Origin of the sequence: Actinomadura nitritigenes (genome assembly GCF_017573545.1) — a bacterium.
Classification (GTDB): Bacteria; Actinomycetota; Actinomycetes; order Streptosporangiales; family Streptosporangiaceae; genus Spirillospora; species Spirillospora nitritigenes.
In genome coordinates, this window is sequence record NZ_JAGEOK010000048.1 from 1 (window position 1) to 56,081 (window position 56,081).

54 protein-coding genes (1 of these 54 running past the window's edge) are annotated in these 56,081 nt (G+C 72.8%); 28 read left to right on the top strand and 26 right to left on the bottom strand.

Annotated features, from left to right (window positions below):
• Nucleotides 1–477 precede the first annotated feature (477 nt).
• From J4557_RS44155 to J4557_RS44165, 3 genes are all read right to left on the bottom strand, one after another.
• The gene (locus J4557_RS44155; RefSeq protein ID WP_208273048.1) at nucleotides 478–2,046 is read right to left on the bottom strand and encodes a multicopper oxidase family protein; all 1,569 of its coding nucleotides are present in this window, start codon (nucleotides 2,044–2,046) and stop codon (nucleotides 478–480) included.
• Nucleotides 2,047–2,178: 132 nt separating this feature from the next.
• Nucleotides 2,179–2,679, bottom strand: a complete 501-nt coding sequence (locus tag J4557_RS44160; RefSeq protein ID WP_208273050.1) for a hypothetical protein — start codon at nucleotides 2,677–2,679, stop codon at nucleotides 2,179–2,181.
• Nucleotides 2,680–2,985: 306 nt separating this feature from the next.
• Entirely contained in the window at nucleotides 2,986–4,185 is a 1,200-nt protein-coding gene (locus J4557_RS44165; RefSeq protein ID WP_208273052.1) for an NAD(P)/FAD-dependent oxidoreductase, read from the bottom strand.
• Nucleotides 4,186–4,372: 187 nt separating this feature from the next.
• Here J4557_RS44165 and J4557_RS44170 point away from each other — a divergent pair, with 187 nt between their 5' ends.
• Complete coding sequence (locus J4557_RS44170; protein ID WP_208273054.1) at nucleotides 4,373–4,939, top strand: Chromate resistance protein ChrB; 567 nt, start codon at nucleotides 4,373–4,375, stop codon at nucleotides 4,937–4,939.
• Between the two features lie 47 nt (nucleotides 4,940–4,986).
• Nucleotides 4,987–6,123, top strand: a complete 1,137-nt coding sequence (locus J4557_RS44175) for an MFS transporter (RefSeq protein ID WP_208273056.1) — start codon at nucleotides 4,987–4,989, stop codon at nucleotides 6,121–6,123.
• Nucleotides 6,124–6,474: 351 nt separating this feature from the next.
• Here J4557_RS44175 and J4557_RS44180 read toward each other — a convergent pair whose 3' ends face one another.
• Together J4557_RS44180 and J4557_RS44185 are read right to left on the bottom strand one after the other, a co-directional pair.
• Nucleotides 6,475–7,359 carry a M56 family metallopeptidase gene (locus tag J4557_RS44180; RefSeq protein WP_208273058.1) on the bottom strand — a complete coding sequence of 295 codons (885 nt, stop codon included), beginning with the start codon at nucleotides 7,357–7,359 and terminating at the stop codon, nucleotides 6,475–6,477.
• Entirely contained in the window at nucleotides 7,356–7,724 is a 369-nt protein-coding gene (locus J4557_RS44185; RefSeq protein WP_279576416.1) for a BlaI/MecI/CopY family transcriptional regulator, read from the bottom strand. The genes J4557_RS44180 and J4557_RS44185 overlap by 4 nt, the downstream gene beginning before the upstream one ends.
• 284 nt (nucleotides 7,725–8,008) lie before the next feature.
• Here J4557_RS44185 and J4557_RS44190 point away from each other — a divergent pair, with 284 nt between their 5' ends.
• On the top strand, nucleotides 8,009–8,977 hold the full coding sequence (locus J4557_RS44190) for a CapA family protein (RefSeq protein WP_208273062.1): 969 nt from the start codon (nucleotides 8,009–8,011) through the stop codon (nucleotides 8,975–8,977).
• Here the strand turns inward: J4557_RS44190 and J4557_RS44195 are convergent.
• From J4557_RS44195 to J4557_RS44225, 7 genes are all read right to left on the bottom strand, one after another.
• The gene (locus J4557_RS44195) at nucleotides 8,974–9,879 is read right to left on the bottom strand and encodes an SDR family oxidoreductase (RefSeq protein ID WP_208273064.1); all 906 of its coding nucleotides are present in this window, start codon (nucleotides 9,877–9,879) and stop codon (nucleotides 8,974–8,976) included. The two genes, J4557_RS44190 and J4557_RS44195, sit on opposite strands and share 4 nt — an antisense overlap.
• Before the next feature lie 10 nt (nucleotides 9,880–9,889).
• Nucleotides 9,890–10,507 (bottom strand): TetR/AcrR family transcriptional regulator, encoded by a 618-nt coding sequence (locus J4557_RS44200; protein WP_208273065.1) that lies wholly within the window; start codon nucleotides 10,505–10,507, stop codon nucleotides 9,890–9,892.
• Between the two features lie 1,290 nt (nucleotides 10,508–11,797).
• On the bottom strand, nucleotides 11,798–13,072 hold the full coding sequence (locus J4557_RS44205; protein WP_208273067.1) for an HNH endonuclease signature motif containing protein: 1,275 nt from the start codon (nucleotides 13,070–13,072) through the stop codon (nucleotides 11,798–11,800).
• A 1,019-nt stretch (nucleotides 13,073–14,091) separates the two neighbouring features.
• Nucleotides 14,092–15,240, bottom strand: coding sequence for an NAD(P)H-dependent flavin oxidoreductase (locus tag J4557_RS44210; protein ID WP_208273069.1), 1,149 nt, complete (start codon nucleotides 15,238–15,240; stop codon nucleotides 14,092–14,094).
• Between the two features lie 48 nt (nucleotides 15,241–15,288).
• On the bottom strand, nucleotides 15,289–15,690 hold the full coding sequence (locus J4557_RS44215; RefSeq protein ID WP_208273078.1) for a Zn-ribbon domain-containing OB-fold protein: 402 nt from the start codon (nucleotides 15,688–15,690) through the stop codon (nucleotides 15,289–15,291).
• Between the two features lie 3 nt (nucleotides 15,691–15,693).
• Complete coding sequence (locus tag J4557_RS44220) at nucleotides 15,694–16,854, bottom strand: thiolase family protein (protein ID WP_208273080.1); 1,161 nt, start codon at nucleotides 16,852–16,854, stop codon at nucleotides 15,694–15,696.
• 82 nt (nucleotides 16,855–16,936) lie between these two features.
• Complete coding sequence (locus J4557_RS44225) at nucleotides 16,937–17,914, bottom strand: GlxA family transcriptional regulator (protein ID WP_208273082.1); 978 nt, start codon at nucleotides 17,912–17,914, stop codon at nucleotides 16,937–16,939.
• Nucleotides 17,915–18,016: 102 nt separating this feature from the next.
• Here J4557_RS44225 and J4557_RS44230 point away from each other — a divergent pair, with 102 nt between their 5' ends.
• Together J4557_RS44230 and J4557_RS44235 are read left to right on the top strand one after the other, a co-directional pair.
• Nucleotides 18,017–18,670: an HD domain-containing protein gene (locus J4557_RS44230; RefSeq protein WP_208273084.1), complete on the top strand. Its 654-nt coding sequence runs from the start codon at nucleotides 18,017–18,019 to the stop codon at nucleotides 18,668–18,670.
• Nucleotides 18,671–18,784: 114 nt separating this feature from the next.
• Nucleotides 18,785–19,429 (top strand): TetR/AcrR family transcriptional regulator, encoded by a 645-nt coding sequence (locus J4557_RS44235; protein ID WP_208273087.1) that lies wholly within the window; start codon nucleotides 18,785–18,787, stop codon nucleotides 19,427–19,429.
• Between the two features lie 148 nt (nucleotides 19,430–19,577).
• Here the strand turns inward: J4557_RS44235 and ehuA are convergent, their stop codons facing one another.
• The 9 genes from ehuA to pip form a co-directional block, all read right to left on the bottom strand.
• On the bottom strand, nucleotides 19,578–20,474 hold the full coding sequence (ehuA, locus tag J4557_RS44240; protein ID WP_208273089.1) for an ectoine/hydroxyectoine ABC transporter ATP-binding protein EhuA: 897 nt from the start codon (nucleotides 20,472–20,474) through the stop codon (nucleotides 19,578–19,580).
• On the bottom strand, nucleotides 20,461–21,114 hold the full coding sequence (gene ehuD, locus J4557_RS44245; protein WP_208273091.1) for an ectoine/hydroxyectoine ABC transporter permease subunit EhuD: 654 nt from the start codon (nucleotides 21,112–21,114) through the stop codon (nucleotides 20,461–20,463). Before ehuD ends, ehuA begins: the two co-directional genes overlap by 14 nt.
• Complete coding sequence (gene ehuC / locus J4557_RS44250; protein ID WP_208273093.1) at nucleotides 21,114–21,830, bottom strand: ectoine/hydroxyectoine ABC transporter permease subunit EhuC; 717 nt, start codon at nucleotides 21,828–21,830, stop codon at nucleotides 21,114–21,116. Before ehuC ends, ehuD begins: the two co-directional genes overlap by 1 nt.
• A 3-nt stretch (nucleotides 21,831–21,833) precedes the next feature.
• Nucleotides 21,834–22,727: an ectoine/hydroxyectoine ABC transporter substrate-binding protein EhuB gene (gene ehuB, locus J4557_RS44255; RefSeq protein ID WP_208273095.1), complete on the bottom strand. Its 894-nt coding sequence runs from the start codon at nucleotides 22,725–22,727 to the stop codon at nucleotides 21,834–21,836.
• Between the two features lie 119 nt (nucleotides 22,728–22,846).
• On the bottom strand, nucleotides 22,847–23,755 hold the full coding sequence (gene thpD, locus J4557_RS44260; RefSeq protein ID WP_208273097.1) for an ectoine hydroxylase: 909 nt from the start codon (nucleotides 23,753–23,755) through the stop codon (nucleotides 22,847–22,849).
• On the bottom strand, nucleotides 23,752–24,147 hold the full coding sequence (locus J4557_RS44265) for an ectoine synthase (RefSeq protein WP_208273099.1): 396 nt from the start codon (nucleotides 24,145–24,147) through the stop codon (nucleotides 23,752–23,754). Before J4557_RS44265 ends, thpD begins: the two co-directional genes overlap by 4 nt.
• A 53-nt stretch (nucleotides 24,148–24,200) precedes the next feature.
• The gene (gene ectB / locus J4557_RS44270; protein ID WP_208273101.1) at nucleotides 24,201–25,463 is read right to left on the bottom strand and encodes a diaminobutyrate--2-oxoglutarate transaminase; all 1,263 of its coding nucleotides are present in this window, start codon (nucleotides 25,461–25,463) and stop codon (nucleotides 24,201–24,203) included.
• Nucleotides 25,464–25,593: 130 nt separating this feature from the next.
• The gene (ectA, locus tag J4557_RS44275; protein WP_208273103.1) at nucleotides 25,594–26,142 is read right to left on the bottom strand and encodes a diaminobutyrate acetyltransferase; all 549 of its coding nucleotides are present in this window, start codon (nucleotides 26,140–26,142) and stop codon (nucleotides 25,594–25,596) included.
• Nucleotides 26,143–26,724: 582 nt separating this feature from the next.
• Complete coding sequence (gene pip, locus J4557_RS44280; RefSeq protein WP_208273104.1) at nucleotides 26,725–27,693, bottom strand: prolyl aminopeptidase; 969 nt, start codon at nucleotides 27,691–27,693, stop codon at nucleotides 26,725–26,727.
• 499 nt (nucleotides 27,694–28,192) lie between these two features.
• Here pip and J4557_RS44285 point away from each other — a divergent pair, with 499 nt between their 5' ends.
• From J4557_RS44285 to J4557_RS44355, 15 genes are all read left to right on the top strand, one after another.
• Nucleotides 28,193–29,836: a hypothetical protein gene (locus tag J4557_RS44285; protein WP_208273105.1), complete on the top strand. Its 1,644-nt coding sequence runs from the start codon at nucleotides 28,193–28,195 to the stop codon at nucleotides 29,834–29,836.
• A 180-nt stretch (nucleotides 29,837–30,016) separates the two neighbouring features.
• Nucleotides 30,017–31,690, top strand: coding sequence for a CTP synthase (gene pyrG / locus J4557_RS44290; RefSeq protein ID WP_208273106.1), 1,674 nt, complete (start codon nucleotides 30,017–30,019; stop codon nucleotides 31,688–31,690).
• Between the two features lie 5 nt (nucleotides 31,691–31,695).
• Entirely contained in the window at nucleotides 31,696–32,364 is a 669-nt protein-coding gene (locus tag J4557_RS44295; RefSeq protein WP_372442591.1) for an NUDIX domain-containing protein, read from the top strand.
• Between the two features lie 326 nt (nucleotides 32,365–32,690).
• Nucleotides 32,691–33,605 (top strand): site-specific tyrosine recombinase XerD, encoded by a 915-nt coding sequence (gene xerD / locus J4557_RS44300; RefSeq protein ID WP_307800558.1) that lies wholly within the window; start codon nucleotides 32,691–32,693, stop codon nucleotides 33,603–33,605.
• A gap of 188 nt (nucleotides 33,606–33,793) precedes the next feature.
• Nucleotides 33,794–34,660, top strand: coding sequence for a ParA family protein (locus J4557_RS44305; RefSeq protein ID WP_307800564.1), 867 nt, complete (start codon nucleotides 33,794–33,796; stop codon nucleotides 34,658–34,660).
• Nucleotides 34,642–35,115, top strand: a complete 474-nt coding sequence (locus tag J4557_RS44310; protein WP_208273108.1) for a hypothetical protein — start codon at nucleotides 34,642–34,644, stop codon at nucleotides 35,113–35,115. Before J4557_RS44305 ends, J4557_RS44310 begins: the two co-directional genes overlap by 19 nt.
• Before the next feature lie 28 nt (nucleotides 35,116–35,143).
• Nucleotides 35,144–35,944, top strand: coding sequence for a SecDF P1 head subdomain-containing protein (locus J4557_RS44315; RefSeq protein ID WP_208273109.1), 801 nt, complete (start codon nucleotides 35,144–35,146; stop codon nucleotides 35,942–35,944).
• A 71-nt stretch (nucleotides 35,945–36,015) separates the two neighbouring features.
• Nucleotides 36,016–36,951, top strand: coding sequence for a segregation and condensation protein A (locus J4557_RS44320; RefSeq protein ID WP_208273171.1), 936 nt, complete (start codon nucleotides 36,016–36,018; stop codon nucleotides 36,949–36,951).
• Complete coding sequence (scpB, locus tag J4557_RS44325) at nucleotides 36,944–37,624, top strand: SMC-Scp complex subunit ScpB (RefSeq protein ID WP_208273116.1); 681 nt, start codon at nucleotides 36,944–36,946, stop codon at nucleotides 37,622–37,624. The genes J4557_RS44320 and scpB overlap by 8 nt, the downstream gene beginning before the upstream one ends.
• Nucleotides 37,621–38,352, top strand: a complete 732-nt coding sequence (locus J4557_RS44330; RefSeq protein ID WP_208273118.1) for a pseudouridine synthase — start codon at nucleotides 37,621–37,623, stop codon at nucleotides 38,350–38,352. Before scpB ends, J4557_RS44330 begins: the two co-directional genes overlap by 4 nt.
• A gap of 36 nt (nucleotides 38,353–38,388) precedes the next feature.
• The gene (gene aroH, locus J4557_RS44335; RefSeq protein ID WP_151597548.1) at nucleotides 38,389–38,751 is read left to right on the top strand and encodes a chorismate mutase; all 363 of its coding nucleotides are present in this window, start codon (nucleotides 38,389–38,391) and stop codon (nucleotides 38,749–38,751) included.
• 62 nt (nucleotides 38,752–38,813) lie between these two features.
• Nucleotides 38,814–39,929: a prephenate dehydrogenase gene (locus tag J4557_RS44340; RefSeq protein ID WP_208273130.1), complete on the top strand. Its 1,116-nt coding sequence runs from the start codon at nucleotides 38,814–38,816 to the stop codon at nucleotides 39,927–39,929.
• Between the two features lie 229 nt (nucleotides 39,930–40,158).
• Nucleotides 40,159–40,821 (top strand): (d)CMP kinase, encoded by a 663-nt coding sequence (gene cmk / locus J4557_RS44345; protein ID WP_307800561.1) that lies wholly within the window; start codon nucleotides 40,159–40,161, stop codon nucleotides 40,819–40,821.
• Nucleotides 40,822–40,858: 37 nt separating this feature from the next.
• Nucleotides 40,859–42,244, top strand: coding sequence for a ribosome biogenesis GTPase Der (gene der, locus J4557_RS44350; RefSeq protein WP_190867857.1), 1,386 nt, complete (start codon nucleotides 40,859–40,861; stop codon nucleotides 42,242–42,244).
• Nucleotides 42,245–42,421: 177 nt separating this feature from the next.
• Entirely contained in the window at nucleotides 42,422–42,625 is a 204-nt protein-coding gene (locus tag J4557_RS44355; RefSeq protein WP_151546846.1) for a hypothetical protein, read from the top strand.
• Nucleotides 42,626–42,822: 197 nt separating this feature from the next.
• Here J4557_RS44355 and J4557_RS44360 read toward each other — a convergent pair whose 3' ends face one another.
• From J4557_RS44360 to J4557_RS44370, 3 genes are all read right to left on the bottom strand, one after another.
• Nucleotides 42,823–43,458: a hypothetical protein gene (locus tag J4557_RS44360; protein ID WP_208273134.1), complete on the bottom strand. Its 636-nt coding sequence runs from the start codon at nucleotides 43,456–43,458 to the stop codon at nucleotides 42,823–42,825.
• Nucleotides 43,459–43,535: 77 nt separating this feature from the next.
• Nucleotides 43,536–43,961, bottom strand: a complete 426-nt coding sequence (locus J4557_RS44365) for a PPOX class F420-dependent oxidoreductase (RefSeq protein WP_208273136.1) — start codon at nucleotides 43,959–43,961, stop codon at nucleotides 43,536–43,538.
• Between the two features lie 62 nt (nucleotides 43,962–44,023).
• Nucleotides 44,024–45,049: an alpha/beta hydrolase gene (locus J4557_RS44370; RefSeq protein WP_307800562.1), complete on the bottom strand. Its 1,026-nt coding sequence runs from the start codon at nucleotides 45,047–45,049 to the stop codon at nucleotides 44,024–44,026.
• Between the two features lie 180 nt (nucleotides 45,050–45,229).
• Here J4557_RS44370 and J4557_RS44375 point away from each other — a divergent pair, with 180 nt between their 5' ends.
• The 7 genes from J4557_RS44375 (at nucleotide 45,230) to soxR (ending at nucleotide 51,636) form a co-directional block, all read left to right on the top strand.
• Nucleotides 45,230–45,637 (top strand): TOBE domain-containing protein, encoded by a 408-nt coding sequence (locus J4557_RS44375; RefSeq protein ID WP_208273140.1) that lies wholly within the window; start codon nucleotides 45,230–45,232, stop codon nucleotides 45,635–45,637.
• Between the two features lie 17 nt (nucleotides 45,638–45,654).
• The gene (gene modA, locus J4557_RS44380; protein ID WP_208273142.1) at nucleotides 45,655–46,431 is read left to right on the top strand and encodes a molybdate ABC transporter substrate-binding protein; all 777 of its coding nucleotides are present in this window, start codon (nucleotides 45,655–45,657) and stop codon (nucleotides 46,429–46,431) included.
• The gene (gene modB / locus J4557_RS44385) at nucleotides 46,428–47,213 is read left to right on the top strand and encodes a molybdate ABC transporter permease subunit (RefSeq protein ID WP_208273143.1); all 786 of its coding nucleotides are present in this window, start codon (nucleotides 46,428–46,430) and stop codon (nucleotides 47,211–47,213) included. Before modA ends, modB begins: the two co-directional genes overlap by 4 nt.
• An 8-nt stretch (nucleotides 47,214–47,221) precedes the next feature.
• Nucleotides 47,222–48,301: an ABC transporter ATP-binding protein gene (locus J4557_RS44390; RefSeq protein ID WP_208273174.1), complete on the top strand. Its 1,080-nt coding sequence runs from the start codon at nucleotides 47,222–47,224 to the stop codon at nucleotides 48,299–48,301.
• Between the two features lie 177 nt (nucleotides 48,302–48,478).
• On the top strand, nucleotides 48,479–50,296 hold the full coding sequence (locus J4557_RS44395) for a phosphoenolpyruvate carboxykinase (GTP) (protein WP_307800563.1): 1,818 nt from the start codon (nucleotides 48,479–48,481) through the stop codon (nucleotides 50,294–50,296).
• A gap of 115 nt (nucleotides 50,297–50,411) precedes the next feature.
• Nucleotides 50,412–50,981, top strand: coding sequence for a DUF421 domain-containing protein (locus tag J4557_RS44400; RefSeq protein WP_208273146.1), 570 nt, complete (start codon nucleotides 50,412–50,414; stop codon nucleotides 50,979–50,981).
• Nucleotides 50,982–51,066: 85 nt separating this feature from the next.
• Nucleotides 51,067–51,636 carry a redox-sensitive transcriptional activator SoxR gene (gene soxR, locus J4557_RS44405; RefSeq protein ID WP_243777335.1) on the top strand — a complete coding sequence of 190 codons (570 nt, stop codon included), beginning with the start codon at nucleotides 51,067–51,069 and terminating at the stop codon, nucleotides 51,634–51,636.
• A gap of 67 nt (nucleotides 51,637–51,703) precedes the next feature.
• Here the strand turns inward: soxR and J4557_RS44410 are convergent, their stop codons facing one another.
• Together J4557_RS44410 and J4557_RS44415 are read right to left on the bottom strand one after the other, a co-directional pair.
• On the bottom strand, nucleotides 51,704–54,109 hold the full coding sequence (locus J4557_RS44410; protein WP_208273149.1) for a glycoside hydrolase family 65 protein: 2,406 nt from the start codon (nucleotides 54,107–54,109) through the stop codon (nucleotides 51,704–51,706).
• Entirely contained in the window at nucleotides 54,106–54,855 is a 750-nt protein-coding gene (locus tag J4557_RS44415) for an HAD family hydrolase (RefSeq protein ID WP_208273176.1), read from the bottom strand. The genes J4557_RS44410 and J4557_RS44415 overlap by 4 nt, the downstream gene beginning before the upstream one ends.
• A gap of 151 nt (nucleotides 54,856–55,006) precedes the next feature.
• Between J4557_RS44415 and gnd the strand changes: the two genes are divergently transcribed.
• On the top strand, nucleotides 55,007–56,081 hold the 5' portion of the coding sequence (gene gnd, locus J4557_RS44420) for an NADP-dependent phosphogluconate dehydrogenase (RefSeq protein WP_208273151.1). It continues 350 nt past the right edge of the window; only the first 1,075 of its 1,425 coding nucleotides appear in the window; the start codon lies at nucleotides 55,007–55,009; its stop codon lies off the right edge, out of view.

The window sequence follows — 56,081 nt, forward strand, 5'->3', positions numbered from 1 at the left end:
TGATGCTCGATGTGCTCACCGATGCCCCGGACCATGGGGCGATCCTGGCGAGGTTCGCCGAGAGCGTCCCGCCCGAGGACGCCCGGCACCTGCTGGACGTCCTGCGCCGGCGGGCCTCCGGCGACAACGCCTGACCGCATGCCCTTGCCGGCCGATCCGGGGCGAGAAGACGGCGGACCCGCGGCACTTCGATGCGGGCGGCGCGGGAACGGCGGACCGCCCGGGAACGTGCGCGCCACCGACTGACCGCGAGCCGCGGTCAGTCGGTGTCTTGCGGTTGCACGACCTTGAGCGCCGTCTGAAGGGCCTTCTTCTCCTCCGGCGACGGATCGGAGAGGAAGTGCACGAGGGCGGCGGCCTGGTTATCGCCGGTCGCCGGTCGCCGGTCGCCTCGCGCATCAGCTCGGCCGTGTATCCCTCGCGAGACGCGACGGTCTCGTACTCGTACGCGCGGCCGACCCGCCGGGAGGATCTCCGTCAGACCTGGTAGCCCAGCAGCGCCATCATTCCCGACTCACCGTGGTAGACGTTGTGGCAGTGGACCATCCACCGCCCTGGGTTGTCGGCGTCGAAGTCCACGTACAAGGACGTGTTCGGCGGGACGATCGCGGTGTCCTTGCGCACCCCGGTCGGTGCCATGGCGAAGGTGTGGCCGTGCAGGTGCATGGGGTGCCACATCGCCGTCCGGTTCACGAACGCCAGCCGGACCCGCTCGCCTCGCCGCACCGGATACGGCTTCTCCGGGTCGTACGCGCGACCGTTGATGGCCCAGTCGTACTTCATCATCCCGCCGGTCAGTTCGAGTCGGAGCGTCCGGTCGGTGCGCCGCTGCTCGAGCCGCGCGGAGTCGGACGGGCGCAGTTCGCCGTACCCGACGATCTTTCCGTTCAGTTCCCGGGGACGGACGTCCGGCGCCGGGCCGCCCGCGGAGGCGTCCGTCCGGAGCACGGCCCGGGCGGCGGCGTTCTTGCCCTCTGCCAGGGCTGCCAGCGGGAACGCTCCCGACGTGACCGTCACGAGGACGTCGTAGCGTTCGCCCATCCCGATGAGGAGCGCGTCCGTCTCGACAGGCTGGACGGGGAATCCGTCGGTGTGGGTCACGGTCATGCGGTGTCCGCCGAGCGCCACGCGGAACGCGGTGTCGCCTCCGGCGTTGACGAACCTGATGCGCACGCGGTCGCCCGGCCTGGCGCGGAACGTCTCCGGGTCTCCGGGCAGCCGACCGTTGACCAGGAAGTACGGGTAGCGGACGTCGCCGGCGTCGCCGCCGAGAAGCGTGCTCTGGGCGCCCATCAGCATGTGGCCGCCCGTGCCGGACGAGCCGGGGGACGGGCTCGCGCTCCCCATGTCCATGCCCGGCATGTCCATGCCCGGCATGGACGAGTGGTCTCCGCCGCCCCCCGACCCCATGCCGCCCATGCCCTTGCTCAGCTCGGCGAGGACCTGGTCGGGGGTTCCGGTCACGCCGTCCAGCCAGTCGTCCAGCACGACCACCCATTCGGCGTCGTAGGAGAGCGGCTCCTTGGGATCCTCGACGATCAGCGGCGCGTACAGCCCGCGGTCGAGCTGGGTGCCCACGTGCGGGTGGAGCCAGTAGGTGCCCGGGTCAGGCGCCGCGAACTCGTAGACGTACTCGGCCCCGGGCTTGATCTGGGACTGGGTCACGCCCGGGACGCCGTCGGCGCCGTTGTGCAGGGCGACCCCGTGCCAGTGCACGGTCGTACCGGTCGGCAGCGCGTTCGCCACCCGGGCGCGGACGACCTCGCCCGCCTTCACGCGGATCTCGGCTCCGGGCAGCCGCTGTCCGTACGTCCAGGTGCGGACGGTGCGCCCGCCGAGGTCGATCGTCCCTTCGGCGGGGGTCAGCTGGAAGTCCCGGACGGCGCCTCCGGCTCCCCGTCGGGCCGCTTCGAGCTTGCGGACCTGCTCTCCGTCGGGGGCGATGAAGGAGGGCTTGCGGTTCTCGCCGCCGCAGGCCGCCAAGGCGGCGCCACCGGCGACCAGGAGGCCGGCGCGCAGGACGGAACGTCGATCGATCGGGTTCATGGTGAAAGGACCTCGCCATCGGTCATGCGGATGAAAGGGCTGGCATGAACCGGGCACAAGGGAACACGGCGAGGGCGTAAGTCAAAGGTCGACGGCCCCGCGGGGGATCGACTGCACCCGGTCGGGCCCGCTCTAGATCCGCAGGACGGACAGACGAACGATGGGAAGCCCGAAGCCCGGGGGCCCGCGCAGATGGGGACCCGTGGACGGCCGCGTCGGACCACCGCTGCCAAGCCGAGCCGGATCGATCGTCCGACCGAGCTTGCGCAAGGCCATGATGAGACCCGCGGCGATCAGGACGGCAAGGCATACATCGAACGGGTCCGAGCACATCGCGGTCCCCGAAGCGCTGGCCCAGCCGTCGGCGGGCTCGGCGCTGCTGCGCACGGACTGCGCGAGCGCGTGATCGGCCATCGGGACCGGCTGGTGAGCGTGTTCACTGGACATCGCCCGGGGCGCGGCCGTGCTCGTCTCGTCGCTGGCATGGCCGACCATATGGCCGAACGTGTGCATCGCGACGATCCCGACCATCATCGCGCTGATCAGGAGCGCCCGGACGAGCGCATGCCGAGTGCCTCCCGCTCGGCCGCCCAGGGCCGTACGAAAGGTCACAGCGCGCTCGAACCCGTGCATTGCTAAGCAAGATAGTAGATGGTGGGCGCTGTCTTCGGCCGACTGCTGGTGGGCCGCTCGGCGCTCCCGGGGGCGGCGCTCGACGCCGGCCGGGGCGCCGTGCCTGCCGCGGTGGTCCCTCGCCATGGTCGGCGTTGCCTGCGCCCCGGCGATCCGCGCCCTCGCGCGCGCCTCGTCGTCGGCGCGCAACGCCTCGCCAGCGCGGCCTCGGCCGAGGCGGCGCACATCCCGGCCGGCACGACCGCCGGTCGTCGTCTGCAGCGGGTCGCGGGCGCCACCCGGCCGGCCCGGACCGGGCGTGGACTCTCAGGCGCTGACGGGCACCGCCTCTGCAGAGGCGATCGCGGCGCGCAGGCGGTTCAGCTCCCTCGGGAAGGCGACGGTCGCGGCGCCCACCAGCGTCCCCCTCCGCGCGAACGCGACCGCGAACTTCGAGTCCTCGACCGATCCCGCCACGATCATGCTCTGATCGGCCAGCCGCGGGAATCCCGCCCATTGGACGCGGACGCCGTGCACCCGCGTACCGAGCCCCGGGACCGCCGCGTAGGGCTCCGCGTCGGCGGGGCCGCGCAGCAGGTTGCGCCCGGCCAGGGTCCCCTGTTCGTTGGCGTTCGCCCAGTGCTCAATCCTGACGAGTTCGTCCTCGAACAGCCCATGGGGCCAGCGGACGACGTCGCCGGCCGCGACGATGCGGGACTCGCCGAGGGCGAACAGCCGCGCGTCGGTGCGAACGCCGCCGTCGAGTTCGAGCCCGCTCCCGTCCAGCCAGTCGGTGTCGGGTTCGACTCCCAGGGCGGCGACGACCAGATCGGCCGGGATCGACCGCCCGTCGCTCAGCCGCACGGCGCCGACGCGGGTCGCGTCCGTGGCCTTGGGCTCCAGAGCCGTCACCCGCAGGCCGCTGATCAATTCGACGCCGTTGCGCCGGTGGTGTGCGGCCAGCCAGCCCGCCACGGTCTCGCCGACGACGCCGTCCATGGGGAGTTCGCGGCTGTCGATGAGCGTCACGTCCTTCCCCAAGGCGCGCACGGTCGAGGCGACCTCGCCCCCGATGAAGCCGCCTCCGACCACCACGACCTGGCCGGGCTCTTCCCGGAGCGCGCTCCGGAGGGCCTTGGCGTCGTCGATGGTGCGCAGGACATGTACGCCCGCCAGCGCCATCTGATCTTCCGGCAGGCGGCGAGGACGAGCGCCCGTGGCGATCACCAGGCCGTCGTAGGGGAGTTCCCGCCCGTCGTCGAGGACGACCGTTCGTTCTGTGGTGGCGAGCCGGACGGCCCGCCGCCCTCCGACCCAGGTCGCCCCCAGCCGGTCATCGCCGGGAAGGGTGACGTCGTCGTCGCCGGTGAGCACGTTCTTGGACAGCGGAGGCCGGTTGTACGGGAGGTGCGGCTCGGCCCCGACGAGGCTGAGGTCGCCGGTGAAGCCCTCGTCCCGGATGGCCTGGGCCGCGCGCAGACCCGCCAGTGAAGCGCCGACAACGACGATGCGCTCGAGATCGCTCATGGTGCGTCCTTTCGTTTCTACCCTACCCCCCTAGGGTATATCGGACGGCCGGGCGGACATGCAACGGGGAGGCGCGTGAACGCGGCCGTCCCATGCCGGAACGGGCGACCGCCGGCCGCGATCATGGGGAGCCGGCGGCGCCGTGACCGTGCCAAGGTCATATGTAACGAGTGCTACATTCGCCGATGTGCCTGCTGAACCGCTCCTTGAGCCATGGGTGGTGTTGCTGGTGCGGCTGCCTGCCGGACCATCGCGGCACCGGGTGGCCGTGTGGCGGGAACTGCGCCGGATCGGAGCGCTGTCGCTGGGGCAGGGGACCTGGGCGGTCCCCGATGTGCCGGTGTTCGCCGACGGTCTCGCGCGGGCGTCGCGGCTGGCGGGCGAGGCCGGCGGCGAGGTCGTGACGCTGGCCGCCAGCGGACGCACCGACGCCGACGCTCTGCGGCTGAAGGAGCTGTTCGCCGCCGCCCGGACCGCCGACTGGACGGAGTTCCTCGACGACTGCGACAAGTACCAAGCCGAACTCGCCAAGGAGATCCGCACCGCCGAGTTCACCCTGGCGGAGTTGGAGGAGGAAGAGCAGAGCCTGGAGCGGCTGCGCCGCTGGCACCGTGACCTGACCGCACGGGACGTCTTCGGCTCGCCGCAGGCGCCCCAGGCCGCCGAGCGCCTCAAGCAGTGCGCCGCGGCCTGCGAAGACTACGCCGAGCGGGTCTTCGCCGCGCTGCATCAGAGCCCAGAGGAGTGCGGTTGACCGCGCCGTCCCCGGTGGCAGCGGGAGGCGGCGCACCGCGGCGCGCTATGTGGCCCCTTTATGCCGCCGGGTTCACCACCGCCTTCGGCGCGCACGGGATCGCAGCGAGTCTCGGTGGCCGCTCAGCGGATGCGGTCACCTCGCTGATGGTGCTGGGCGGGCTGCTGGCCCTGTACGACGGCGCGGAGGTGCTGCTCAAACCGCTGTTCGGCGCTCTGGCCGACCGCGTGGGCGCCCGTCCGGTGCTGGTGGGTGGGCTGGTGGCGTTCGCGAGCGCTTCGACCGTCTACGCCGTCGCGAACAGCCCGGGGTGGTTGTGGGCGGCTCGCCTGGGGCAGGGGGCCGCCGCGTCGGCCTTCTCCCCGGCCGCCTCCGCACTGGTCGCCCGGCTCAATCCGGCGGCCAAGCACGGCCGGGCCTTCGGTTCCTACGGCTTCTACAAGTCGATCGGCTACACGCTGGGGCCGCTGCTGGGCGGAGTGCTGGTGTGGGCCGGGGGCTTGTGGTTGCTGTTCGCGGTGCTGGCGGTGGTGGGCGCGGGCGTCGCCGTCTGGGCGGCGCTGGCCGTCCCGGCCGTGCCGCCGCTGCCCCGGGCGCGCCAGACGGTGCTCGATCTGGCTCGGCGCCTCGCCGACCCGAGGTTCCTGGCACCGACCGCGGCACTGGCCGCGGCGACCGCCGCGTTGTCGGCCGGTGTGGGATTTCTGCCCGTCTCCGGCCGGCACGCCGGGCTGGGCACCGTCGCCACCGGCGCCGCGGTGTCGGTGCTGGCGGCGTGTGCGGCCCTGGTCCAGCCGCGGGCCGGGCGCGCCCTGGACACCGGGCGCCTCGGCGCCCGCAGCGGCATCACCGCGGGACTGCTGGTCGCCGCGGTGGGACTCATCTGCGCCATGGTTCCCGGCCTGGTCGGGCTGCTGTGCGGTGCCGCACTGATCGGCGCCGGAACCGGGCTGATCACCCCGCTCGGCTTCGCCGCCCTGGTCGCCGCCACCCCCGATGAACGCATCGGCCAGACGATGGGCGCGGCCGAGCTGGGCCGCGAGCTGGGCGACGCGGGCGGCCCGCTCCTGGTCGCGGCCGTCGCCACCCTGGCCGGTCTGCCTTACGGCTACCTGGCCCTCGGCACCCTCCTGGCGGCCGGTGCGATCGGCGCGCTCAGCCGCCGCCGGACCGCCACACCGTGATCGAAGGCCGCAGTCGGCGGAACGCACACCTTGCTGAGGGCCCGCTGCGGTCGTGGGTGCACGCACGTCACAACGCAGCTGCCCACGGCGATGTCGGTGGTCCGGTGAGCGGGCGAGGAGCAGTCCGTGGCGGGCCCGTGGCCGGTACCGCGCGCCCAGAGCAGGACGGTCGCGCGGCGCGAGCCGATGGCCGCCGGCGGATCCCCGTTCGAGCCCGCTGGCCGCGCCGCCGCATGCCCAGCGCGGTCCGTCGCAATGCGGTGGCCGGGCCATCGGCCGTAAGGCCGGTCGTGGTGACCAGCGCGGCTGTGCCGACCGCTTCGGCGCTCCCGGTCCTGCGGGTGAGGGGGGCTACGTGCAGCCCCGCATCGAGGTCGCGATGACCACGGCCGACCACCCACACGTGGCCATGAAGATGGTCAGGGCGAGAGCCGTGCCCGCGATGGAAAGTCGCCCGGCACGGGGGAGTGGAGGCTCGCCGCCGGTCTCGAGCTGAGCGATGCGCGCCGCGAGCAGTGCGTCGCCCGCCATGGCCGCCATGGGAATGGACCGTGTCCATGCCGGCCCCTCGGACACCTTGAGCAGCGAGCCGGCGAGGGCGGCGATGCCATGGCGGGCGATCGCGCTCCTGTCGGCGGCCAGCTCGCGTCCGACCATGTAGCGCCGCGTCAGGCGAGCCAGCCCCGGCAGGTAGAAATGCCGGGCGGGGATCATGCGGGCGAGCAGGTTCTTCAGCGGATCCCGGTTGCGCAGGTGCGCGCGCTCGTGCACCAGGACGGCGGACAGCTCGTCGCCGTTCAGGGCGTCGAGCAGCCCGGTGCTGACCAGGATGCGCGGCCGTCTGAGGCCGTACGTGAGCGCGAACGGACGAGACCCGGCGATCACGCGAACGTGTCCGCCGATGCCGAGCCGATCGGAGAGGGCCGCCAGCTCGGCGGGCACCGCGATGCGGTGGAGTCGAGCCGTGCGGGCGAAGCGCGAGGTGTGCCACAGCGACCGTCCCAGCGACCAGGCTTCTCGCAGCGTCCCGATGCCGGTCAGAAGGACGAGCAGCATGGTGGGCAGCAGTTCGGGGCGTGACGTCCAGAACGTCGCGACGCCGCCGTCCCGCACCGCCGGTAGGACGACCATGGAGATGCAGCAGATTCCATAGAAGAGGACCGCGCGGAGAGCGGCCGACGCTCCGACCAGGGTCCAGAACGCGCGGTTGCCGGTGTCGGCCGTGCGGCGCGTCACGAGTCCTTCTTCATCAGAGCCCGGAGGCGTTCCCGGAGCGCCGGATCGGTGGCCGCCTGGTCGAGGAAGTGGCTGACGGCCGCGTCACCGTAGGTCCGGAGGACTCCCTGGACGGCCAGCGCCGCTTCGTCCTCCGCAGCCGGGGCGTAGGTGTGGCCGCGTCCCTGGGCCGTTCGGATGAGGGCGCCCTTTTCGGCCAGGCGGCTCATGACCGTGAGCACCGTCGTGTAGGCCAGCGGCGGCGTCCGGTCCGTATTGAGCAACTCGAGCGTCTCGCGCACCGTCAACGGCTTCCGCGTCGTCCAGAAGACGTCCATGACCTGGGACTCGAGGCTTCCGAGCACTGCCGCCGGCTCCGTTTCCATCTACTACGCACCTGTCGTACCGAACGATACCGCCGGACGCCCGCTTCCCAGCGTGACGAGGGCTCGACCTGTTATGCGGGGCGCGGTATTCGCGGCGTGTCATCAACTGCGGAGGGGCGGTGCCGGCACGATCCCCGGGCCCGCGCCGCCGCGCATTCCTTCCCCGCCGCCCAGATCACCGACGAGTTTCGATCAACGGCCTTCGCGCCCACACGTCCAAGATCGACGTCGCCGGCTTGGTTCTCCCGCGAGGGGTAGGACCACGGTCGAGGGGGGTGGAGCCGATGACCGTCACAGTGGCCCTCGCAGGAGACACGATGCTCGGACGCGGCGTGGCGGAGGAGGTCGCCGTGTCAGGCCCGCACGGCCTCTTCTCCCGGGACGTGCGGGAGGTCTTCCACGAAGCCGATCTCGCCCTGGTGAACCTCGAATGCTGCGTGTCAGCCCGCGGACGCCCGTGGGACGCGCCGGGCAAGCCGTTCCACTTCCGCGCGCCCCCGGACGCCGTCGAGGCGCTCCTCGACCTCGGCGTCGACTGCGTGACCCTCGCCAACAACCACGCACTCGACTTCGGCCCGGACGCCCTGGCCGACACCCTCGCGCACCTCGAAGCCGCGGGGGTGCGCAGCGTCGGCGCGGGACCGGGCGTCCGCGAGGCGCGCGCCCCGGTGATCCTGGAAGCCGGCGGTCTCCGCATCGCCGTCACCGGCTTCACCGACCACCCCGACGACTTCGCCGCCGGGCCCGGCCACCCGGGAGTCGCGCTCGCCGATCTGGAGCGCGGCGTCCCCGCCTGGCTCCGCGACGAGATCGGCGCGCTCGCCCGGGAGAACGACGCCGTGCTGGTCATGCCGCACTGGGGGCCCAACATGACCGGCGAACCGCTCCGCTACGTCCGCCGGGCCGCGGAGGACCTGGTGGACGCGGGCGCGTCGCTCGTCGCGGGAAGCTCGGCGCACGTCTTCCACGGCGTCGCCTGGCCGGTCCTGTTCGACATGGGCGACTTCATCGACGACTACGTGGTGGACGACCTGCTGCGCAACGACCTGGGCCTGCTGTTCCTCGTCACTTTCGGGCCGGACGGGCCGTCCCGCGCCGAGGCCGTCCCGCTGCGCCTGGACTTCGCCCGCACCCGCCTCGCCGGCCCCGCCGACCGCGCCTGGATCTTCGAGCGGTTCACCGCCGCCTGCGCCGAGTTCGGCACCGCCGTCACCGTCGAGAACGACCGGCTCGTCGTCACCGCGCCGTCCTAGAGCGGATCGCCGAGCGGCCCGTGCTCGTCCGCCAGCGCCTCGGCCCAGTGGGCGGCCCAGTCCGGCCGGGTGCCGTCGGCGTCGGTGAAGCCGTACTCCTCGTACAGCCCCCAGGTGGCCAGCGCGCGGCCTGACTTGTCCATGATGTTCGGGTCGGCGGCCAGCGCCGCGACGGCCCGCCCCAGATAGGCGGGGCTCTCGGAGTACGCGAAGTGCGGGTCCTTCGCCGCGGCGTCCCGCCAGTCGTCCTCCGTGACGCCGAAATGGTCCAGGACGGCCTCCGACCGCAGGAAACCGGGCGTGACCGCCACCGCCGCGACCCCGTGCGGGCGCAGCTCGGCGGCCTGCGCGAACGCTAGCCGGATCACCGCGGACTTCGCCAGGTCGTAGAAGAACGAGCCCCGGTAGCGCGCGGTGTTCCCGTCCGTCACCTCCACCACCAGGCCCCGGCCGCGCGCCACCATCAGCGGGAGCGCGAACCGGCTGGTGATCACGTGGGTCTCCACGGCCTGCCGCAGCAGCCGCAGGCCCGTACCGAGGTCCTGCTCCCACAGCGGACGCTCCCAGTCGGTCAGCGGGTCGCCGCCCCACACCGAGTCGACCAGCACGTCGAGCCGGCCGTCCCGCTCCGCCGCGATCCGCTCGACCAGCGCGCGGACCTGTTCCGGGTCGCCGTGGTCGGTGCGGACGGGCACGCCCTCCCCGCCCGCCTCGGTGACCATGCCGGCGGTCTCCTCGATGGTCTCCCGCCTCCCGAGACCGGACCCGCCGGACGCGCTGCTGCGGCCGGAGACGTACACCGTCGCGCCGGCGGCGCCGAGCTGCACGGCGATGCCTCGACCGCCGCCCCGCGTGCCTCCGGCGACCAGCGCGATCTTGCCTGCCAGCGGACGATCCTCCATGGCTTCTCCTTCATCCCAGATGCGGTGCCAGAGCGCCGTCCAGCTCGCGTTCGAGCCGCTCGGCCAGCGTTCCCCGCCGGTCCAGGGCCCAGCAGAGCCCGGCCCCCGCGATGACGGCCTGGAGCGACCCGGCGAGCGCCTCGGTGTCCGTTTCCTTCCGCAGCAGGCCGTCCGCCACCGCCTCACCGAGCAGCATCGCGATGACCCGCCCGTTCGCCTCGTGGACGGCGAGCGCGTGCGTGTGGAACTCCGGATCCGTCAGGTCCATGCACAGGAACGCCAGATGGTTGGCGTACTGCTCCGGCGTGGACATCGGCGACCACGACCGCCGCACGAACGCCCGCAACACGGCCAGCGGCGACTCCCGCCCCGCCTGCCCGTCCTGCTGTTCGCTCTGCCCGGCCCGCACGCGCTCGTGCAGCGTCTCCGCGTCCCGCGCCGCCTGCTCGGCCAGCGCCAGCAGCAGCCCGCGCTTGGATCCGAACCGCTGGACGAGCGTGCCCGGCACGAGGCCCACCTCGTCGGCCACCGCCGCGAGCGTCAGCTTCGCCGGGCCGACCCGCCCGATCACCTCGACCGCCGCCCGCAGGATCACCGCGTCGTCCACACCCCGCGGCCGCCCCGCCATCGCACCTCCATTAATAAATGACTGTGCATTTATTAAACCAGGTCGCCTGGGTGTTGTGCGAGTTGCTCTTGTCGCACGTGTCTGTGCAGGGCCATGACCTCGTGGTCTGACCTGGGGTTTGGTGGAGGTCCATGTCCTCGGGGGCAAGGGGTTAGGTGGTGGAGTTGGAGGAGCGAGCTGGGGGAGTGGGGCTGGGTGTGGGGCGAAGGGCGCCGTGGTCGCGAAGGGCTGGCTGGGGGCGCTCAGTGGGAGCGTCCGTACGTCCGTAGAGGAGAGCTCGTAAACGCTCACGCATGCGGGGAGCGTTCCGCGTGGTGGGTGGAGTGATGTAAGGGCGAGGACAGAGCGGTCTGGTCGGGAGCGCGGCGTTTGGCGGGCCGGAGGTGCGTGCCCGGCTTGGTGGCGTCGAGCGAGGAGAACTCGGGGGTGAGGGAGTGGTGCAGGGGCGTTCAGGAGGCCATAGGGCTGAGGGGCGGTGGTGCGGCCGAACGGGGGGCGGTGCGGCTGAACGGCGGCGGTGTGGTGAACAGCGAGGTGTGCGGCTGAACAGCGAGGTATGCGGCTGAACGGTGAGGGGTGTTCTCGCGATACGGGGGATGTGTGTTCGGGTGGTGGGGTGGCGCTGGCGTACGGGGCCGCCCCTCCAAAGTCAAGGGCGCCTTCGGCGTCGCTTCGCGATGGACTTCGTCCACCCTTGACTTTGGAGCCTCTGCGGCCCCTGAGGCAGCGTTAGGGGCAGGCTCCGCCTGCCCCGCCCCGGGTCGCGCCACCCCACCACCCCCTTCCGTCAGGGACCTAGCCCCCTCCCGGCAGTTCGCTCCCGGCCCTCGCCAGGCCCGCAGATATGAGCCGCCCGTGATCCGGTGTTGGCGACGGCTCTTGCATTACGGCCTGGAGGGGTGACGCGCTGCGTTCGGCAGGCGGTCTCGGCCATTGCAGCGGTATCGCGATGTCATGCGGGGAGGCCAGCTCGCCCGTCCTGCGGGCGGGTGCGAATGGACCGGCGCCGGGCATGGCGGGCGTGGCTGGGCGTCGCCGGGTGTGGCGTTGTGGGGGGCGGGGTGGTTGTGCGTCCCGGTCCAGGGTGGTGTGGGGTGGGTCGGTGCTGCTGGCCCGGTGGGTTGGGGTGGTGTCCGTTGAGGGGCTGTCCGGTGGGGCGTGCGCGGCCCGGTATGTGGGGTCGCCCGTTGTCTGTGGTGTGGGCGTGCCGGGGCTGCCCGTCATCGGGTGGATGCGGGCGGCGGATCGGCGCAGGGCATAGCCGGGTGCGGTGTGGCGGGTGGGGTGCGGTTATGCGGCCCAGTCGAGGGCGGGGTTGTCGGGTGGGCCGATGCTGCCCGGTGGCCCGACCCCCCTCTTGTCTCGCGCGTCGGCTGGTGGGAGTAGCCGGTAGAGGTATCGCCCGTCGTGACCCTTGGTGATCTGGATCTGGTCGGGGTTGGCGTGTTTGAACCGGTTGTGCCATCCGCAGGCGAGTGCGAGCTGATCGATGTCGGTCGGTGACCGCCCGAGTGCCCATCCGTGGACGTGGTCCACTTCGCACAGTGTCCCGGGGACTTCGCATCCGCGTACCGCACACGAGGGGTAGAGCGTTTCCAACACTTGCCGCTGTGCCGCGGAGGCGAACCGTTCCCGATATCCCAGGTAGAGCGGGGTGTTCCCCCGCCCGAGGAGCAGGGGTGAGACTCCGGCGGCCAGGGCGATGCGGCGGGCTTGGGCGGCGGGGATGGGAGTGCCGTCGGTGAGGCGTGCCGGGGCGTTGCCTCCGGTCAGGGTCTCCAGGTCGCAGATCACGGTGACCTTGGAAGCCTTGTGACCACCCGACAGCACGCTCGACAGTGCCGCTGCGGTGCGTTCGGGGAGGTCACGGTGGTCATCAGGCCCGGCCGGCTTGGCCAGCGGAGCCAGGGTGCCGTCCCAGATCGCGGCGTCCTCGGGGTTCAGCCACCCTTTGACGTACCGGCCGCCGTCCAGAGATCGGGTGGTGGTGAGCCAGGACTTGTCGTAACCGCGTTTGGTGTCCTCATCCGGCGCGTCTTCGCTGTCGTCGCGTTCGGCGATGAGGTCACGGATACGGCGCCCGAACGCGGCGACCTTCCCGGCCGAGAAGCCCTGGTCGACGAAACCGAGCAGGGTCGCCTCTGCTTCGGCGCAGTCGGTGTCGTCCAGGCGGGAGACCGAGTCGGCGACCGTGACGGCGTAACCGTAGGACAGGTTTCCGGAGGCGAGCTGCTCGGCCACCTGCGGGAGGCGACGCCGCTGCCGGGCAAGGGTGAGGCGCTCCTTGGCGCGGTTGTCGCGCATGCCGAGCCGGGACCGCAGCCATGCTTGGGTGGAGGGATATCCCCACCGGGCCTGCTCCTTGGTCGCGTCGACTAGGCCAATGAAACCAGCGAGCGCACTTTCCTGCATATCGGACGCTGCCGCAAGAGTTTCAGTGAGTTCCAGGCACGCGGCTGCCGATTCGGGGGCTTCTCGCGAGGCGAGTTCAGTGGCGATGGTTGAGAGCGCGTTCACCAGTTCCATGGTGGACGCGGCCTCAAGCTCGACCGTCACTGATTGCATACGTAAATAGTACCCGCTGTGACCGACATTCATGGCCGTTCACGGCACATTCCGTCCGGTATTTTTCGGCGGGAAAGGCGGCGGGCCCTTTGGTGCGCCTTCCTGGAAGGGGGCTTGGTCCCTGACGGAAGGGGGTGGTGGGGTGGCGCGACCCGGGGCGGGGCAGGCGGAGCCTGCCCCTAACGCTGCCTCAGGGGCCGCAGAGGCTCCAAAGTCAAGGGTGGACGAAGTCCATCGCGAAGCGACGCCGAAGGCGCCCTTGACTTTGGAGGGGCGGCCCCGTACGCAAGCGCCACCCCACCACCCGAACACCCTTTTCGAAGATCGCCCGAAGTCGGCACCCTCGGATGCTTTCACACAAAAGGATGCGCCGAATCTGATGCTAAACCCTATAACGTCGATCTTGCGATCCACTCGATTTCACACCCCGACTGGTCGGAGCGATGCTAGGTTGTCGTGAAGGCAAGGCGGAATAGCGCTTGCTCGGCCATGCGCGCACCTCCTGATCTCTTGCCTTGGTGAACAATGGAGGTACGAATAACCAGTGCGCCACTGAGCGGTGACGTCCCGATCGCCACCCCTCTTCGAAGCCGATGACGAGGTGGGTGCGCTCTTGCTGGCACGGGCAGGCCGGGAACGTCCGGTGGCGTGTTAGGCGTGTCCGGCGTTTCTCCGTTGCGGCCGGTGCCGACGCGGAGTTGGCCGAGGCGTGCTGCCTGGTGCGGGCGGTGAGCATCGACCTGCATCAGTACTGCAAGGCGGAGATCGGTTCGCGCCGGAGCTTCTGCGGGGCCTGATCGGCGTTCACCAGTGAGCACCGCCGCTGGGACGGGAAGGACGGGCTCCCACGGCCGGGTGGCCGGTTCCCGGCGGCACCTCAATGCCCGCGGCGGAGGGGCGCCGGTGACGGAGGCGGCGTGCGGCCGGTTCGAGGTCGTGCGGACGCGGCGGCGGAGGGGGCTCCGCCGCCGCGGGGTCCGGATCGAACCGCCGGGGCCGCCGCGAAGAGCGGGGCCCGGTCAGTCGGCGGAGGTGATGGCGTTGAGGCGGTCGACGGCGCCGGCGAACTCCTCGACCATGTCGTAGACGACCTGGCGGGCGGGCTTGACGGTGTTCATCAGGCCGACGCACTGGCCGACGAAGTAGTTGGCGAGCGCGCGGGCGCCCGGGTTGCCGGACTCGGCCACCTTCGTGATCTGCCGCATGGCGCCCTCGGCGACGATCATCTGCAGCGGCATCCCGAGCGGCCCGGGGCTTTCGGGGCCCTCCCACTCGTCGGTCCAGGCGGACCGGAGCTGGCGGGCGGGCTTGCCGGTGCGGGACCGCGACCGGATGGTGTCGCGGGACGTGGCGGCGAGCATCTTCTCCTTGACGGCGGGCGCCGTCTCGGCCTCCTCGGTGGTGAGCCAGACGGAGCCGCACCAGACGCCGGACGCGCCGAGGGCGAGCGCGGCGGCCATCTGGCGGCCGGTGGCGATGCCGCCGGCGGCGAGGACGGGCACCGGCGCGACGGTGTCGACGACCTCGGGGACGAGCACCATCGTGGAGATCTCGCCGGTGTGCCCGCCGGCCTCGCCGCCCTGCGCGATGACGAGGTCGACGCCGGCGGCGACCTGGCGGCGGGCGTGCTCGGCGGTCCCGACGAGCGCGGCGACGGGGATCCCGGCGGCCTTGGCCTTCTCCACCATGATCGGCGGCGGGGTGCCGAGGGCGCTGGCGATGAGCCGGATGGGGTGGGCGAGGGACACGTCGATCAGCTCGGTGGCGCCCTCCTTGGTGACCGACGTCCCGCCGCGCGCGTTGGAGTGCTTGGCCTTCTCGAAGTCGGGCAGCGGGACGTCGTACTTGGCGAACAGGCCGATGAGGAAGTCCCAGTGCTCCTGCGGGATCGCGGCGAGCATGGTGTCGAGGCCGCCCTCGCCGCGTCCGGCGCGCTCGGCGGACTCGTCGATCTTGCCGGGGACGAGCACGTCGACGCCGTAGGGGCGGCCGCCGACGTGGTCGTCGATCCAGCGCAGCTCCTCTTCCAGCCGGTCGGGGGTGTAGGCGACGGCGCCGAGGACGCCGAAGCCGCCGGCGTTGGTGACGGCGGCGACGACGTCGCGGCAGTGGCTGAAGGCGAACAGCGGGAACTCGATCCCGAACGTGGCGCAGACCTCGGTGTTCATACCCCTGACGCTAATGGACCGAACGCCATTCGGTCCAGGGTTCGGCGGTCAGCCGGCGGGGCGGAACAGCACGTACGACTCGCCCTCGTCCGGGTGCTCGAACTCCGCGCGCAGCGGCAGCCCCTCGCGCAGGCCGCCCGCGTCGACGCCGTCCAGCCGGGCGTACATCCACGGGCCCTCGGCCAGCTCGACGAGCGCGAGGTAGGCGGGCGGCGGGACGGTGCCGTCCTCGGCGGGCCGGCCGTGGGTGACGGTCCAGGTCACCAGGGTCGCCGCGCCGCTCGCGTCGGCCCAGGCCAGGTCCTCCTCGCCGCACTCGGGGCAGCCGGAGGCGTCCGGCGCGTACCAGCGGTCGCACGCCTCGCAGCGCCTGATGACGAGCCTGCCGGCGGCGGTGCCGTCGAAGAACGGGTCGGTGCGCCCGTCGCGCCGCAGAACGCCGATCTCCATCGGTCATGCTCCCTTCGGGTGCGGGCTGACGATCAGGGTGGAGTGGTGGTCGAGGATGCCGCCGTTGCCGCTGACGAGGACGACGTCGTTGGACGGCGCCTGCCGCTCCCCGCCGTCGCCGCGCGCCTGGATGACCGCCTCCGACAGCGGGGTGAAGCCCCACATGTAGTACGCCGACAGCTGCCCGCCGCCGGTGTTGGTGGGCAGCGACCCGCCGGGGCCGAGCGCGCCGGACGCGGCGAACGCGCCGCCCTCGCCCTTGGCGCAGAACCCGTAGTCCTCCAGGGACACGAGGACGGTGTAGGTGTAGCAGTCGTACAGCTCGCACACGTCCACGTCGGACGGGGTGATGCCGGCCATCTTCATCGCGGTCGCGCCGGAGGAGACGGCGCCGGTGGTCAGCCCGAAGTCGCTGCCGCGCTCCTTGCGGTGCCCGGGGTGGCCCTGGCCCCATCCCCACAGGTGGACGGGCGGGCGGGCGAGGTCGCGGGCGCGGTCGGCGCTCGTCACGATCACCGCGATCGCGCCGTTGGAGACCAGGCAGCAGTCCAGCAGGTGCAGGGGTTCCGACACCCACCGCGACGCCTGGTGGTCGGCGAGCGTGATCGGCTCGCGCATCTGCGCGAGGGGGTTGCGGGTCGCCCATTCCCGCGTCGACACCGCGATCGCGCCGAGCTGCTCGCTCGTCGTCCCGTACCGGGACATGTGCCGCTGGGCCGCCAGCGCGTAGAAGGAGTTGACGCTGCGCAGCCCGAGGGCCGCCGTCATGCCGCCGTACCCGTACCATTCGCGGGCGCTGCGGTTGTAGGCCGAGCCCGCCGACTGCTTCGGCTTCAGCGGCGCGTCGGCGAACACGCACGCGACCGTGGTCGCGGCGCCGCTCATGACGGACATCGCCGCGTGCGCCACCATCGCCCCGGCGGTCGCGCCGAACGCGTTCATCTGGGTCAGCAGCCGCAGGTCGCGCAGGCCGAGCGTGTCGGCGAGCTCGATCCCGGGCGAGCCGCCCATGCCGTGGCTGACCAGCAGCCCGTCCAGGTCGCCCAGGCCGAGGCCGGCGTCGGCGGCGGCGAGCCGCACCGCGTCGGCCGCCAGCCGGCGCGGGCTGCGCCCGTACACCCTGCCGAGCTCCGTCATTCCCAGCCCGGCGATCGCAGCGCTCATTCGTCGCATCCCTCCCCGCATCGTCACCGACACGGTACCGAACAGCATTCGGTAGGCGGGGCGCCGGGGCCGCGGCGGACGATCAGTCCCCGGTGGACCGCGCGCGGAACGCGCCCCGGTAGGCCAGCGGCGACGCGCCGACCCGGCGGGCGAAGTGCGCGCGCAGCGTCACCGGCGACCCGAACCCCGCCTCGGCGGCCACCCGCTCGACCGGCAGGTCGGTGTCCTCCAGCAGTTGCTGGGCGCGGCGCACCCGCGCGTGCGACAGCCACTGCTGCGGGGTCGTCCCGGCCTGCTCCCGGAACCGCCGGGTCAGCGTCCGGACGCTGCAGGACGCCTGCCGCGCGATGTCGTCCAGCGCCAGCGGACGGTGCAGGTTCGCCTCCAGCCAGGCGAGCGTCGGCTGCAGCGCCGCCCCGCCGTCCGGCGGCTCGTCGTGCCGGATGAACTGCGCCTGCCCGCCGTCGCGCTGCGGCGGCATGACGATCCGCCGGGCCGTCCGCGCCGCCGTCGCCGAGCCGTGGTCGCGGCGGACGACGTGCAGGCACAGGTCCACGCCCGCCGCGACGCCCGCCGACGTGAGCACCTGCCCGTTGTCGACGTACAGGACGGACGGGTCCACCTCCACCTCCGGATACCGCCGCGCCAGAGCGCTCGCGTAGTACCAGTGGGTCGTGGCGCGGTACCCGTCCAGCAGGCCCGCCGCGGCCAGGACGAACGCGCCGACGCAGATGGACGCGATCCGGGCGCCCCGCGCCGCCGCGGACCGCAGCGCGTCCAGGACCTCGCCGGGCGGGTCGTCCGCGACCTCCTCGTGGCCGGGGACGACGATCGTGTCCGCCGTCGCCAGCGCGTCCAGGCCGTACGGGGCGTCCACGCGCATCCGGCCGAGCGCGGCGGAGGTGCGCGCGCCGCCCGGCGGCGTGCAGACCCGGACGTCGTAGAGCGGGTCGCCGCCCGCCGTGGTCGTCGTCCCGAACACCTGGCCGGGCGTGGCCAGGTCGAACGCCACGACCCCGTCCAGCGCGAGCACGGCGACGACATGCGCTTCAGCGGCCATGGCCAGAACGTAGCGCACATCGGCGGTCCGGACACTGGCTGGGGCGCCGCGCGGCATCGGACGATCGGTGGCGTTCCCGAGCACCGCGTCCAAGGAGCCTTCGTGTCCGACCGTTTCGCCGAGTTCTCGCTGCCCGACACCGACCTGACCCGTCAGGCGTACGACCTGGTCTTCGCGGCCGGGCCGGCCGCCCTCGCGCACCACTGCGCCCGCACCTACCTGTTCGCCCGCGCGATCGGGGAGGCGAGGGGGCTCCGGCCCGGCGCCGACTACGACGACGAGACGCTGTTCCTGGCGTGCGTACTGCACGACCTCGGCCTGACCGAGCAGGGGAACGGCGGCAGCCGCTTCGAGGTGGACGGCGCCGACCTCGCCGCCGGGTTCCTCGCCGGGCGCGGGTTCGACGGCGAGCGGACCCGCGTCGTCTGGGAGGCCGTCGCCCTGCACACCAGCAGGGGCATCGCCCACCGCATGCGCCCGGAGATCGCCCTCACCCACGCCGGGACCAGCGCCGACGTCGCCGGCGTGGACGCGGACAAGATCCCCGGCGGCGTCGCCGGACGCGCGCACGCCGCGTTCCCCCGGCTGGAGCCGGGCTGCGGCCTCGCCGAGATCATCGTCGGGCAGATCGCCGAGAACCCCGCCAAGGCCCCGCTCGGCTCGCTCCCGTACGAACTGGCCTGCCAGTTCGGCACCGCCGTCCCTCGGCCGCGCTGGACGGACCTGACCGCGGCGGCCTGGCCCGGCGTCGCCTGACACCGGCCAGGCCGGCCGCCCCCGCACGCCCGCGCACCCGGAGCCGGCGATCCCGGTCCAGCGCGCGGGCGCACCGGGCCGGGATCGGAACGGACCCGACTACGCTGGCGGGCGATGGCCGCCGTTCCCCCCGAGAACATGCTCGCCCGCGTCCTCGCGCACGACCATGACGCGGACCCGACCAGCGCGCGCGTCCTCGATGCCGCGCTGGAGCAGTTCGCCGAGTTCGGGCTGCGCCGCGCCTCCATGGAGGACGTCGCGCGCCGCGCCGGCGTCGCCCGGATCACCGTCTACCGCCGGTTCGCGTCCAAGAACGCGCTGGTCGAGGCGGTGCTGCTGCGGGAGGTGCGGCGGTTCCTCGAGGTGTTCACCGCCGCCATGGAGGGCCTGCCGGACGTCTCCGACCGGGTCGCGGAGGGGTTCGTGGTGACGCTGCGGCACGCCCGCGGGCACGGGCTGTTCCAGCGGCTGATGGCGACGGAGCCGGACGCGCTGCTGCCGTTCCTGACCGTCGACAGCGGCCCGTTCCTCGCGGCGGCGCGGACGTTCCTGGCCGGGGTGCTGCGCGCCGCGGACGGCGTCGCGCCGGACGTCGCGGAGGACGCCGACGTCACCGCCGAGACGCTGATCCGGGTGATGCTGTCGTTCGTGCTGGCCCCGGACGGCTGCGTCCCGCTGGACGACGACGACCGCGCGCGCCGCTACGCCCGCCGCCACCTCGCCCCGATGATCACTCGCCGGCCGCCGCAGGCGCCCTGACGGCGCCCGCGACGGGGATCGCCCGCGCCCCCGGGGCGACGGGGACGCGGGCGATGTCGAACGGGACGAGACTAGCCCCTGCCAGGGCTCCCGCTCACGCGACCGGCACCGCTCACGCGACCGGCACCGCTCACGCGGCCGATCCGGCTCACGTGGCCAGCACCGCCTGCAGGAAGTCGCGGGTGCGCTGTTCGGCGGGCTCGCCGAAGATGCGGTCCGGCGGGCCCTCCTCGACGATCTGGCCCTGGTCGAACATCAGCACCCGGTTCGAGATGTCCTTGGCGAAGGTCATCTCGTGCGTGACGCACAGCATCGTCAGGTCGCTCTCGCGGGCGATGTCGCGCAGCAGGTCCTGCACGCCGACGACCAGCTCCGGGTCCAGCGCGGAGGTCACCTCGTCCAGCAGCAGCACCTTCGGCTGCATGGCCAGCGCCCGCGCGATCGCGACCCGCTGCTGCTGCCCGCCGGACAGCTGCGACGGGTGCGCGTTCTCCTTGTCGGAGAGCCCGACCATGTCCAGCAGGCCGCGGGCGCGCTCGACCGCCTCGTCCTTGGACGCCCCGAGCACCCGCACCGGCCCCTCGGTGAGGTTGCGCAGCACGTTCATGTTGGGGAACAGGTTGAACTGCTGGAACACCATGCCGACCTGCTTGCGCATCTCGTGCAGGTGCTTCTGGTTGGCCGGGACGCGCCGGCCGCCCTTGTCCATGTGCCAGAGGGTGTCGTCGCCGATCCAGATCAGCCCGTCGTCGAGCTTCTCCAGCGTCATCAGCAGCCGCAGGATCGTCGTCTTGCCCGACCCGCTCGGCCCGATCAGCGTTACCCGCTCGCCGGGCTCCACGGCGAAGTCCAGCTCGCGCAGCACGGTGTTGGAGCCGAACCGCTTGACGACCTTCTCGAAGCGGATGCCGGGCGCGTCGCCGTGCGGCAGCGCGGCCGCCGCGCCGGCGCCGTCCTCCTTGCGGACGCCCTTCTTCCCGATGGAGACGCCCGGGGACTCCTCTTCGGGCGTGGGGGCTTCCGGTGTGGTGTCAGTTGGTGGCATAACGCCTCTCCAGGCGGCGGACGAGAATCGAGGAAATGACGCTGACGATGATGAACAGCAGACCCACCAGCGTGACCGGCTCCAGGAACCGCAGGCTCCGCGAGCCGACCTGGTACGCCGACAGCAGCAGTTCCGTCACGTTGATCGCCAGCAGCATCGGCGAGTCCTTGAACATCGCGATCAGGTAGTTGCCCAGCGTCGGGATCACCCGGCGGATCGCCTGCGGCAGGATCACGTCCAGCCACACCCGCGACCGCGGCAGGTTCAGCGCGGTGCACGCCTCCCACTGCCCCTTGGGGATATCGGAGATCCCCGCCCGGTACACCTCGGCGGTGTAGGTCGAGTAGTGGATCCCGAGCGTGATGATCCCGGCGGTGAGCGACCCGATGGTCAGGCCCCACGACGGCAGCACGTAGTACACGAAGTACAGCTGCGGGATCAGCGGCGTCGACCGGATGAACTCGGTGACCCATCGCACCACCTGGCTGACGACGACGTTCGGCGCGCGGCGCAGCATCGCCCACACCAGGCCGAGGACCACCGCGATGACGTAGCCGGCCAGCGTCGCGATGACGGTGTAGCGCAGCCCGTCCAGCAGGTCGGGGATGATGTCGCCGGTGTAGTTCCAGTCCCAGCTCATCAGCCGGCCACCCCCGCTCCGGGGGCGCCCGCCGCGACCGTCCCGAGGTCGGGCTCACGGGAGGGACGGCGGCCGAGCATGCGGTCCACCCGCCGTTCGGCGTACCGGACGAACAGCTGCAGGACCTGCGCGATGACGAAGTACAGCACCAGCGCGACGGTGAACGACCAGACGGTCTGCCCGGTGCTGCCCTGCACGTTCTTGGACACGTGCGTGACGTCGACGAGGCCGACGAGCGAGACGATGGCGGTGCCCTTCATCAGCTCGATGAGCAGGTTGCCGAACGGCGGCAGCATCAGCGCGAACGCCTGCGGCAGCAGGACGCGCCGCATCCGCTGCGCGGGCGTGAAGTTCAGCGCGACCGTCGCCTCGTACTGCGCCTTGGGGACGGCCTTGATCGAGCCGCGCACCACCTCGGCGCCGTACGCGCCGACGTTCATGCCGAGCGCGAGGACCGCCGCGAACAGGGTGGTGAACCGGAGGCCGATGAGGGGCAGCGCGTAGAAGAACCAGTAGAGCAGCACCAGCGTCGCGGTGCCGCGGAAGAACTCCACGTACACCCGGTTGAGCGCGCGGACCCATCCGCTGCGCGCGGTGCCCGCGAGCCCGAAGAGCAGGGCGAGCACCAGCGCGAGCACGCCGCCGAAGACGGTGAGCCGGAAGGTCAGCCACGCGCCCTCCAGCCACTGGTGATAGCTGTCGAGGACCTGCGACACAGGTCAGCCCTGGCAGAACTTGGCGGCGGTGTCGGCCGGGCTCGGCATCTCCGCCTGGGTGAACCCGAACGGCTGCAGGATCGGCAGCAGCTGGTTGCTCTTCTCCAGCGCCGCGAGCTGGGTGTTCCAGGCGTTCAGCAGGTCGGAGTCGGCCTTGCGGAACACAAACGCGCCGGCGCCGAGCTGCTCCTTGCCGTCGATGACGGGCGTGAACGCGTCCGTCACCTCGTACTTGCCGTCCTGGTGCTTGGACAGCAGGTCGGCCAGGGAGATGCGGGTCAGCCAGATGCAGTCGACGCGCCCGGACTTCAGGCCCTCGTAGGCGCTGGCCTGGTCCTGGAACGTCTTGATGTCGCTCTTCTTGACGCCGCTCTTCTCGGCGTAGCCCTGCTCGACCGCGCCGGTCAGCACGCCGACCCGGACGCCGGCCTTCGCGGGGTCGTTCTGGTTCTTCAGGTTCTTCGGGTTGCCCTTCGGCACCATGAAGGCGCTCTTGGCGACGTACTCGGGGTTGGCGAACGCGGCGGACGCGCACCGCTCGGGGGTGATGAACATGCCGGCGGCGATCGCGTCGAAGCGCTTGGCGTTGAGCCCGCCGATCAGGCCGCCGAAGTCGACCTGGACGCCCTCGACCTTGTCGATGCCGAGCTTCTTGAAGATGGCGCGGGCCAGCTCCGGCGCCTCGCCGGTCAGCTTGCCGTCCTTGTCGGTGTAGCCGTAGGGGGCCTCGTTGGCGAACCCGACGGTGATCTTTCCGGCCTTCTTGGCCTTGTCGAGGGTGCCGCCGCCGGAGACCTCCTTGTCCGGATCCGTCGTGGAGCAGCCCGCCGCCGCCAGGGGGACGGCGGCGGACAGCAGAACGGCGGTGCGGAGGAAGTCGCGTCTCGAGGAAGTCATCGTTGAACTCCTGCAGGGAGGGGGGTGGGCCCGCGCCCGCGGGGGGCCGTGGAGAGCCCCCCGCGGGCGCGGGACCTGTCGTCGGGGATATGCAGTTGGGAGCGGGGGTGCGTCGCGGGTCAGTCGCGGACGGGGGTGAAGTCGCGCGCCCCGATGAACGGCGGGCGCGGCGCCGGAGCGGAGAACGGCTCGACGCACGTGTTCTCGACGCTGTTGAACACGATGAACACGTTGGAGCGCGGGAACGGGGTGATGTTCCCGTTCGAGCCGTGCATGCAGTTGCAGTCGAACATGGTGGCCGAGCCCGCGGGCCCGGTGAACAGCTCGATCCCGTGCTTGTCGGCGAGGATCGACAGGCTGTTCGGGTCGGGGGTGCCGATCTCCTGCCCGCGCAGCGACTCCTTGTAGTGGTCGGCCGGGGTCGCCCCGACACAGGCCACGAAGGTCTTGTGCGAACCGGGCATGATCATTAGCCCGCCATTGTGCACGAAATTCTCCGTGAGCGCGATGGAAATGCTCACCGCGCGCATCCTCGGCATGCCGTCCTCGGCGTGCCAGGTCTCGAAGTCGGAGTGCCAGTAGAAGTCCTTGCCGGTGAATCCCGGCTTGTAGTTCACCCGGCTCTGGTGCACGTACACGTCGGAGCCGAGGATCTGCCGGGCCCGGCCGACCACGCGCGGGTCGCGGACGAGCTGCCCGAACACCTCGCTGATCTTGTGGACCTCGAAGATGGAGCGGACCTCGTCGGAGCCGCGCTCGGTGACCGTGCGCTCGTCGGCCAGGACCTGCGGGTCGGAGGCCAGCCGGCGCAGCTCGGCGCGGTAGTCCTCGACCTCCTCGGGCGCGAGCAGCTGCTCGACGGACAGGAAGCCGTCGCGGTCGAAGGAGTCGAGGGTGGCGGCGTCGACGGGGCCGTCGCCGGGGCCGCCGTAGACGACCGGGTCCTGCCGGTAGAGCAGTGCCGCCTCGGTGGCCTTGCGGGTGGGGTAGGCGTCGTCGATCGACGGATGGGACTCGATGATGCTCATGCGTCCTCCTCGGTGAGCAGCGGATAGACCCCGTTCTCGTCGTGGACCTCCCGACCGGTGCAGGGGGGATTGAAGACGCACACGGTCTTGACGTCCGTGTGGGCGCGAAGGGTGTGGTGCTCGTGCCCGTTGAGCAGGTACATCACGCCCGGCTTGATGTCGTGCTTCTCGCCCGTCTCATCGTTGGTGAGCTCGCCCTCGCCATCGATGCAGTAGACGGCCTCGATGTGGTTCGCGTACCACATCTTCGTCTCGGTGCCCGCGTACAGGATCGTCTCGTGCAGCGAGAACCCCACGCCCTCCTTGGCCAGCACGAAACGGCGGCTGCACCACGTCGGCGCCTGCACGTCGCGTTCAGTGCCGATGATCTCGTCAAGGGAGCGAACGATCATGAAAACCTCTTTTCCGGTGTGTTACGCGGCGGCGGTGCGGCCCGGTGGCCGGGTCAGACCGCCACCTCGGTGCGGACGGCGTCGACCGACTCGGCGATGATCTCCAGGCCGTGGGCCAGTTCGGTCTCGGTCGTGGTGAGCGGCGGCAGCAGCTTGACCACCTCGCCCTCGGGCCCGGACGTCTCCATCAGCAGCCCGCGGGAGAACGCCTCGGCGCACACCCGCGGCGCGATCTCCGCGTCCTTCATCACCAGGCCCCAGGCGAGGCCCCGGCCGCGGACGGTGTCGATCGCGCCGGCGTTCGCCAGGGCGATCTCCTCCAGCGCCGTCTGGACCTGCTGGCCCTTGGCGAGCGTCTGCTTCTCCAGGCCCTCGCCGGTCCAGTAGTCCTCCAGCGCGGCGATGGCGGTGACGAACGCGGGGTTGAAGCCGCGGAAGGTGCCGTTGTGCTCGCCGGGCTCCCACACGTCCAGCTCGCGCTTCATCAGGGTGATCGCGAACGGCAGCCCGTAGCCGCTGAGGGACTTGGACAGGCAGACGATGTCCGGGGTGATCCCGGCTTCCTCGAAGCTGAAGAACGGGCCGGTGCGGCCGCAGCCCATCTGGACGTCGTCGACGATGAGCAGGATGTCCTGGCGGTGGCACAGGTCCTGGAGGCCGCGCAGCCACTCGGCGGTGGCGACGTTGATGCCGCCCTCGCCCTGCACCGTCTCGACGATCACGGCGGCGGGCTTGTCCAGGCCGCTGCCGCTGTCGTCGAGCATCGTCTCGAACAGCAGGAAGTCGGGCGTGCGGCCGTCGAGGTAGTTGTCGTACGGCATCGCGACGCCGTGCCCGAGCGGCACGCCGGCGCCGGTGCGCTTCATCGAGTTCCCGGTGACCGCGAGCGCGCCGAGCGTCATGCCGTGGAAGGCGTTGGTGAAGCTGACGACGGTCTCGCGGCCGGTGTACTTGCGGGCGAGTTTCAGCGCCGCCTCGACCGAGTTGTTGCCCGCGGGACCGGGGAACTGGACCTTGTAGTCGAGGCCGCGCGGCTCGAGCACGTACTCGTTGAATCGTTCCAGGAAGTCTCGCTTGGCGGTGGTGTACATGTCGAGGCTGTGCACAATGGCGTCGCCCGCGAGATAGTCCATCAGCCGGCGTTTCAGCTGAGGGTTGTTGTGTCCGTAGTTGAGGGTTCCCGCGCCGGCGAAGAAATCGAGGTAGCTGCGACCGTTCTCGTCGGTGATGTGGGAGCCCTGGGCGGTGCTGAACACCGTGGGCCAGCCCCGGCAGTAGCCGCGGACTTCCGATTCCATACGGGCGAAGACGTCCATGATCTGCCTCCGGCAGGTCGGGGGTGGGAGCGGTTCGGGCGAGATGCCGGTGCCGGACGGCACCGGGCGGATGCGTACGGGTCGGGAACGGACTCGGGGTCCGGCCGGCGGCGGTTCCGCCGGCCGCGGGTCAGGTCGCGGGGCCGAACGGGCCGATCCGGAAGAGCACCTCGGGTTCGTGTCCGCCGCCCGGGAAGTGCTCCGCTTCGAACAGCGGCTCGCGGGTCAGGTCGCAGCCGCGGGCCCGGGCGAACGAGGCGAACATCGCCTCCGACGCTGTGTTGTCCGGAGTCACCGTGGCCTCCATGAAGCGGTGGCCGCGGGCCGACAGCCGGTCGCCGAGGCGGTCCAGCATGCGGCGTGCCAATCCCTGCCCGCGATGGGCGTCGTCAACCGCCACCTGCCACACGAAGAACGTGTCGGGGCGGGACGGGCGCACGTAGCCGGTGACGAAACCGCAGACGCCGCCGCCGTCGCGGGCCACCACGGAGGTGTCGGCGAAGTCGCGGCACCAGAGGGCGTAGCTGTACGGCGAATTGACGTCCAGGACCTTGGAGTCCAGGGCGATCCGCCACAGTTCGGGGCCGTCGGTGAGGCTCGGCTCCTGGAGTTGCACGTCCTCGCTCGTCTCGTCCGGATCGGGGCGTCGGGTCGGTGATTCCAGGGGTTGCGGTGCCATGTCCAGGCAACTTACCGAATCTCGCCGAGTGATCGTTCCGTAATGTTATCGTCAGGATGTTTAGCTCGGCGGCAAGCGGGTATGGCAGAACGCTTGTCAAATTCGGGGTAATTTCGGCCGACCGTTCTCGGGGCCGTGGCGCGCCATTCCCCGCGATATGCAGGAGGTACTGGCGACTTCGCGGACGGGCGCGCGGAGCGCCTTCCTGAACGCAACCTTAATGTTCCGCGCGCGCGTGCCGCGCGTTTTTGTGTATCGGTTGTGTGAGGTAAGTCACTCTGATCCGATGACAACGGGAGGGGTGCGGTCGGCGTCACTGCGCATCGCGGGAGGTCGAGCCGCCGCGCGGGACCGTGGGGCGGATGTGGGCCAAGGCGTTGAGGCGGGCCCTGAGAGCCCCGGGTCCCTCACCTTCAAGGGGGTGACTCCCTTGCCGCCGGGTAAGACAAGGTGAGTGGACCGGTAAGGATGAGAGCGGTCCGGAGGCCATTTCGGACACGGCCGGGCCCCGCGCGGACGCGGGATCCCGGCCCCGTTCCGGTCATGCCGCGGACGCGGTTGAGGTGCGTCCGGTACGGCGGCTCAGCCGGACTGCGCGAAACGGTCGGTCGCTTCGACGAGCCGGTGCAGGATCCCCGGCTCGCTGTAGGCGTGCCCCGCGTCGTCCACGATGTGGAACTCCGCCTCCGGCCACGCGCGGTGCAGGTCCCATGCCGTCGCCGCGGGCGTGCACACGTCGTAGCGGCCCTGCACGATCACGGCCGGGATGTGCCGGATCCGGTCCACATCCCGGATCAGCTGCTCGTCCTCGAAGAACCCCTCATTCATGAAGTAGTGGTTCTCGATCCGCGCGAACGCCACCGCGTAGTCCGGCTCCCCGAACCCCTCCGCGAGATCCGGGTCCGGGCGCAGCGTCAGCGTCGAGCCCTCCCACGTCGCCCACGCCTTCGCCGCCGCGACCCGCACGTCCCGGTCGAGGGAGTCGAGGCGCTCGTGGAAGGCGGAGATCAGGTCCTCCCGCTCGTCCTCCGGGATCGGCTCGACGTACTTCTCCCACAGGTCGGGGAAGATGAGCGACGCGCCCTCCTGGTAGAACCAGTACAGCTCGAAGGGCCGCAGCGTGAAGATCCCGCGCAGCACCATCTCGGTCACCCGGTCCGGATGCGTCTGCGCGTACGCCAGCGCCAGCGCGCTGCCCCAGCTCCCGCCGAACACCAGCCACCGGTCGATGCCGAGGTGCTCGCGCAGCCGCTCCATGTCGGCGACGAGATGCCAGGTCGTGTTCGCCTCCAGGGAGACGGCCGGGTCCTTGGCGTGCGGCAGGCTCCGGCCGCAGTTGCGCTGGTCGAACAGCACGATCCGGTACCGCTCGGGGTCGAACTGCCGGCGGTGCGCCGGGCTGCACCCGCCGCCCGGCCCGCCGTGCAGCATCACCGCCGGCTTCCCGTCCGGGTTCCCGCAGACCTCCCAGTGGATCCGGTTGCCGTCGCCGACGTCGAGCAGCCCGGAGTCGTAGGGCTCGATCGGCGGATACAGGGTGCGAAGCTCCATGCTGCGGATCATCCCACCCGGCGGCCGGGTCCGCGCTTTCCCGCGCGGCGCGGTGTGACCCGTGGCACCGTTGGGGGTGCGGCAGGGGGCCCGCACCGGGTGTGACCAGGCGTGCGGTCCCCGTCCGCACCGAGAGCCGAGCACGAAACTAAACCCCAAACTGGGCAAACGTTCCGCTGGTCGGCACTAGAGTGCCTTCAGTGAGCGGATCGACGAGCCCAAGGGCGAGGAGTGACGCGAGCGCCATGTCCATGACAGCCCCCGCGGAACACGGCCCCCGGACGGAGCCGTCGGCGAGGAGACGTGAGCGAAGTGACGAGCCGAGAGGCGAGGAACGCAGCGACCCGAGGGGGCGTCCCGGCGCCCCGCTCGAACGTCTCCGGACCACGAGGCGAGGAGACCAGTGAGTGAGCTGAACGGATCGGGTGGTTCGCGCGGAGTCCCGGACGCGGGTTCTCCCTGGCCCGCGATGGGGCGTGACCCGGGCCGCGGGTCCGACGTGCCCGTGCCTGCCGCCCAGCAGCCGATCCAGATGGCCAAGCCCCAGCAGCCCGGCCAGGGCGCGGACGCCGGACGCCCCGAGGGCGAGCAGCCCGAGGCCCAGCCCTGGGACATCGTCGAGCGGCTGCGCCAGATGGCCGACCTCATCGGCGACGCGCTCGCCGCCGGAGAGCGCAAGGTCACCGAGGCGCAGAGCGAGACCGCCTCGCAGGTGGCGGCGATCCAGGCGGAGAAGGAGTCGGCGCAGCGCGACGCCGCGGCCGCCTGGGGCGAGGTGCAGCGCGCCCGGGGTCAGGCCGAGCAGGCCGACCGCCGCGCCGTCGACGCCGAGCGCCGCGTCACCGAGGCGCAGAACGAGACCGCCTCGCAGGTGGCGGCGATCCAGGCGGAGAAGGAGTCGGCGCAGCGCGACGCGGCCGCCGCCTGGGGCGAGGTGCAGCGCGCCCGGGGTCAGGCCGAGCAGGCCGACCGCCGCGCCGTCGAGGCCGAGCGCAAGGTGGCGGAGGCCGAGCGGCGCGCCGGCGAGGTGCAGAACGAGGCCGTCACCCAGATCGCCGCCCTGCAGCAGGAGAAGGAGGCCGCGCAGCGCGACGCCGCGGCCGCCTGGAACCAGGCGCAGCAGGGCCGGGCCCAGGCCGACCAGGCGCGCGGGCAGGCCGAGCAGGCCCGCGTGCAGGCCGACCAGGCGCGGGCGCAGGCCGAGCAGGCGCGTGCCCAGATGGAGCAGGCGCAGGGCCAGGCCGAGCAGGCGCGGGCGCAGGCCGAGCAGGCGGAGCGCCGCGTCGCCGAGGCCGAGGCCACCGTCCGGCAGGCCATCCAGCAGCGCGACGCGATGAGCGAGGCCCGCGACGACGCGCTGCGCGCCGTCGAGGACGCCGTCGGCGGCCGCCGCTCCGCCGAGGCCGAGCGCGACCGGGTCACCGAGCAGGCCACCGAGCTGTCGCGCGCCCTGGAGGCCGCGCACAGCGAGCTGTCGGCGCTGCGCTCCAAGGTGACCGACGCGGAGATGACCGCGCAGAACCTGCAGCACGCCGTCGTCGCCGCCGGCAAGGAGGCCGACGAGACGCGCCGCCGCGCGCAGGAGTCCGAGCGCCGCGCCCAGGAGAACGAGCGCCGGGCCCAGGAGGCGGAGCGGCGCGCTCAGGACGCCGAGCGCCGCGCGCAGGAGGCGATCACCCGCGCCGAGGCCGCCGAGGCCGAGCGCCAGCAGGCCCTCGACACCGCCGCGCAGTCGCTCGAGGCCGCCAAGAAGGCCGAGCGCGAGCGCGACGCCAGCGCCAAGGCCCGGGAGGCCGCCGACCGCACCCGGGAGGCCGCGGTGCAGTCGCAGGCGCGCGCCGAGTCGGAGCTGACCCTCGCCCGGGGCCGCGCCGACCAGGCCGGCCGGGAGCGCGACAAGGCGGTCGCGGGGATGCGGCAGATGGCCGCCGAGCGCGACGCGGTCGCCGAGAAGCTCGCCGAGCGCGACCAGTGGGTCGACCAGCTCGCCCAGGCCGTCACCGAGCAGCGGGCGCAGATCGCCGAGCTGTCCCAGGAGCGCGACGCCGCCCGGCAGGCCGCCGACCAGGCCCGATCCCTGATCGACGAGCTGACCCGCCAGCTGCGCACGATCATGCCCACCGCGGCCACCCCGCGGCTCTGAGAAACCCCCCGGCCCACGGGCCGGGGGGCGCGGGCCGCCCGCCCCACACCCTCTGACCAGCGGGAGCGGGGGACGCCCGGGATGGCGCACCCGTGCCCGGCTGTTATCCTGGTGGCCCGTGGACAGTGCGGTACCGAGCACGTCGGAACGCCGCCTCGCAACGACCACGGGAGCGCCTTCTTGCCTTCGGCAGCCACTGGTAGATCACGTCCTACCAAGCACCTCTTCGTCACCGGCGGTGTCGCCTCCAGCCTCGGCAAGGGACTGACGGCCTCCAGCCTGGGGCGGCTTCTCACCCTTCGCGGGCTGCGGGTCACCATGCAGAAGCTGGACCCCTACCTCAACGTCGACCCCGGCACCATGAACCCGTTCCAGCACGGCGAGGTGTTCGTCACCGACGACGGCGCCGAGACCGACCTGGACATCGGCCACTACGAGCGGTTCCTGGACACCGAGCTGCACGGGTCCGCGAACGTCACCACCGGCCAGGTCTACTCCAACGTGATCGCCAAGGAGCGGCGCGGGGAGTACCTCGGCGACACCGTGCAGGTGATCCCGCACATCACCAACGAGATCAAGGACCGCATCCGCGGGATGGCGGACGACACCGACGTCGACATCGTCATCACCGAGGTCGGCGGGACCGTCGGCGACATCGAGTCGCTGCCGTTCCTGGAGTCGGTGCGGCAGATCCGGCACGAGATCGGCCGCGACAACTGCTTCTTCCTGCACGTGTCGCTGCTGCCCTACATCGGCCCGTCCGGCGAGCTGAAGACCAAGCCGACGCAGCACTCGGTCGCCGCGCTGCGCTCCATCGGCATCCAGCCCGACGCGATCGTGTGCCGGTCGGACCGGCCGATCACCGACGGCCTCAAGCACAAGATCAGCCTGATGTGCGACGTGGACCGCGAGGCCGTGGTGTCCGCGGTCGACGCCGCGTCCATCTACGACATCCCGAAGGTGCTGCACGCCGAGGGCCTCGACGCCTACGTGGTGCGCCGGCTCGGGCTGCCGTTCCGGGACGTCGACTGGGGCGCCTGGGACCGGCTGCTGCGCCGCGTCCACAAGCCCGCCCGCGAGGTCACGATCGCGCTGGTCGGCAAGTACATCGACCTGCCCGACGCCTACCTGTCGGTGACGGAGGCGCTGCGGCACGGCGGGTTCGGCAACGACGCCAAGGTGCACATCCGCTGGGTGAAGAGCGACGACTGCGCGACGCCCGAGGGCGCCAAGCGGGAGCTGGACGGCGTCGACGGCGTGCTGATCCCCGGCGGGTTCGGCGTCCGCGGCATCGAGGGCAAGCTCGGCGCGATCCGGCACGCCCGCGAGAACCGCGTCCCGCTGCTCGGCATCTGCCTCGGCCTGCAGTGCATGGTGATCGAGGCGGCGCGGACGCTCGCCGGGCTCGCCGACGCCGGCAGCGCCGAGTTCGACGCGACCACGGCGCACCCGGTGGTCGCGACCATGGCCGACCAGGTCGACGTGGTCGCCGGCGAGCGCGACATGGGCGGCACGATGCGGCTCGGCCTCTACCCGGCCGACCTCGCCGACGGGTCGGTGGTGCGGGAGCTGTACGGGGAGGCGAAGGTCTCCGAGCGGCACCGGCACCGCTACGAGGTCAACAACGCCTACCGCGACCGGCTGGAGGAGGCGGGCCTGCGGTTCTCCGGGCTGTCGCCGGACGGCCGGCTCGTCGAGTACGTGGAGCTGCCCCGCGAGGTCCACCCGTTCTTCGTCGGCACCCAGGCGCACCCGGAGTTCCGGTCCCGGCCGACCCGCCCGCACCCGCTGTTCACCGGGCTGGTCTCCGCGGCGATCGAGTACGCCGACGCGCGCGCCGCGGACGCGTCGTGACCGCCGTGCCGGGCACCGGCCCCGAGCTCGGCCCCGAACTCGGCCCGGACGACGTCCGCGACCGGCCGGAGCGCTGGAAGGTCGTCGAGGAGTCCACCGCGTTCACGGGGCACGTGTTCAACGTCCGCCGCGACCGCGTCGAGATGCCGAGCGGCCCCGGCGGCGGCACCGAGATCGTCGGCCGCGACGTCATCGAGCACCTCGGCTCCGTCGGCGTCCTCGCCCTCGACGACCGCGACCGGGTGCTGATGCTGCGCCAGTACCGGCACCCCGTCGGGCGGCTGCTCTGGGAGACGCCCGCCGGGCTCCGCGACGTCGCGGGGGAGCCGCTGCACAGGCTCGCCGAGCGGGAGCTGCTGGAGGAGGCCGGGTACCGGGCCGCGCGCTGGGACACCCTCGCCGACGTGTTCCCCTCGTCGGGGATGTCGAACGAGCGGAGCCGGATCTTCCTCGCCCGCGACCTCGTGCGGGTGCCCGCCGAGGAGATCGACTTCGAGCGGGTGCACGAGGAGGCCGACATGCCGGTCGTGTGGGTGCCGCTGGACGAGGCCGTCCGCAAGGTCCTCGCGGGCGACGTGCACAACATGATCGCGTGCGTCGGGATCCTCGCGGCGCACGCCTCGCGCGCCTCCGGCCACCGCGACCTGCGCCCCGTCGACGCCCCGGAGGGCTGACGCCGGCCCGGACGCCCACGACGCGGAACGCCCCGCCTCCCGGTACGGGACGGCGGGGCGTTCCGCATCCCGGCCGGGCGGCGCGGCCGGGCGGGGCGGCGCCGGTGAGAAACGCGACACGGCCGCACCGCGGACCCCTGCGCCGCGCCGCGGGAGGGGGCATGATGGGCACGTCGCGACCCGCCTCGAGCCGACCCCGACCGAGCCGACCGACCGTCAGAAGAGGTGCCGCACTGTCCCCGAGCACGACCCGCCGGCCCGCCGAGCGGCCCCCCGCCCAGGACGCCGACCCCGAACCGGGCACCGGCTCCGCGCTCGAGTCGGCGGTGCGCACCTACCTGGGGCACCTGGCCGTCGAGCGCGGCCTCGCCGCCAACACCCTGTCCTCCTACCGCCGCGACCTGCGCCGCTACGCCCGGGTGCAGGAGGGCCGGGGCCGCGGCTCCGTCGCCGACATCACCGAGGACGACGTCCGGGCGTTCCTGGTGGGCCTGCGAGAGGGCGACGAGGAGCATCCGCCGCTGTCGGCCGGGTCGGCGGCGCGCGCGCTCGTCGCCGTCAGGGGGCTGCACCGGTTCGCGCTGCGCGAGGGCCTCGCGTCCGACGACCCGGCGCACGACGTCAAACCGCCGGCACCGCCGCGGCGGCTCCCCAAGGCCATCACGCTCGAGGAGGTCGAGCGGCTGCTCGCGGCCGCCGCCGGACCGTCCGACGGCGACGCCGGCACCGCCCGCGGCCTGCGCGACCGCGCGCTGCTGGAACTGCTGTACGGGTCCGGCGCCCGGATCTCCGAGGCGGTCGGCCTGGACGTCGACGACCTCGACCTCGCCGACGGGTTCGCCCGCGTCGCCGGCAAGGGGGGCAAGGCCCGGATCGTCCCGATCGGCGACTACGCGGTGCGGGCCGTCGACGCCTACCTCGTCCGCGCGCGCCCCGAGCTCGCCGGCGCCGGGCGCGGCGGCCCCGCGCTGTTCCTCAACGCGCGCGGCGGGCGGCTGTCGCGGCAGGGCGCCTGGATGGTGCTGCGCGCCGCCGCCGACCGGGCGCGGCTGTCGCAGGTGTCGCCGCACACGCTGCGGCACTCGTTCGCCACCCACCTGCTCGACGGCGGCGCCGACGTGCGCGTCGTCCAGGAGTTGCTCGGACACGCCTCCGTGACGACCACGCAGGTCTACACTCTGGTGACGGTCCAGCTGCTGCGCGAGGTGTACGCCACCTCGCATCCGCGCGCCCGGAGCTGAGGCGCCCGCCGCGCACGCTGGGACGCACGGCCGCGGCGCCGCGACAAATACCGACACTCGGCGCGCGTCGGCTTGAGACGCAGGGGACGGGGCCCTAGAGTCCCCGTTCTGGACGGCATTCCCGGCCGCCGGGGAGGGATCTGGTGACCAGCACGAACGGCGGGCATGGAGTCCTCTCCTCCGCCACCATAGAGACCGATCCGAGTCGGGCCCTCGGCCCGACTCAGCGACCCGTGCCCGTCTTTCCGGAGCCGGAGCCGCTGGCGGAGCACGGACCCGCCCGCATCGTCGCCATCTGCAACCAGAAGGGCGGCGTCGGCAAGACCACCACGACGATCAACCTGGGCGCCGCGCTCGCCGAGTACGGCCGCCGGGTGCTGCTCGTCGACTTCGACCCGCAGGGCGCCCTGTCGGTCGGCCTCGGCAAGGGCGACCCGCGCCAGCTCGACATGACGATCCACAACCTGCTGCTCGAACGCGACACCGAGTGGGAGGACATCGTCCTGGAGACCGGCGTCGACGGCATGGACCTGCTGCCGAGCAACATCGACCTGTCCGGCGCCGAGGTCCAGCTCGTCCACGAGGTCGGCCGCGAGTACATCCTGCAGGGCGCGCTGAAGTCGGCGGTCCCGCACTACGACTACATCCTGATCGACTGCCAGCCGTCGCTCGGCCTGCTGACCGTGAACGCGCTGGCCGCCAGCGAGGGCGTGCTGATCCCGCTGGAGTGCGAGTACTTCGCGATGCGCGGCGTCGCGCTGCTGATGGAGACCATCGACAAGGTGCAGGGCCGGATCAACCCGGGCCTGGTGATCGACGGCGTGCTCGGCACCATGTACGACTCCCGGACCCTGCACACCCGCGAGGTCCTCGGCCGCATCGTCGAGGCCTTCGGTGACAAGGTCTTCCACACGGTCATCAACCGCACGGTACGGTTTCCTGACGCGACCGTCGCCGGGGAGCCGATCACGTACTTCGACCCGAACTCGATGGGCGCGAACGCATACCGGGGTCTGGCGCGGGAGGTGCTCGGAAGGTGGGCTCACGTCGGGTAAGGCTGCCCGGTGTCGATGAGATCTTCCGGCCCACCGCGCCCCCGCCCGGCCCCGCTCCCGGCACGTCCGGCAACCCGCCCGCACCCGGGCGCGGCCGGACGGAGCGCGCCGTCCCGGAGTACACCGCTCCCGAGTACACCGCCCCGGAGTACGCGGCTCCGGAACGCGCCGGTGCGGAGCGCGCGGTGCCGGGCGCCGGCCCGTCCCGGATCGCGGTGCCGGACGCGGGGCGCCGCCCCACCGGGCGCCAGCGCCACGACTCCAAGATCACCGTGTACATCTCCTCCGACGAACTGCTCGCGCTGGAGCAGCTGCGGCTGCGGCTGCGCGCCGACCACGCCCTGCCCGTCGACCGGGGCCGGCTGGTCCGCGAGGCGGTCGCGGCGATGATCGGCGACTTCGACGCGCACGGCGAGCACAGCACGCTCGTCCGGCGCCTGCGCGACATGTCCTGACCGCCATCCCCGCACGGTAGGGATCAGCATGGCCCAGCCCCCCGACGAGCCGCCGGAGCCGCTCGAGCCGTTCCGGCCCCCGCCGCCCATCTACGCCCCGCCGCCCTCGGGCGAGGGCCCGCCGCCCCCGCCGTACGCGCCCTCGCCACCGGTCGGCATGCCCCCGCCCGGACCGCCCCTCCCTGGCACGCCTCCCGACGCGCCTCCGCCCGGAGCGGCGCCGGCCGCCTACCCGCTGCCGGGCGCCGACGTGCGGTACCCGCCGCCCGCGCGGCCCCCGCGCCGGACGCCGCTGATCATCGGCGGCGCCGTCGCGCTCGTCCTCCTTCTCGTGGCCGCCGGCGCGGCCGTCTACCTGGCGGCCGGCGGCGGCGACGGCGACGGCTACGACGGCGGGCCGACCGACCTCCGGCAGCCGCTGACGCTCCAGCAGGTCGCGGCGGTCTCCCAGGCGCCCTGCGCGGCCGGGACGCTGCCGGAGGCGTCCGGGACGTCCTGCTACCGGCTCGCCGGCGGCGGCATGACCGTCCGCCGCGTCGAGCGCATGAAGGCCGAGCCGCCGTCCGGCGTGACCACGTCGTGGACGATCCAGATCGGCCTCACCAGGGCGGACGCGCAGGCGTTCGCCGGCCTCACCGCGGCGGCGGCGCGGCAGCAGCCCGGGACGCCCGGGCAGCAGATCGCGATGGTCGTCGGCGGGCGGGTGCTGTCGGCGCCGGCGGTCAACGGCGGCCCCATCACCGGCGGCTCCCTGCAGATCACCGGCTCCTTCACCCGCGGCCAGGCCGAGGACCTCGTCGCCCGGATCGCCGGACGCCGCCCCTCCTGACGGCGGCCCGCCCGCGCCCGGCCGCCGGGCGCCCGCACCCCGCCGGGCATGGGACGATGTGGCCGGTGAGCATGTTGCCGGGGAGCACGGGGCGGGCGGCGTCCTCCGCTACCGTGAGCGACGTGGACGAGACGGCGCCGGAGCGGAGCGAGGGCGAGGGGCAGGAGCAGGCCGAGGGGCAGGGCTTCCGCGTCCACCTCGACAACTTCGACGGCCCGTTCGACCTGCTCCTCGGGCTGATCTCCAAGCACAAGCTCGACATCACCGAGGTGTCCCTGCACAAGGTCACCGACGACTTCATCGCCCACATCCGCTCCTACGGCAAGGACTGGGACCTCGACCAGGCCAGCCACTTCCTGCTGGTCGCCGCGACCCTGCTGGATCTGAAGGCGGCGCGGCTGCTGCCGTCCGGCGAGGTCGACGACGAGGAGGACCTGGCCCTGCTGGAGGCCCGCGACCTGCTGTTCGCCCGGCTGCTGCAGTACCGCGCGTACAAGGAGGTCGCGCAGGTGCTCGCCGCCCGGATGGCCGACGCGGCCAGGCGGTTCCCGCGTGTGGTGCCGATGGAGCCGAAGTTCGCCAACATGCTGCCGGAGGTGCTGCTCGGCCTCGGCCCGGAGGAGTTCGCCCGGCTCGCCGCCAAGGCCCTCGCCCCGAAGGCGCCGCCCTCGGTGTCGGTCGAGCACATGTACCAGCCGAAGGCGAGCGTCAAGGAGCAGGCCGCGATCGTCGTGGAGAAGCTGCGGCGGCTCCGCAAGACCACGTTCCGCGTCCTGGCGTCCGACGCCGACGGCACCTACGAGGTCGTCGCGCGGTTCCTGGCGCTGCTGGAGCTGTACCGGGAGCGGGCCGTCACGTTCGAGCAGCTCGAGCCGCTCGGTGAGCTGCACGTCACGTGGACCGGCACCGACGACGGCGACGTGGCGGTCGGCGACGACTACGAGGGCTCCCGCGAGGCCCGGGACGCGGCCGAGAAGGACGGGAAGGACGAGGAAGACGATGACTGAGGGACCCGGCCCGGACACGCCGGAGGAACGCCCCCCGCAGGACGCGCCCGACCAGCCCCAGGCCGAGGCGCCGCAGGCCGAGGCGCCGGATGAGGCGGGGGAGCGGGCGTCCGGGGCCGGCGGCGAGGGGCAGCCGGGCCTGCGCGCCTCGATCGAGGCGATCCTGCTGGTGGTGGACGAGCCGGTCGCCGAGATCACCCTGGCCCAGCTGCTGGAGCGGCCGCGCGGCGAGGTCGCCGCGACGCTGCGGGAGCTGGCCGCGGAATACACCGAGCAGGGCCGGGGGTTCGACCTCAGGGAGGTCGCCGGCGGCTGGCGGTTCTACACCCGGGACGTGTGCGCCCCGGTGGTGGAGCGGTTCGTCACCGACGGCCAGCAGGCCCGGCTGACGCAGGCCGCGCTGGAGACCCTCGCGGTCGTCGCCTACCGGCAGCCGGTGAGCCGGGCGCGGGTGTCGGCGGTCCGCGGCGTCAACAGCGACGGCGTGATGCGGACGCTCACGCTGCGCGGCCTGATCGAGAACGCCGGCCAGGAGCCGGAGACCGGCGCGCACCTGTACCGGACCACCGGGTACTTCCTGGAGCGGCTGGGGCTGCGCGACCTCGGCGAGCTGCCGGAGCTGGCCCCCTTCCTCCCCGACGACCTGCCAGAAGACATAGTTGAGGAAACGTGACTGACAACGAGGGCGTGCGGCTGCAGAAGGTGCTGGCCGAGGCCGGGATCGGCAGCCGCCGGCACTGCGAGGAGCTGATCGGCGAGGGCCGCGTGACCGTCGACGGCAAGCGGGTGTTCCGGTTCGGCGAGCGGGTCGACCCGCAGCGGGCCGTGATCCACGTGGACGGCAAGCGGGTCGAGACGCGCGCCGAGATGCGGTACTACATGATCAACAAGCCGCGCGGCGTGGTCAGCACGATGTCGGACGAGCGGGGCCGCAAGTCCCTGGAGGACTACGTGGACGTGCCGGAGCGGCTGTTCCACGTCGGCCGGCTCGACACCGACACCGAGGGCCTGATCCTGCTCACCAACGACGGCGAGCTCGCCCACCGGCTCACCCACCCGAGCTACGGGGTGTTCAAGACCTACCTCGCCGAGATCCACGGGCCGATCCCGCGCGATCTCGGCAAGCGGCTGCGCGCCGGGGTGACGCTGGACGACGGCCCCGCCAAGGCCGACAAGTTCCGGGTGTTCGACCAGGTCGGCAGGCGCGTGCTGGTGGAGATCACCCTGCACGAGGGGCGCAAGCACATCGTGCGGCGGCTGCTGAAGGAGGTCGGGTTCCCGGTGCAGCAGCTGGCCCGCATAGAGTTCGGGCCGATCAAACTCGGCCAGCTGAAGCCGGGCGGGATGCGGGCGCTGACCGTCCAGGAGATCGGCGAGCTGTACCAGGTGGTCGGGCTGTAGGCCCGGCCGGCGATCGACGGGACGGAGAGGGACGACGTGGCGGTACGCGCGGTCCGCGGGGCGACGCAGGTGGACGCCGACGACCGGGAGGAGATCCTGGCGGCGACGACCGAGCTGGTGAGCGAGGTCATGAGCCGCAACGGGCTGACCACCGACGATGTGATCAGCGTGCTGTTCACGGCGACGCCGGACCTCACGGCGGAGTTCCCGGCGCTCGCGGCGCGCAAGCTCGGCTTCCAGGAGGTGCCGCTGATGTGCGCGAGCGAGATCGCGGTGCCGCACGCGCTGCCGCGGGTGATCCGGCTGATGGCGCACGTCGCGACGGACCGCCCGCGCGCGGAGGTCCAGCACGTGTACCTGCGCGGCGCCAAGGCGCTCCGGCTGGACATCGCGCAATAGCGGTGCGAGCAGGGCGCGGTGGCGACCGGACAGGGCAGGGTCGGACGCAGTGATCAGGCGGGATGGGGCGCAGTAGGGTGACGGGCGTGGACGAGGACGTGGTGGGCCGCATCGTCGTGGTCGGGACGGGCCTGATCGGCACGTCGATCGCGCTGGCGATGCGCGAGCGCGGCGCCGAGGTGCTGCTGACCGACCGGGACGCCGCCGCCCTCGCGCTGGCGGTGGAGCTGGGCGCGGGGACGGCGCTGCCGGACGGGGCGTCCGCGGAGCCGGCGGACCTGGCGGTGCTGGCGGTGCCGCCCGCGGCGGTCGCGGTGACGCTGCTGGACGCGCAGAAGCGCGGTCTGGCCACGGCGTACACGGACGTGGCGAGCGTGAAGGCGCTGCCGCTGGCGCAGGCGGCGGAGCTGGGCTGTGACCTGTCGACGTTCGTGGCGGGGCATCCCCTCGCCGGCAGCGAGCGGTCGGGTCCGGGCGCGGCCCGCCCGGACCTGTTCCTCGGCCGGCCGTGGGCGCTGTGCGCGACGCCGGAGGCGGCTCCGGAGGCGGTGGCGGCGGTGACGGCGCTGGCGAAGGCGTGCGGCGCGATGCCGGTGGAGGTGGACGCCGCCGAGCACGACCGGGCGGTGGCGCTGGTGTCGCACGGCCCGCACGTGGTGTCGGCGGCGGTCGCGGCGCGGCTGACGGCCGCCGACGACGTGGCGCTGGGCCTGTCGGGGCAGGGCGTCCGGGACGTGACGCGGATCGCGGCGAGCGACCCGCGGCTGTGGATCGGGATCCTGTCGGCGAACGCCGAGCCGGTCGCGGACGTGCTGGAGGCGGTCGCGACGGACCTGGCGGTGGCGGCGTCGCTGCTGCGGGACGGCAGCGAGGGCGCGGCGGCGCACGTGGCGGACCTGCTGCTGCGCGGGAACGCGGGCCGGTCCCGGATCCCGGGCAAGCACGGCGGCGACCAGTCGGCGTACGCGACGGTGCAGGTGGTCATCCCGGACCGGCCGGGCGAGCTGGCGATGATCTTCCAGGCGGCGGGGGTCGCCGGGGTGAACATCGAGGACGTGACGATCGAGCATTCGCCGGGCCGCCCGCTGGGCGTCCTGGAGCTGTCGGTGGTGCCGGAGGCGGCGGACAGGCTCGCCGCCGAGCTGCGCTCCCGCGGCTGGTCGGTGCCCGGCCGCTAGCCGCACCGCCCGGAACCTCACCGCGCGCCCCCGCCCCGCGCAGGGTCGGGTCGCGTGGCGGCCTGGTTCTCGCGGGTCGTGGATCTTGCTGCGGGCCGCGGTGGTGTGCGCGGGCCGGTAGCCTGATGCGCTGGGCCCCCGCGAGGGAAACGCTCGCGTTCCGCCGCCCGCCCCGCCCGCCGCCCGCCCGCGCCGGCGGGCGCTTCGACGCCGACGAAAGGGAGCGATCGTGCCGCTCGTCATCGCCATGGACGGACCCTCCGGATCGGGCAAGTCCAGCGCGTCCAAGGGCGTCGCCCGCGCGCTCGGCCTGCGCTACCTCGACACCGGCGCGATGTACCGCGCGATGACGTGGTGGATGCTGCGCAACGGCGTCCCGGTCGAGGACGCCGACGCGGTCGCGGCCCGCGCCGGGGACCCGGTGATCGTGTCCGGCACCGACCCGGACGCCCCGTCGATCAGCGTGGACGGGCAGGACGTGTCGGAGCCGATCCGGACCCGCGAGGTGACGAACGCGGTCAGCGCGGTCAGCGCGGTCCCGGCCGTACGGGCGCGGCTGGTGGCGCTGCAGCGTGAGATCATGACGGACGGGGGCATCGTCGTGGAGGGCCGCGACATCGGCACGGTCGTCGCGCCGGACGCGCCGGTCAAGGTGTACCTCACCGCCAGCGAGGAGGTGCGGGCCGCCCGCCGCGCGAAGGACCTGGCGGCGGACCCGGGCGCGTCGGTGACGGTGACGCAGGCGGAGCAGGCGCGCCGCGACCGGCTGGACTCCACCCGGAAGGCGTCCCCGCTGGCGAAGGCGGCGGACGCGCACGAGATCGACTCGACGGAGCTGGGCCTCGCCGAGGTCATCGAGGCGGTCGTCCGCCTCGCCAAAGAGCATGAGTGAGCGGGCGGCCTGACGGCCCCTGTGGGGATATATGACTGTGAGCGATTACGAGATCGAGACCGCGGACGTCGTCGAGGACGTCGCCGCCGACGCCGGCCCCGCGCCGGTGGTGGCGGTGGTGGGGCGGCCCAACGTCGGCAAGTCGACGCTGGTGAACCGGATCCTGGGGCGCCGCGAGGCCGTCGTCGAGGACGTGCCGGGGGTGACCCGGGACCGGGTCGCCTACGACGCGACGTGGTCGGGGCGGCGGTTCACCGTCGTCGACACCGGCGGCTGGCTGCCGGACGCGGCCGGGCTGGCCGCCGCGATCGCCGAGCAGGCGCGCCTCGCGGTCGACCTGGCCGACGTGGTGATGTTCGTGGTGGACGCGACGGTGGGCGCCACGGACGTGGACGAGGCCGTGGTGGAGATCCTGCGCCGGTCCGGCAAGCCGGTGGTGCTGGTGGCCAACAAGGTCGACGACACGGGCGCCGAGGCGGACGCGGCGATGCTGTGGTCGCTGGGCATCGGGGAGCCGCATCCAGTGTCGGCGCTGCACGGCCGCGGCAGCGGCGACCTGCTGGACGCGGTGCTGGAGGCCCTGCCGGCGGAGGCGCCGCGCGAGACGTTCGGGGAGCAGGGCGGGCCGAGCCGGATCGCGCTGCTGGGCCGTCCGAACGTCGGCAAGTCGAGCCTGCTGAACCAGCTGGCGGGGGAGAACCGGGCCGTGGTGGACGCGGTGGCCGGCACCACCCGCGACCCGATCGACGAGCTGATCGAGCTGGGCGGCCGGACGTTCCGGTTCATCGACACGGCGGGGATCCGGCGGCGGCACCGGGAGAACCAGGGCGCCGACTTCTACGCGACGCTGCGCACCCAGTCGGCGCTGGAGCGCGCCGAGGTGGCGGTCGTGCTGGTGGACGCGGCGGAGCCGCTCGCCGAGCAGGACCTGCGGATCGTGTCGATGGTGATCGAGTCGGGCCGGGCGCTGGTCATCGCGTACAACAAGTGGGACCTGCTGGACGAGGAGCGCCGCCACTACCTGGAGCGGGAGATCGACCGGCAGCTGCACAACGCGCGGTGGGCGCCGCGGGTGAACATCTCGGCCAGGACGGGCCGGCACATGGACCGGTTCGTCCCGGCGATCGACACGGCGCTGGACGGCTGGAACACCCGCGTCCCGACGTCGAAGCTGAACCAGTTCTTCGCCGACCTGGTGAACTCGCACCCGCACCCGGTGCGCGGCGGCAAGCAGCCGCGCGTGCTGTTCGCGACGCAGGCGGGGGTGCGGCCGCCGCGGTTCGTGCTGTTCACCTCGGGGTTCCTCGAGGAGGGGTACCGGCGGTTCATCGAGCGGAGGCTGCGCGAGGAGTTCGGGTTCGCCGGGACGCCGCTCGACATCGCGATGAAGATCCGCGAGAAGCGCGGCAAGGCGCGCAAGTAGCCGGATCATCCGGTGCGGCCCGCCGGGGATCTTTCCCCGGCGGGCCGCGGCGTGTCAGGATGCATCCTGCGGGCAGCGGGTAAGTCTTCCATTACTCGTTGATTCCGCAACGAATGCGTGTTCTAGTCTGGGTGAGCTGTTCTCCCGGACGTTCATGGCGCGGTCGAGGGGTGCGACGTGAAGCTCTTGCTGCTCATTGCCGTTGCGGTCGCCTGCGTGGCGGCCAGTTTCGTCTGGCGCGAGCCCTGGATCGGCGGCGTCGGCCTGCTGGTCGCGTTCGTCGCGATGTTCACCGACCGCGACGACGTGAAGCTGGACGACGAGAAGGGCAGCTACGAGACCACCAAGTCCGTCCGGAACATGCGCAGCCGGAACCGCTGAAAGCCCGTCAGGAGCCCTCAGGCCGTCGTCCGCGGCCCCTGGGCGCAGCCCGAAGCCATGGGCCGCGGCCCGGACGGCGCCGGAGCCGTGCGCGCGGGGGGACTCGCGCGCACGCGGACCGGCGCCACCGCCCGCACCACCGCCGTCCGGGCGCCTGCCGTCGGGGCCTAGCGGGCCGGCACCAGCCGTCCGGGCGCCTACCGCTCGACGCCGCCCTGCTCGCCCGCGACCCGCTGGTCGCCCGGCGGGCGCGGCGCGGGCGGCCGGACGGGCTCGGCCGGTCCTCCGGGCCCGGCGTTCTCGCGCGCGTAGCGGCCGAACACCAGCGGCTGCGTGGTGCCGGCGGACTCCTGCTGCGGCTCGTCCGGCGGCAGCGCCTCGCGGACGCCGACCACCGCGAACCGCCCCAGCGCGAGCGCCGCGAAGAACACGATGACGACGCCGAGCCCGGCGAAACCGGACAGCTGCTCGGCGAGGTGCCGGCCGTCGCCGGTGCCGAGCGGCGCGCCCACGCCGGGGACGTCCCACAGCGTGGCGAGCGGCCCGCCCACCACGAACCAGGCGCCGCCGAGGACGCCCAGCCACGCGCCGAGCATCGCGATCGCGCGGTGCGCGCTGAACAGCACGATCAGCCCGCCCAGCACGGCGGCGGCCGCGGGGGCGATGCTGAGCTCGAGCCGGTCGGTGTTGTAGACCCAGGTGTCGTCGGGAGCGAACCCGAAGTCGAAGTAGGGGCCCGCGAAGGGGAGCAGCCCGCCCCACAGGCCCAGCAGCACCAGCAGGATCCCGCTGAAGCCGCCCCTGGTGCGCGGTACGCGCATGGTCCCAGTCATGATCATTCCTCCTGACCGGGCTACGGATTCTGTTTTGCACCCCCTTTACCCGCCGCGCTCGCGTCCACACCGCCGTCTCAGGCCACCGTGCGGGCCTGCTGCTCGGGGTGTTCGGCGTCGATGTGCCAGCTGATCACGCGGACCGGGCGGATCCGGATCAGGTCGTCGCTGAAGTAGCCCTCGCCGATGTGCATGCGGCCCTTGACCGGCTCCGCCGTGCCGCGGATCTCCACGCCGCGGCCCCAGCCGGGCCGCACCGCGTCCGGGTCGTCGGCGGGCGGCTTGTCGTCGACGAGGAACGACACGTGCGGGTCCGCGAGGACGTTGCGGTACTTGCGGCTGGCGGCGTTGTCGGGGCCGCCGATGTCGATCGTCCCGTCGCCGTTCAGCCGGAACCCGACGGGCCTCGTCTGCGGCCCGCCGTCCGGGCCGATCGTGGACAGCCGGCCGAGGTCCTGCGTGGCCAGGTAGGCGCGCTCCGCCGGGGTGAACGGGTCGGTCATCGTCGCTCTCCTGTCTGCGGTGGTGAACGGAGCCGACGCTAGGACCTCGACCGCGATTCAGGTCAACCGGTGCTCTCCAGGCCGGCGGGCGTGTCGCTCGGGGCGGCGGCGAGGCGGCCGTCCAGCGCGTCGCGCACGAACCGGCCGAGCGCGCGGATCGCCGCGCGGGACTCCGGCAGGTACGGGCCGAACATCTGGAAGACGTGGATCTGCCGGTCCCACACCTGCAGCGTCGCGGGCACGCCCGCCTCGGCGAGCCGCCGCGCCATCAGCTCGGAGTCCTGGTACAGCAGCTCGGTGGAGCCGGCCGTCAGCAGGACGGGCGGCAGCCCGGCCAGGTCGGCGCGGACGGGGGAGATCGCCGGGTCCTTCAGGTCGAGGTGCCCGAGGAACGCCTCCACCAGCCGCTCCAGCAGCACGCCCGGGTCGGACGGGTCGAGGCCCATGTTGGCGTGCGCGAGCTTGTCGGTCAGGTCCATGTCGAGCATGGGGGACAGCGCGACGAGCGCCGCCGGCATCGGCAGCCCCTCGGCGCGGGCGCGCAGCGCGGTGGCGAAGGCGAGGTGGCCGCCCGCCGAGTCGCCCATGATCACGATGCTCGCCGGGTGGACGCCCCGGTCGTCCAGCAGCCACCGGTAGGCGGTGAGGCAGTCCTCGACCTCCCGCTCGAACGGGACGGCGGGGATCATCCGGTAGTCGACCGACAGCGCGGGGACGCCGGCGGCGGCGCTGAACGAGGCGATCATCCGGCGATGGGTGTTGAGGCCGCAGCTGACCCAGCCGCCGCCGTGGAGGTAGAGGATCACGCGGTCGCGGGCGGACGGCGTGCCGGGCCCGCGCACCCACTCCGCGCCGAACCCGTCGAAGCGGACCTTCTCCGTGCGGACGCCCCGCGGCGCCGGGGCCCGCCCGGCGAGCCGGTCCAGGGCCGCCGCGCGCCGGAGCGCCCGGTCGTCGAAGGGAAGCGCGGCGGCCTTGGCCAGCCGGGGGCGCAGGAAGCGGCGGATCCCCGCTGAGACCGCGCGGGACCGCAGGCTCGCGGTCCCGTGGCGTTCGATGACCAGGGTCGTCGGGTGCGGCTGCGTCACCGGGTCCTCCTCACTACGGGGGGTGCAAGTAGATGGTGACATCCGGGCGCCGCCGCCCCGAAGCCGGGGCCGATGGGGCAAGCCCGTGGCAAATGCCAGCGATAGTGGCCTATACAGCTCGCAGAATCTGGCCGAATGCACGAGTGCATGTCGAATCTGCGAGGGCTAGGATCATCCCCCGTGACGACGTTCAGGATCAGTGAGGCGGCCGGGCTGCTCGGCGTCAGCGCCGACACCGTCCGGCGCTGGGTGGACGGCGGGCGGCTGCCGGCCGAGCGGGACGAGCACGGCCACCGGCGGGTGCCGGGCGCCGAACTGGCCGCCTTCGTGCGCGACCAGGCGCGCGGCGGCTCGCCCCCCGAGCAGGCCGAGCGGTTCTCCTCGGCGCGCAACCGGCTGCGCGGAATCGTCACCGACGTCGTCCGGGACGGAGTGATGGCCCAGGTGGAGATCCAGGCGGGGCCGTTCCGGCTGGTGTCGCTGATGAGCCGCGAGGCCGCCGACGAGCTCGGCCTGCGGGTCGGCGTGGTCGCCGAGGCCGTGGTGAAGTCGACCAACGTCGTCGTCGAGGTGTCCGACCCGGGCTGATCCCCTTGAGGAGTGACATGTTCAAGCGCACATGGGCGGCCGTGCTCGGCGCGTCCCTGGCACTGGCGGCGGCGGGCTGCGGCGACACCGGCGACGACGCGTCCTCGGGCGGCGGCGGGTCCAGGACCCTCACCGTGTTCGCGGCGGCGTCGCTCACCGAGACCTTCACCGCCCTCGGCAAGACCTTCGAGGCCGCGCATCCGGGGGTGAAGGTCAGGTTCGACTTCGGCGGCAGCGACAGCCTCGCTCAGGGCATCACGCAGGGCGCGCCCGCGGACGTGTTCGCCTCCGCCAGCCCGGCGACGATGAAGACCGTCACCGACGCGGGGGACGCCGGTGGAACGCCGCAGGTGTTCACCCGCAACCGCCTGGTCATCGCCGTCCCGCCGAAGGACCCCGGCAAGGTCGCCAGGCTGGCGGACCTGTCGCGGCCCGGGTTGAAGGTCGTGCTGTGCGCGCCGACGGTGCCGTGCGGCGCGGCGGCGAAGAAGGCGCTCGTGGCGGCGAACGTCAGGGTCGAGCCGGCGTCCGAGGAGACCGACGTCAAGGCGGTGCTCACCAAGGTGAGCCTCGACGAGGCCGACGCGGGGCTCGTCTACCGCACCGACGCCAGGGCCGCGGCCGGCAAGGTGAAGGCCATCGAGTTCCCCGAGTCGGCCCAGGCGGTCAACGACTACCCGATCGTCGAGGTGAAGAAGGCGCCGCAGGGCGCGCTCGCCAAGCAGTTCATCCAGCTCGTCCTCGGGGCGCAGGGCCGGGCCGCGCTCACCGGGGCGGGCTTCGAGGCGCCGTGAACCGGTCCGGCCGGCCGCCCTGGTTCCTGCTGCTGCCCGCGCTGGCCGGACTGGCGTTCCTGGTGCTGCCGCTGGCCGGGCTGCTCGCCCGCGCCCCCTGGTCCACCCTCGGCACCCGGCTCGGCCGGGGCCAGGTGCTCGAGGCGCTGCGGCTGTCGCTGCTGAGCGCCACGCTCGCCACCGGCGTGTGCCTGCTCCTCGGTGTGCCGCTGGCCTGGGTGCTGGCGCGGGCGTCGTTCCCCGGCCTGCGGATCGTCCGGGCGCTGGTCACCGTGCCGCTGGTGCTGCCGCCGGTCGTCGGCGGCGTGGCGCTGCTGCTGGCGCTCGGGCGCCGCGGGCTGGTCGGCGCGTGGCTGGACTCGGCGTTCGGGATCACGCTGCCGTTCACCACCGCCGGGGTGGTGCTCGCCGAGACGTTCGTCGCGATGCCGTTCCTGGTGATCAGCGTGGAGGGCGCGCTGCGCGGCGCCGACCTGCGCTACGAGGAGGCCGCCGCCACCCTCGGCGCCGGCCGCTGGACGATCTTCCGCCGCGTCACGCTGCCGCTGGTGGCGCCCGGCGTCGCGGCCGGCGCGGTGCTGTGCTGGGCGCGGGCCCTCGGCGAGTTCGGCGCGACGATCACCTTCGCGGGCAACTTCCCCGGCCGGACCCAGACGATGCCGCTCGCGGTCTACCTCGCGCTGCAGAACGACCCGCAGGCCGCGATCGTGCTGAGCCTGGTGCTGCTCGCGGTGTCGGTGGCCGTGCTGGCCGCGCTCCGCGACCGCTGGGTGCAGACGTGACGGCCGGGATGGGTGCGGACGTGACGGCCGGGAGCGGCGGGAAGGGGCTGGACGCGCGGCTCGTCGTGCGGCGGGCGGCGTTCGACCTGGACCTCGCCATCGCCGCCGCGCCCGGCGAGGTCGTCGCGCTGCTCGGGCCGAACGGCGCGGGCAAGAGCACCGCGCTGCGCGCCCTCGCCGGGCTCGTCGCGATGCCGGACGGCCACATCCGGCTGGACGGGGCGGACCTGCGCCCGCTGCCCGCCGAGCGCCGCGGCGTCGGCATGGTCTTCCAGGACTACCTGCTGTTCCCGCACCTCAGCGTGCTGGAGAACGTCGCGTTCGGGCCGCGCTGCCAGGGCGCCGGACGCCGCGCCGCGCGGCGCCGGGCGGCGCAGTGGCTGGAGCGGGTGGGGCTCGCCGGGTACGCGTCCGCGCGCCCGCGGGCGCTGTCGGGCGGGCAGGCGCAGCGGGTCGCGCTCGCGCGCGCGCTGGCCGTCGAGCCGGGACTGCTGCTGCTGGACGAGCCGCTCGCGGCACTCGACGCGCACACCCGGCTGGAGATCCGCGCCGCGCTGCGCCGGCACCTGGCCGGGTTCGCGGGCGCCGCGGTGCTCGTCACCCACGACCCGCTGGACGCGATGGTGCTGGCGGACCGGATCGTCGTGGTGGAGGGCGGCCGGCTGGTGCAGGAGGGCACGCCCGCGGAGGTCGCCCGGCGGCCGCGCACCGACTACGTCGCCAGGCTCGTCGGCCTGAACCTGTACCGGGGAAAGGCCGAGGGGGGCACCGTAGTCATCGGCGGCACCGAGGGCGAGCACACGCTGGACACAGTCGACTCGCTCCAGGGGGAGGTCTTCCTGGCCTTCGCGCCATCGTCGGTCGCGCTGTACCGTACTCGCCCCGACGGCAGCCCGCGCAACCTCTGGCGCGCGCGTGTCGCGGCGGTCGAACGCCATGGGGACCGGGTGCGGGTGCGGTTGTCCGGGCCGCCTTTCGACGCCGTCGCGGACATCACTCCGGCATCGGTCGCGGAACTCGATTTGTCCGAGGGCAGCATGATTTGGGCGGCTGTGAAGGCCACCGAAACGCACGTTTACCCAGCTTGAGCGGGTCGTAGCCGGGGCCGGCGGCGTGCCGCTGCCGGTACCCGTGCTCCAGTGATATCAATCACAAAACTGCGCGGGAAGGCCCAGAAGGCGACGGGATTGGTCCAGACCAAATGGCAAAAACGTCGGGTCTTGTTCATCATGCAAACATCCTGCGAACAGCTGAAGGAGTTGCCCGTGTCCAACCAGGTCCCCGGCCTCGACCAGGCCCCTACCGGCCACACCGAACTAGTGGAGTGGGTACGCGGGATCGCCGAGCTGACCAAGCCCGACCGCGTCGAGTGGTGTGACGGCTCGGACGAGGAGTGGGAGCGTCTGACCGGCCTCCTCGTCGAGCAGGGCACCCTCACGCGTCTCGACCCGGCCAAACGGCCCAACAGCTTCCACGCCGCCTCCGACCCGACCGACGTCGCCCGGGTCGAGGACCGGACGTTCATCTGCTCCGAGAAGGAGGAGGACGCCGGGCCGACCAACAACTGGGTCGCGCCGGCCGAGATGAGGCAGACCCTCGGCGGGCTCTTCGACGGCTGCATGAAGGGCCGCACCATGTACGTGGTGCCCTTCTGCATGGGCCCGCTGGGCGGCACGATCTCCCAGCTCGGAGTCGAGATCACCGACTCCGCCTACGTCGCCGTCTCGATGCGGATCATGACGCGGATGGGCACGGGCGCCCTGCGGCTGATCGAGGAGCGCGGCACCTACGTCAAGGCCGTCCACTCGGTGGGCGCGCCGCTGGAGCCGGGGCAGGCCGACGTCAAGTGGCCGTGCAACTCCACCAAGTACATCACCCACTTCCCGGAGACCCGGGAGATCTGGTCCTACGGGTCCGGCTACGGCGGCAACGCCCTGCTGGGCAAGAAGTGCTACGCGCTGCGGATCGCCTCGACCATGGCGCGCGACGAGGGCTGGATGGCCGAGCACATGCTCGTCCTCAAGCTCACCCCGCCGGAGGGCGAGACCCGCTACGTCGCCGCCGCGTTCCCGTCGGCGTGCGGCAAGACCAACCTCGCCATGCTCGAGCCGACCATCCCGGGCTGGAAGGTCGAGACGATCGGCGACGACATCGCCTGGATGCGGTTCGGCGAGGACGGCCGCCTCTACGCCATCAACCCCGAGGCCGGCTTCTTCGGCGTCGCGCCCGGCACCGGTGAGAGCACCAACGCCAACGCCGTCAAGACGCTGTGGGGCAACAGCATCTTCACGAACGTCGCGCTCACCGACGACGGCGACGTGTGGTGGGAGGGCCTCACCGACGAGCCGCCCGCGCACCTGACCGACTGGAAGGGCAACGACTGGACGCCCGCGTCCGAGACGCCCGCCGCGCACCCGAACGCCCGCTTCACCACCCCGGCCGGGCAGTGCCCGATCGCGGCGGACGAGTGGGAGGACCCGAAGGGCGTGCCGATCTCGGCGATCCTGTTCGGCGGCCGCCGCGCGTCCGCGGTGCCGCTGGTCACCGAGTCCTTCGACTGGCAGCAGGGCGTGTTCCTCGGCGCCAACATCGCGTCCGAGAAGACCGCCGCCGCCGAGGGCACGGTCGGCGAGCTGCGCCGCGACCCGTTCGCCATGCTGCCGTTCTGCGGCTACAACATGGGCGACTACTTCGGCCACTGGCTGAAGATCGGCAAGGCCACCGACCCCGAGAAGCTCCCGCGGATCTACTACGTCAACTGGTTCCGCAAGAACGCCGACGGCAGGTTCATCTGGCCCGGCTTCGGCGAGAACAGCCGGGTGCTGAAGTGGATCGTCGAGCGGCTGAACGGCAAGGCCGACGCGGCCAAGTCCCCGATCGGGCAGCTGCCGACCAAGGAGTCGCTCGACACCGCCGGCCTGGAGATCGACGACGCCGACCTGGAGACGCTGCTGTCGGTCGACACCGAGGTGTGGAAGCAGGAGGCCGCCCTCGTGCCGGAGTTCTTCGAGAAGTTCGGTGACCACATGCCGAAGGCGCTGTGGGACGAGTACCACGACCTGGTGCGCCGCCTGGACGCCTGATCCGGCGCCGCCCGTCCCGCCGGCCGTGCGGGACGGGCCCGTCCCCCCGTCCGCGCCCGCTCGCTGAGATCCTTCTGCGAGCGGGCGCGAGCCTTTGTGGGGATCGGAGTGGAACATGTTGCATGACCTTTTCGGGATGGGCGTCCCGGTGGCCGACAAGGTGATCCGGTCGGCGGCGGTCTTCCTGGTGGTCGTCGTCCTGCTGCGGATGGCCGGGAAGCGGGAGCTGGCCCAGCTCAACGGCTTCGACTTCGTGGTCATGCTGCTGCTGTCGAACGTCGTGCAGAACGCGGTCATCGGCCCCGACGACTCGCTGACCGGGGGAGTGCTCGGCGCCGTGGTGCTGCTGGCGCTGAACGCGGTGCTGGTGCGGGCGGCTCTGTTCCTGCCGTGGCTCTCCGGCCTGGTGCACGGCCGCGCGAGCGTCCTGGCGGAGCACGGGGCGTACCGGCGGCGGACGCTGCTGCGCCTCGGGCTGCGGCCGGCCGACGTCGACGAGGCGATCCAGGAGCAGGGCGGCGACGACGTCGCCGACACCCGGCTCGTCACCCTCGAACCGGGCGGGGCGGTCGTGGTCCGGCTGCGGGACGCCGAGCAGTCCGCCAGCGCCGGCGATGTCGCCGACCTGCAGGCGCGGCTCGAGCGCATCGAACGGCATCTGGAGCGGCTCGCCGGGCGGTACTGACCTCTCGGACCGGTGCGGCGGGCGCGCTCCGGCGGTGACCGTCCGGAAACCTCAAGTCCGGTCGAGGTCGCATAGGATGCGCGCCATGACGCGCCTTGAGCACCGCAAGCACGAACTGACCGTCGGGCAGCTCGCCGAGCGCAGCGGCGTGGCCGTCTCGGCCCTGCACTTCTACGAGGCCAAGGGGCTGATCCGCAGCCGCCGGACCGCCGGCAACCAGCGCCGCTTCACCCGCGACACGCTGCGCCGCGTCTCGTTCATCAAGGTCTCGCAGCGGGTCGGCATCCCGCTCGCCGACATCAGGGACGCCTTGGCCACGCTTCCCGAGGAGCGCACGCCGACCGTGGCGGACTGGGCGCGGCTGTCCGACCTGTGGCGCGCCGACCTCGACGCCCGGATCCGGCAGCTGGAGAGGCTCCGCGACGACCTCACCGAGTGCATCGGCTGCGGCTGCCTGTCGATCGGCAAGTGCGCGCTCGCCAACCCCTACGACCGGCTCGGCGACGAGGGGCCCGGCCCGCGCCGCCTGCTGGTCGACGCCGCCCGCCCCGAGCCCCGGCGGGCTCCGCAGGGCGAGGGCGAGGACGGCGGCGAGGGCGGGGACGGCGCGTCGGAGGACGACTGCGACCCGGTGTCCTGCGCGGCCCGGTCCTGACCCCGGGCGCCGCCCGGTGCCCGCCCGGAGCGGGAACGGGGCCGGAAGCGGCCGGGCGGCGTACCGGTCAGGTGATGCCGGGGCGAGGCTCCCTGCTGTGCGGGTCGATGCGGCGCGGCGCCGGCTCCCGCCCGGCCGGCTGGGTCGGCGCCGGACGGGTCGGGACCTGCTCGATCGGCAGCTCGACCGGCTCGTCCGCGAGCTCGAACTCCTCGCCGTGGTGCCACAGCGTGATGGCGGGGCCGTCCAGCAGCTCGTAGGTGGCCGCCTCCCCGGTCACCTCGACGCGCACCCGGCTGCCCCGGTACCGCATCCGGAACGCCAGCCGGCTGATGCCGCCCGGCAGCCGCGGCGCGAACCGCAGCCGCCCGCCGCTCGCCCGCATCCCGCCGAACCCGGCGACGAGCCCGCTCCACGCGCCCGCCATCGACGCCACGTGCAGCCCGTCGCGGGTGTTGCGGTTCAGGTCGTGCAGGTCCATCAGCGCGGTCTCGCCGAGGTAGTCGTGCGCCAGCTCCAGGTGCCCGACCCCGGCCGCCACCACCGCCTGCGTCTGCGCCGACAGCGACGAGTCGCGCACCGTCAGGCTCTCGTAGTACTCGAAGTTCCGGGCCTTCTGCTCCTCGGTGAACTCCTCCCCGCACAGGTGCAGGGCCAGCACCAGGTCCGCCTGCTTCACGACCTGCTTGCGGTACAGGTCGAAGTAGGGGAAGTGCAGCAGCAGCGGGTAGTGGTCCGGCTTGGTCGCCGAGAAGTCCCAGCGGGCGTGGTTGGTGAAGTTCTCGCTCTGCGGGTGGACGCCCAGCCGCTCGTCGTAGGGGATCACCATCGCCGACGCCGCGTCCCGCCATGACGCGGCCTCCTCGGCGTCCACGCCGAGCCGGTCGCACATGTCGGGATGGCGCATCGCCGTCTCCGCCGCCTCCAGCAGGTTCCGGCGGGCCATCAGGTTGGTGTAGACGTTGTTGTCCACGACCGCGCTGTACTCGTCCGGTCCGGTGACGCCGTCGATGCGGAACACCCCGCCGACGTCGTGGTGGCCGAGGCTGCGCCACAGCCGCGCCGTCTGCACCAGGATCTCCAGCCCGATCTCCCGCTCGAACCGCTCGTCCTGCGTGGCGTCCACGTACCGGACGACGGCGTCGGAGATGTCGGCGTTGATGTGGAACGCCGCGGTCCCGGCGGGCCAGTAGCCGGAGCACTCGTGGCCGCGGATCGTCCGCCACGGGAACGCGGCGCCGTGCAGCCCGAGCTGGGCGGCCCGCTCGCACGCCAGCGGCAGCGTCATGTGCCGCCACGCGAGCGCGTCGGCGGCGGCGTCGGGCGCGGTGTAGGTCAGCACCGGGAGCACGAACGTCTCGGTGTCCCAGAACGTGTGCCCGTCGTAGCCGGGGCCCGTGAGGCCCTTCGCCGGGATCATGCGGCGTTCCGCGCGCGCGCCCGCCTGCAGGGTGTGGAACAGGCCGAACCTGACCGCCTGCTGGATCTCGGCGTCCCCGTCGACCTCCACGTCCGCGCCGCACCAGAACTCGTCCAGGAAGTGCCGCTGCTCGGCCAGCAGCCCCTCCCAGCCGGTCTGCCGCGCGCCCGCCAGCGCCCCGACCACCTGGTCGTGCAGCGCCGGCCGGGACCGCCGGCTCGACCACCCGTACGCCAGGTACTTGATGATCCGCAGCCGCTGCCCCGGCTCCAGGCGCGTCGCGACCGTCAGCCGGCCCACGTCCGGGGAGCTCTCCGTCTCGATCGCCATCGAGTCGGGGCCCTCGATGTGGTGCGACATGCCCGCCGCCATCCGCAGCCCGCTCTGCCGCGTCCGGTGCAGCAGCAGCACCTTCGTGCCGTTGGCGACGTGCTCCTCGCTGATCAGGGGATGGTCGAGGATCGCCGACGCGCGCGGGTCCTTGTCGCCGTCCGGCAGCGCCTCGTTGGCGACCAGCTCCGACTGCGCGACGACCCGCATGGACTGGTGGACCGGCTCCACGTCGTAGCAGATCGCCGCCACCGCGCGCTGCGCCAGCGACACCATCCGCGTGGAGGTCACCCTGATGCGCTGGTCGGCGGGCGACGTCCACTCCACGTGCCGGGTCAGGGTCCCGGCCTGCATGTCCAGGACGCGCTCGTGGTGGTGGACGCGCCCGTACCGCACGTCCAGCGGCTCGTCGTCCACCAGCAGCCGGATCACCTTGCCGTTGGTGACGTTGATGACCGTCTGCCCCGACTCGGGATAGCCGTAGGCGGTCTCCGCCTGCGGCAGCGGCCGCTGCTCGTAGAAGGAGTTCAGGTAGGTGCCCGGCAGGCCGTGCGGCTCCCCCTCGTCGAGGTTGCCGCGCAGGCCGAGATGGCCGTTCGACAGCGCGAACACCGATTCGCTCTGCGCCAGCCGGTCCAGCCGCAGCTCCGGTTCGCGGACGCACCAGGGCTCCACGGTGAACACCGGCCGGTCGACGCTGGTCTGTCCCTCCGGGTCCGTCACTTGTCCTCCAGCAGCTCGGACAGGTCGTTGACCACCACGTCGGCGCCGTACGCCGCGAGCTCCTTCGCGTGCTCGCCGTCGACCCGGTTGACGCCCACCACGTACGCGAACCCGCCGGCCCGGCCGGCCTGCACGCCGGCGAGCGCGTCCTCGAACACGACGGCCCGGTCCGCGGGCACGTCCAGCTCCTTCGCCCCGGCGAGGAACATGTCCGGCGCGGGCTTGCCGGGCAGGTGCCGCTCCGCCGCGACGACGCCGTCCACCCGGGCGTCGAACAGGTCGGTGATCCCGACCGAGCGCAGCACCTGGACGGTGTTGGCGCTGGAGGACACCACCGCCGTCCTCAGCCCGGCCTCGCGGGCCGCGCGGACGAAGTCGATCGACCCGTCGAAGGTCTCCACGCCCTTGGTCCGGATCAGCTCCAGGACCAGGGCGTTCTTGCGGTTCCCGAGGCCGCGCACGGTGGCCTTCTCCGGCGGGTCGTCCGGGTCGCCCTCGGGCAGCGTGATGCCGCGCGACTCCAGGAACGAGCGCGTCCCGTCCTCGCGCTTCTTGCCGTCGACGTAGCGCCCGTAGTCCTTCACGGGGTCGAAGGGGACGAACGGCCCACCGGTCCGATCGGCGCGTTCGCGCAGGTAGCCGTCGAACATCTCCTTCCACGCCGCCGCGTGCACGGCCGCGGTGCGGGTAAGCACCCCGTCGAGATCGAACAGACACGCCACCGCCGCGTCCGGCAGTCCCAGCATCCGCACCCCCTGGATGACACGATCGGAATCGTTCTCAAGTGCGTCCCGTTCCCATGCCGGAACAGGACATGCGGGGCCGGCGTTCGAACGGGGGGATCATGATCGTCGTACAACCCCTTCGCCAGGGTGGCACACGAAGAGGAGAGAACCAATGGAAACGGCGCGTATAGGCGTCACCGGGCTCGCGGTGATGGGTCGCAACCTGGCCCGCAACCTCGCCCGGCACGGTCATCCCGTCGCCGTGCACAACCGCACCGCCGCCCGCACGAAGGCGCTGGTGGAGGAGTTCGGCGGCGAGGGGACCTTCCTGCCCGCCGAGACCCCGGAGCAGTTCGTCGCGTCGCTGGAGCGGCCCCGCCGGCTGGTGATCATGGTGAAGGCGGGCGCGCCGACCGACGCGGTGATCGACGAGTTCGCGCCGCTGCTGGAGCCCGGCGACATGATCGTGGACGGAGGGAACGCGCACTTCGCCGACACCCGCCGCCGCGAGGCCGCGCTGCGCGAGCGCGGGATCCACTTCGTCGGCACCGGCATCTCCGGCGGCGAGGAGGGCGCGCTGCACGGCCCGAGCATCATGCCGGGCGGCTCCGCCGAGTCCTACGAGGCGCTGGGCCCGCTGCTGGAGGACATCGCCGCGAAGGTCGACGGGACGCCGTGCTGCACCCACGTCGGCCCGGACGGCGCCGGGCATTTCGTGAAGATGGTGCACAACGGCATCGAGTACTCCGACATGCAGCTGATCGCCGAGTCCTACGACCTGCTGCGGCACGCCGCGGGGCTCGCGCCCGCGGAGATCGCCGAGGTCTTCCGCACCTGGAACACCGGCCGGCTGGAGTCGTACCTGATCGAGATCACGGCCGAGGTGCTCGCGCACACCGACGCCGCGACCGGCAAGCCGTTCGTGGACGTGGTGCTGGACCAGGCCGAGCAGAAGGGCACCGGCCGCTGGACCGTCCAGACGGCCCTGGACCTCGGCGTCCCCGTCGGCGGCATCGCCGAGGCCGTGTTCGCCCGGTCCGTCTCGGGCCACGCGGACCTGCGCGCGGCGTCCCGGAACCTGCCGGGGCCGGCGCGCGGCGCCGTCGCCGACGCGGGCTTCGCGGACAAGGTCGAGAAGGCGCTGTACGCGTCCAAGATCGTCGCTTACGCGCAGGGCTTCCACGAGATCCAGGCGGGCAGCGCCGAGTACGGCTGGAACATCGACTCCGGCGCGATGGCCACGATCT

Excerpts from the sequence above, each read along its gene's own strand:
- J4557_RS44155 (WP_208273048.1), bottom strand. The coding sequence starts at position 2,046 with ATGAACCCGATCGATCGACGTTCCGTCCTGCGCGCCGGCCTCCTGGTC.
- J4557_RS44160 (WP_208273050.1), bottom strand. The coding sequence starts at position 2,679 with ATGCACGGGTTCGAGCGCGCTGTGACCTTTCGTACGGCCCTGGGCGGC.
- J4557_RS44165 (WP_208273052.1), bottom strand. The coding sequence starts at position 4,185 with ATGAGCGATCTCGAGCGCATCGTCGTTGTCGGCGCTTCACTGGCGGGT.
- J4557_RS44175 (WP_208273056.1), top strand. The coding sequence starts at position 4,987 with ATGTGGCCCCTTTATGCCGCCGGGTTCACCACCGCCTTCGGCGCGCAC.
- J4557_RS44185 (WP_279576416.1), bottom strand. The coding sequence starts at position 7,724 with ATGGAAACGGAGCCGGCGGCAGTGCTCGGAAGCCTCGAGTCCCAGGTC.
- J4557_RS44190 (WP_208273062.1), top strand. The coding sequence starts at position 8,009 with ATGACCGTCACAGTGGCCCTCGCAGGAGACACGATGCTCGGACGCGGC.
- J4557_RS44195 (WP_208273064.1), bottom strand. The coding sequence starts at position 9,879 with ATGGAGGATCGTCCGCTGGCAGGCAAGATCGCGCTGGTCGCCGGAGGC.
- J4557_RS44200 (WP_208273065.1), bottom strand. The coding sequence starts at position 10,507 with ATGGCGGGGCGGCCGCGGGGTGTGGACGACGCGGTGATCCTGCGGGCG.
- J4557_RS44205 (WP_208273067.1), bottom strand. The coding sequence starts at position 13,072 with ATGCAATCAGTGACGGTCGAGCTTGAGGCCGCGTCCACCATGGAACTG.
- J4557_RS44210 (WP_208273069.1), bottom strand. The coding sequence starts at position 15,240 with ATGAACACCGAGGTCTGCGCCACGTTCGGGATCGAGTTCCCGCTGTTC.
- J4557_RS44215 (WP_208273078.1), bottom strand. The coding sequence starts at position 15,690 with ATGGAGATCGGCGTTCTGCGGCGCGACGGGCGCACCGACCCGTTCTTC.
- J4557_RS44220 (WP_208273080.1), bottom strand. The coding sequence starts at position 16,854 with ATGAGCGCTGCGATCGCCGGGCTGGGAATGACGGAGCTCGGCAGGGTG.
- J4557_RS44225 (WP_208273082.1), bottom strand. The coding sequence starts at position 17,914 with ATGGCCGCTGAAGCGCATGTCGTCGCCGTGCTCGCGCTGGACGGGGTC.
- J4557_RS44235 (WP_208273087.1), top strand. The coding sequence starts at position 18,785 with ATGGCCGCCGTTCCCCCCGAGAACATGCTCGCCCGCGTCCTCGCGCAC.
- ehuA (WP_208273089.1), bottom strand. The coding sequence starts at position 20,474 with ATGCCACCAACTGACACCACACCGGAAGCCCCCACGCCCGAAGAGGAG.
- ehuD (WP_208273091.1), bottom strand. The coding sequence starts at position 21,114 with ATGAGCTGGGACTGGAACTACACCGGCGACATCATCCCCGACCTGCTG.
- ehuB (WP_208273095.1), bottom strand. The coding sequence starts at position 22,727 with ATGACTTCCTCGAGACGCGACTTCCTCCGCACCGCCGTTCTGCTGTCC.
- thpD (WP_208273097.1), bottom strand. The coding sequence starts at position 23,755 with ATGAGCATCATCGAGTCCCATCCGTCGATCGACGACGCCTACCCCACC.
- J4557_RS44265 (WP_208273099.1), bottom strand. The coding sequence starts at position 24,147 with ATGATCGTTCGCTCCCTTGACGAGATCATCGGCACTGAACGCGACGTG.
- ectB (WP_208273101.1), bottom strand. The coding sequence starts at position 25,463 with ATGGACGTCTTCGCCCGTATGGAATCGGAAGTCCGCGGCTACTGCCGG.
- ectA (WP_208273103.1), bottom strand. The coding sequence starts at position 26,142 with ATGGCACCGCAACCCCTGGAATCACCGACCCGACGCCCCGATCCGGAC.
- pip (WP_208273104.1), bottom strand. The coding sequence starts at position 27,693 with ATGGAGCTTCGCACCCTGTATCCGCCGATCGAGCCCTACGACTCCGGG.
- J4557_RS44315 (WP_208273109.1), top strand. The coding sequence starts at position 35,144 with ATGGCCCAGCCCCCCGACGAGCCGCCGGAGCCGCTCGAGCCGTTCCGG.
- J4557_RS44320 (WP_208273171.1), top strand. The coding sequence starts at position 36,016 with ATGTTGCCGGGGAGCACGGGGCGGGCGGCGTCCTCCGCTACCGTGAGC.
- scpB (WP_208273116.1), top strand. The coding sequence starts at position 36,944 with ATGACTGAGGGACCCGGCCCGGACACGCCGGAGGAACGCCCCCCGCAG.
- J4557_RS44340 (WP_208273130.1), top strand. The coding sequence starts at position 38,814 with ATGGGGCGCAGTAGGGTGACGGGCGTGGACGAGGACGTGGTGGGCCGC.
- J4557_RS44360 (WP_208273134.1), bottom strand. The coding sequence starts at position 43,458 with ATGACTGGGACCATGCGCGTACCGCGCACCAGGGGCGGCTTCAGCGGG.
- J4557_RS44365 (WP_208273136.1), bottom strand. The coding sequence starts at position 43,961 with ATGACCGACCCGTTCACCCCGGCGGAGCGCGCCTACCTGGCCACGCAG.
- modA (WP_208273142.1), top strand. The coding sequence starts at position 45,655 with ATGTTCAAGCGCACATGGGCGGCCGTGCTCGGCGCGTCCCTGGCACTG.
- J4557_RS44390 (WP_208273174.1), top strand. The coding sequence starts at position 47,222 with ATGGGTGCGGACGTGACGGCCGGGAGCGGCGGGAAGGGGCTGGACGCG.
- J4557_RS44400 (WP_208273146.1), top strand. The coding sequence starts at position 50,412 with ATGTTGCATGACCTTTTCGGGATGGGCGTCCCGGTGGCCGACAAGGTG.
- soxR (WP_243777335.1), top strand. The coding sequence starts at position 51,067 with ATGACGCGCCTTGAGCACCGCAAGCACGAACTGACCGTCGGGCAGCTC.
- J4557_RS44415 (WP_208273176.1), bottom strand. The coding sequence starts at position 54,855 with ATGCTGGGACTGCCGGACGCGGCGGTGGCGTGTCTGTTCGATCTCGAC.